This is a genomic window from Bacillus sp. JJ1521, from assembly GCF_036965165.1.
In the GTDB taxonomy this organism is placed as follows: domain Bacteria; phylum Bacillota; class Bacilli; order Bacillales; family Bacillaceae_L; genus Ferdinandcohnia.
Window position 1 is genome coordinate 1 of sequence record NZ_JBALOX010000005.1, and the last position, 57,407, is coordinate 57,407.

Annotated in this window: 59 protein-coding genes and 2 tRNA genes; 4 read left to right on the plus strand and 57 right to left on the minus strand. The window is 39.0% G+C overall.

Annotated features, from left to right (window positions below):
* Positions 1–216 (plus strand): hypothetical protein (locus V7147_RS00785; RefSeq protein WP_335365957.1); only part of this gene is annotated, 216 nt, incomplete at its 5' end.
* A 25-nt stretch (positions 217–241) separates the two neighbouring features.
* On the opposite strand, the gene lysS is transcribed toward V7147_RS00785, so the two are convergent.
* From lysS to spoIIE, 20 genes are all read right to left on the minus strand, one after another.
* Positions 242–1,726, minus strand: a complete 1,485-nt coding sequence (lysS, locus tag V7147_RS00790; protein WP_438824523.1) for a lysine--tRNA ligase — start codon at positions 1,724–1,726, stop codon at positions 242–244.
* 151 nt (positions 1,727–1,877) lie between these two features.
* Entirely contained in the window at positions 1,878–2,879 is a 1,002-nt protein-coding gene (gene dusB, locus V7147_RS00795) for a tRNA dihydrouridine synthase DusB (protein ID WP_335365959.1), read from the minus strand.
* A gap of 225 nt (positions 2,880–3,104) precedes the next feature.
* Positions 3,105–3,317, minus strand: a complete 213-nt coding sequence (locus V7147_RS00800) for a helix-turn-helix domain-containing protein (protein WP_335365960.1) — start codon at positions 3,315–3,317, stop codon at positions 3,105–3,107.
* Positions 3,269–3,793: a 2-amino-4-hydroxy-6-hydroxymethyldihydropteridine diphosphokinase gene (folK, locus tag V7147_RS00805; RefSeq protein ID WP_335365961.1), complete on the minus strand. Its 525-nt coding sequence runs from the start codon at positions 3,791–3,793 to the stop codon at positions 3,269–3,271. The genes V7147_RS00800 and folK overlap by 49 nt, the downstream gene beginning before the upstream one ends.
* Positions 3,790–4,155 (minus strand): dihydroneopterin aldolase, encoded by a 366-nt coding sequence (folB, locus tag V7147_RS00810; protein WP_335365962.1) that lies wholly within the window; start codon positions 4,153–4,155, stop codon positions 3,790–3,792. Before folB ends, folK begins: the two co-directional genes overlap by 4 nt.
* 5 nt (positions 4,156–4,160) lie before the next feature.
* Complete coding sequence (gene folP, locus V7147_RS00815) at positions 4,161–5,003, minus strand: dihydropteroate synthase (protein ID WP_335365963.1); 843 nt, start codon at positions 5,001–5,003, stop codon at positions 4,161–4,163.
* The gene (pabC, locus tag V7147_RS00820; protein ID WP_335365964.1) at positions 4,970–5,872 is read right to left on the minus strand and encodes an aminodeoxychorismate lyase; all 903 of its coding nucleotides are present in this window, start codon (positions 5,870–5,872) and stop codon (positions 4,970–4,972) included. The genes folP and pabC overlap by 34 nt, the downstream gene beginning before the upstream one ends.
* Complete coding sequence (pabA, locus tag V7147_RS00825) at positions 5,857–6,456, minus strand: aminodeoxychorismate/anthranilate synthase component II (protein WP_335365965.1); 600 nt, start codon at positions 6,454–6,456, stop codon at positions 5,857–5,859. Before pabA ends, pabC begins: the two co-directional genes overlap by 16 nt.
* A 32-nt stretch (positions 6,457–6,488) precedes the next feature.
* Entirely contained in the window at positions 6,489–7,889 is a 1,401-nt protein-coding gene (pabB, locus tag V7147_RS00830; RefSeq protein ID WP_335365966.1) for an aminodeoxychorismate synthase, component I, read from the minus strand.
* A gap of 70 nt (positions 7,890–7,959) precedes the next feature.
* Positions 7,960–8,097, minus strand: coding sequence for a hypothetical protein (locus V7147_RS00835; protein WP_335365967.1), 138 nt, complete (start codon positions 8,095–8,097; stop codon positions 7,960–7,962).
* A 212-nt stretch (positions 8,098–8,309) separates the two neighbouring features.
* A complete protein-coding gene (cysK, locus tag V7147_RS00840; RefSeq protein WP_335365968.1) occupies positions 8,310–9,239 on the minus strand; it encodes a cysteine synthase A in 930 nt (309 codons plus the stop codon).
* A gap of 305 nt (positions 9,240–9,544) precedes the next feature.
* Positions 9,545–10,468, minus strand: a complete 924-nt coding sequence (locus V7147_RS00845) for a peptidyl-prolyl cis-trans isomerase (RefSeq protein ID WP_335365969.1) — start codon at positions 10,466–10,468, stop codon at positions 9,545–9,547.
* A 20-nt stretch (positions 10,469–10,488) separates the two neighbouring features.
* The gene (hslO, locus tag V7147_RS00850; RefSeq protein WP_335365970.1) at positions 10,489–11,367 is read right to left on the minus strand and encodes an Hsp33 family molecular chaperone HslO; all 879 of its coding nucleotides are present in this window, start codon (positions 11,365–11,367) and stop codon (positions 10,489–10,491) included.
* A gap of 39 nt (positions 11,368–11,406) precedes the next feature.
* Complete coding sequence (locus V7147_RS00855; RefSeq protein WP_335365971.1) at positions 11,407–12,180, minus strand: type III pantothenate kinase; 774 nt, start codon at positions 12,178–12,180, stop codon at positions 11,407–11,409.
* Positions 12,181–12,357: 177 nt separating this feature from the next.
* Positions 12,358–14,298 carry an ATP-dependent zinc metalloprotease FtsH gene (gene ftsH, locus V7147_RS00860; RefSeq protein ID WP_335365972.1) on the minus strand — a complete coding sequence of 647 codons (1,941 nt, stop codon included), beginning with the start codon at positions 14,296–14,298 and terminating at the stop codon, positions 12,358–12,360.
* A gap of 129 nt (positions 14,299–14,427) precedes the next feature.
* Positions 14,428–14,967, minus strand: a complete 540-nt coding sequence (gene hpt / locus V7147_RS00865; RefSeq protein ID WP_335365973.1) for a hypoxanthine phosphoribosyltransferase — start codon at positions 14,965–14,967, stop codon at positions 14,428–14,430.
* A gap of 14 nt (positions 14,968–14,981) precedes the next feature.
* Positions 14,982–16,370: a tRNA lysidine(34) synthetase TilS gene (tilS, locus tag V7147_RS00870; RefSeq protein WP_335365974.1), complete on the minus strand. Its 1,389-nt coding sequence runs from the start codon at positions 16,368–16,370 to the stop codon at positions 14,982–14,984.
* A gap of 64 nt (positions 16,371–16,434) precedes the next feature.
* Positions 16,435–17,460: a serine/threonine-protein kinase gene (locus V7147_RS00875; RefSeq protein ID WP_335366013.1), complete on the minus strand. Its 1,026-nt coding sequence runs from the start codon at positions 17,458–17,460 to the stop codon at positions 16,435–16,437.
* A complete protein-coding gene (locus tag V7147_RS00880; protein WP_335365975.1) occupies positions 17,426–18,166 on the minus strand; it encodes a vWA domain-containing protein in 741 nt (246 codons plus the stop codon). Before V7147_RS00880 ends, V7147_RS00875 begins: the two co-directional genes overlap by 35 nt.
* A gap of 289 nt (positions 18,167–18,455) precedes the next feature.
* Complete coding sequence (gene spoIIE / locus V7147_RS00885; RefSeq protein WP_335365976.1) at positions 18,456–20,942, minus strand: stage II sporulation protein E; 2,487 nt, start codon at positions 20,940–20,942, stop codon at positions 18,456–18,458.
* 354 nt (positions 20,943–21,296) lie between these two features.
* Between spoIIE and V7147_RS00890 the strand changes: the two genes are divergently transcribed.
* Positions 21,297–21,373: transfer RNA gene (locus V7147_RS00890), tRNA-Met, on the plus strand.
* A gap of 10 nt (positions 21,374–21,383) precedes the next feature.
* A tRNA-Glu gene (locus V7147_RS00895) sits at positions 21,384–21,455 on the plus strand.
* A 110-nt stretch (positions 21,456–21,565) separates the two neighbouring features.
* Here V7147_RS00895 and V7147_RS00900 read toward each other — a convergent pair.
* The 26 genes from V7147_RS00900 to metG all read right to left on the minus strand — a co-directional run bounded on the left by V7147_RS00900 (position 21,566) and on the right by metG (position 48,056).
* Positions 21,566–21,988 (minus strand): S1 domain-containing RNA-binding protein, encoded by a 423-nt coding sequence (locus tag V7147_RS00900; RefSeq protein WP_335365977.1) that lies wholly within the window; start codon positions 21,986–21,988, stop codon positions 21,566–21,568.
* Between the two features lie 81 nt (positions 21,989–22,069).
* The gene (locus V7147_RS00905) at positions 22,070–22,441 is read right to left on the minus strand and encodes an FtsB family cell division protein (protein WP_335365978.1); all 372 of its coding nucleotides are present in this window, start codon (positions 22,439–22,441) and stop codon (positions 22,070–22,072) included.
* A gap of 15 nt (positions 22,442–22,456) precedes the next feature.
* Positions 22,457–23,092, minus strand: coding sequence for a spore cortex biosynthesis protein YabQ (gene yabQ / locus V7147_RS00910; protein ID WP_335365979.1), 636 nt, complete (start codon positions 23,090–23,092; stop codon positions 22,457–22,459).
* Positions 23,089–23,394 carry a sporulation protein YabP gene (yabP, locus tag V7147_RS00915; protein ID WP_335365980.1) on the minus strand — a complete coding sequence of 102 codons (306 nt, stop codon included), beginning with the start codon at positions 23,392–23,394 and terminating at the stop codon, positions 23,089–23,091. The genes yabQ and yabP overlap by 4 nt, the downstream gene beginning before the upstream one ends.
* A 112-nt stretch (positions 23,395–23,506) precedes the next feature.
* On the minus strand, positions 23,507–23,767 hold the full coding sequence (locus V7147_RS00920) for an RNA-binding S4 domain-containing protein (protein WP_335365981.1): 261 nt from the start codon (positions 23,765–23,767) through the stop codon (positions 23,507–23,509).
* A 259-nt stretch (positions 23,768–24,026) separates the two neighbouring features.
* Entirely contained in the window at positions 24,027–25,475 is a 1,449-nt protein-coding gene (gene mazG / locus V7147_RS00925; RefSeq protein ID WP_335365982.1) for a nucleoside triphosphate pyrophosphohydrolase, read from the minus strand.
* Positions 25,472–27,121, minus strand: a complete 1,650-nt coding sequence (locus V7147_RS00930) for a putative polysaccharide biosynthesis protein (RefSeq protein ID WP_335365983.1) — start codon at positions 27,119–27,121, stop codon at positions 25,472–25,474. Before V7147_RS00930 ends, mazG begins: the two co-directional genes overlap by 4 nt.
* 292 nt (positions 27,122–27,413) lie before the next feature.
* Positions 27,414–27,950 carry a stage V sporulation protein T gene (gene spoVT / locus V7147_RS00935; protein ID WP_335365984.1) on the minus strand — a complete coding sequence of 179 codons (537 nt, stop codon included), beginning with the start codon at positions 27,948–27,950 and terminating at the stop codon, positions 27,414–27,416.
* Between the two features lie 374 nt (positions 27,951–28,324).
* Positions 28,325–31,861 (minus strand): transcription-repair coupling factor, encoded by a 3,537-nt coding sequence (mfd, locus tag V7147_RS00940; protein WP_335365985.1) that lies wholly within the window; start codon positions 31,859–31,861, stop codon positions 28,325–28,327.
* Positions 31,862–31,987: 126 nt separating this feature from the next.
* Positions 31,988–32,218 (minus strand): anti-sigma-F factor Fin family protein, encoded by a 231-nt coding sequence (locus V7147_RS00945; protein ID WP_335365986.1) that lies wholly within the window; start codon positions 32,216–32,218, stop codon positions 31,988–31,990.
* A 226-nt stretch (positions 32,219–32,444) separates the two neighbouring features.
* A complete protein-coding gene (pth, locus tag V7147_RS00950; protein WP_335365987.1) occupies positions 32,445–33,008 on the minus strand; it encodes an aminoacyl-tRNA hydrolase in 564 nt (187 codons plus the stop codon).
* 275 nt (positions 33,009–33,283) lie between these two features.
* Entirely contained in the window at positions 33,284–33,922 is a 639-nt protein-coding gene (locus tag V7147_RS00955) for a 50S ribosomal protein L25/general stress protein Ctc (RefSeq protein ID WP_335365988.1), read from the minus strand.
* Between the two features lie 106 nt (positions 33,923–34,028).
* Positions 34,029–34,982, minus strand: a complete 954-nt coding sequence (locus tag V7147_RS00960) for a ribose-phosphate diphosphokinase (protein ID WP_335365989.1) — start codon at positions 34,980–34,982, stop codon at positions 34,029–34,031.
* Positions 34,983–35,000: 18 nt separating this feature from the next.
* Entirely contained in the window at positions 35,001–36,380 is a 1,380-nt protein-coding gene (gene glmU, locus V7147_RS00965) for a bifunctional UDP-N-acetylglucosamine diphosphorylase/glucosamine-1-phosphate N-acetyltransferase GlmU (RefSeq protein ID WP_335365990.1), read from the minus strand.
* Between the two features lie 392 nt (positions 36,381–36,772).
* Positions 36,773–37,063, minus strand: coding sequence for a septation regulator SpoVG (gene spoVG, locus V7147_RS00970; protein ID WP_010285377.1), 291 nt, complete (start codon positions 37,061–37,063; stop codon positions 36,773–36,775).
* Between the two features lie 460 nt (positions 37,064–37,523).
* A complete protein-coding gene (locus V7147_RS00975) occupies positions 37,524–37,898 on the minus strand; it encodes a RidA family protein (RefSeq protein WP_335365991.1) in 375 nt (124 codons plus the stop codon).
* Positions 37,895–38,755 carry a pur operon repressor gene (gene purR, locus V7147_RS00980; protein ID WP_335365992.1) on the minus strand — a complete coding sequence of 287 codons (861 nt, stop codon included), beginning with the start codon at positions 38,753–38,755 and terminating at the stop codon, positions 37,895–37,897. The genes V7147_RS00975 and purR overlap by 4 nt, the downstream gene beginning before the upstream one ends.
* A gap of 222 nt (positions 38,756–38,977) precedes the next feature.
* Positions 38,978–39,847, minus strand: coding sequence for a 4-(cytidine 5'-diphospho)-2-C-methyl-D-erythritol kinase (gene ispE, locus V7147_RS00985; RefSeq protein ID WP_335365993.1), 870 nt, complete (start codon positions 39,845–39,847; stop codon positions 38,978–38,980).
* A 192-nt stretch (positions 39,848–40,039) separates the two neighbouring features.
* Positions 40,040–40,225 carry a small, acid-soluble spore protein, alpha/beta type gene (locus V7147_RS00990; RefSeq protein WP_335365994.1) on the minus strand — a complete coding sequence of 62 codons (186 nt, stop codon included), beginning with the start codon at positions 40,223–40,225 and terminating at the stop codon, positions 40,040–40,042.
* Between the two features lie 250 nt (positions 40,226–40,475).
* On the minus strand, positions 40,476–40,745 hold the full coding sequence (gene veg / locus V7147_RS00995) for a biofilm formation stimulator Veg (RefSeq protein ID WP_058000283.1): 270 nt from the start codon (positions 40,743–40,745) through the stop codon (positions 40,476–40,478).
* 247 nt (positions 40,746–40,992) lie between these two features.
* Positions 40,993–41,880: a sporulation peptidase YabG gene (gene yabG / locus V7147_RS01000; protein ID WP_335365995.1), complete on the minus strand. Its 888-nt coding sequence runs from the start codon at positions 41,878–41,880 to the stop codon at positions 40,993–40,995.
* A 120-nt stretch (positions 41,881–42,000) separates the two neighbouring features.
* Positions 42,001–42,894: a 16S rRNA (adenine(1518)-N(6)/adenine(1519)-N(6))-dimethyltransferase RsmA gene (rsmA, locus tag V7147_RS01005; RefSeq protein ID WP_335365996.1), complete on the minus strand. Its 894-nt coding sequence runs from the start codon at positions 42,892–42,894 to the stop codon at positions 42,001–42,003.
* On the minus strand, positions 42,887–43,450 hold the full coding sequence (gene rnmV / locus V7147_RS01010) for a ribonuclease M5 (RefSeq protein ID WP_335365997.1): 564 nt from the start codon (positions 43,448–43,450) through the stop codon (positions 42,887–42,889). Before rnmV ends, rsmA begins: the two co-directional genes overlap by 8 nt.
* Positions 43,451–43,601: 151 nt before the next feature.
* The gene (locus tag V7147_RS01015; protein WP_335365998.1) at positions 43,602–44,798 is read right to left on the minus strand and encodes a ubiquitin-like domain-containing protein; all 1,197 of its coding nucleotides are present in this window, start codon (positions 44,796–44,798) and stop codon (positions 43,602–43,604) included.
* A gap of 225 nt (positions 44,799–45,023) precedes the next feature.
* Positions 45,024–45,791, minus strand: a complete 768-nt coding sequence (locus V7147_RS01020; protein WP_335365999.1) for a TatD family hydrolase — start codon at positions 45,789–45,791, stop codon at positions 45,024–45,026.
* A gap of 300 nt (positions 45,792–46,091) precedes the next feature.
* Positions 46,092–48,056: a methionine--tRNA ligase gene (gene metG / locus V7147_RS01025; protein ID WP_335366000.1), complete on the minus strand. Its 1,965-nt coding sequence runs from the start codon at positions 48,054–48,056 to the stop codon at positions 46,092–46,094.
* Between the two features lie 495 nt (positions 48,057–48,551).
* Between metG and V7147_RS01030 the strand changes: the two genes are divergently transcribed.
* The gene (locus V7147_RS01030; protein WP_335366001.1) at positions 48,552–48,836 is read left to right on the plus strand and encodes an AbrB/MazE/SpoVT family DNA-binding domain-containing protein; all 285 of its coding nucleotides are present in this window, start codon (positions 48,552–48,554) and stop codon (positions 48,834–48,836) included.
* A gap of 283 nt (positions 48,837–49,119) precedes the next feature.
* Here the strand turns inward: V7147_RS01030 and rsmI are convergent, their stop codons facing one another.
* The 11 genes from rsmI to V7147_RS01085 form a co-directional block, all read right to left on the minus strand.
* Entirely contained in the window at positions 49,120–49,995 is an 876-nt protein-coding gene (gene rsmI, locus V7147_RS01035; protein ID WP_335366002.1) for a 16S rRNA (cytidine(1402)-2'-O)-methyltransferase, read from the minus strand.
* The gene (locus V7147_RS01040) at positions 49,961–50,260 is read right to left on the minus strand and encodes a GIY-YIG nuclease family protein (protein WP_335366003.1); all 300 of its coding nucleotides are present in this window, start codon (positions 50,258–50,260) and stop codon (positions 49,961–49,963) included. Before V7147_RS01040 ends, rsmI begins: the two co-directional genes overlap by 35 nt.
* Entirely contained in the window at positions 50,247–50,990 is a 744-nt protein-coding gene (locus V7147_RS01045) for a tRNA1(Val) (adenine(37)-N6)-methyltransferase (RefSeq protein WP_335366004.1), read from the minus strand. Before V7147_RS01045 ends, V7147_RS01040 begins: the two co-directional genes overlap by 14 nt.
* An 89-nt stretch (positions 50,991–51,079) precedes the next feature.
* Positions 51,080–51,433: a DNA replication initiation control protein YabA gene (gene yabA / locus V7147_RS01050; protein WP_335366005.1), complete on the minus strand. Its 354-nt coding sequence runs from the start codon at positions 51,431–51,433 to the stop codon at positions 51,080–51,082.
* Between the two features lie 13 nt (positions 51,434–51,446).
* Positions 51,447–52,274 (minus strand): PSP1 domain-containing protein, encoded by an 828-nt coding sequence (locus tag V7147_RS01055; RefSeq protein ID WP_335366006.1) that lies wholly within the window; start codon positions 52,272–52,274, stop codon positions 51,447–51,449.
* Positions 52,267–53,271, minus strand: coding sequence for a DNA polymerase III subunit delta' (gene holB / locus V7147_RS01060; RefSeq protein WP_335366007.1), 1,005 nt, complete (start codon positions 53,269–53,271; stop codon positions 52,267–52,269). Before holB ends, V7147_RS01055 begins: the two co-directional genes overlap by 8 nt.
* A gap of 19 nt (positions 53,272–53,290) precedes the next feature.
* Entirely contained in the window at positions 53,291–53,731 is a 441-nt protein-coding gene (locus V7147_RS01065; protein ID WP_335366008.1) for a YaaR family protein, read from the minus strand.
* A 296-nt stretch (positions 53,732–54,027) separates the two neighbouring features.
* A complete protein-coding gene (locus tag V7147_RS01070; RefSeq protein WP_335366009.1) occupies positions 54,028–54,357 on the minus strand; it encodes a cyclic-di-AMP receptor in 330 nt (109 codons plus the stop codon).
* A gap of 165 nt (positions 54,358–54,522) precedes the next feature.
* Positions 54,523–55,155: a dTMP kinase gene (gene tmk, locus V7147_RS01075; protein ID WP_335366010.1), complete on the minus strand. Its 633-nt coding sequence runs from the start codon at positions 55,153–55,155 to the stop codon at positions 54,523–54,525.
* A 16-nt stretch (positions 55,156–55,171) separates the two neighbouring features.
* Positions 55,172–56,605, minus strand: coding sequence for an aminotransferase class I/II-fold pyridoxal phosphate-dependent enzyme (locus V7147_RS01080; RefSeq protein ID WP_335366011.1), 1,434 nt, complete (start codon positions 56,603–56,605; stop codon positions 55,172–55,174).
* Between the two features lie 125 nt (positions 56,606–56,730).
* Complete coding sequence (locus tag V7147_RS01085; RefSeq protein ID WP_335366012.1) at positions 56,731–56,949, minus strand: sigma factor G inhibitor Gin; 219 nt, start codon at positions 56,947–56,949, stop codon at positions 56,731–56,733.
* Between the last annotated feature and the right edge of the window lie 458 nt (positions 56,950–57,407).

Genomic DNA, 57,407 nt, shown 5'->3' on the forward strand with positions numbered 1-57,407 from the left:
AGTTTTCAAAGAACTTTTAAAGTTATTGTCGTTGCTTTCTTGAAGCAACTTTTAAATAATATCATCTATCTTTTCGATAGTCAACAACTTTTTTATTTATTTTTTATTTCACCGCCACATCTCAGCGGCAGATACTTAATATACCACCTTGAAACTTATATGGCAAGATTTTTTTACAAAAAAATTATACTAGAAAAATTCTTTATAAAAAAATAGAGTGGAATCCACTCTATTTTTCGACTTATTTATGACGCATTTGTGGGAAAAGCAATACATCTCTAATAGATGGAGAATTCGTTAAGAGCATAACAAGTCTGTCTACTCCTATTCCTAATCCTCCTGTAGGTGGTAGACCATATTCTAATGATTCAACAAAATCTTCGTCCATCATATGAGCTTCGTCATTTCCTTGCTCTCTTTCTTTAAGTTGAGCTTCGAATCTTTGACGTTGATCAATTGGGTCATTTAATTCTGTGAATGCATTAGCATGTTCTCTTCCTACAATGAATAGCTCGAAACGATCTGTAAATCTAGGATCTTCTGGATTCTTCTTCGCAAGCGGCGAAATCTCTACTGGATGTCCATAGATAAATGTTGGCTGAATTAGCTTGTCTTCAATTTTTTGCTCGAAGAACTCGTTCACAATGTGACCGTATTGCATATTATCATTAATTTCAACATTATTTTCTTTTGCAAGTTGTCTTGCTTCTTCTAGGCTCATTTCTTTCCAGAAGTCAACTCCAACGTACTCTTTAATTGCATCTACCATGTGAAGTCGTTTCCACTCTGGCTTCAAGTCAATTTCATGTTCACCATAGGTTACGGTTGTAGTTCCTAGCACTTCTTGTGCAATATGAGCGACAAGGTTTTCTGTAAGGTTCATGATATCTTTATAGTCGGCATATGCTTCATATAATTCTATCATTGTGAACTCGGGGTTATGGCGCGTTGAGACACCTTCGTTACGAAATACCCTACCAATTTCATATACCTTTTCTAGTCCACCTACGATTAGGCGCTTAAGATGCAGTTCAATCGCAATTCGCATATATAATTCGATATCTAATGCATTATGATGAGTAATAAACGGGCGAGCAGATGCACCACCAGGGATTGAATGCATCATCGGTGTTTCTACTTCTAAATAGCCGTGATCATCTAAATAACGTCTCATCGCTCTGATGATTTTGCTTCTTGTAATAAAGGTTTCTTTGCTTTCCGGGCTCATGATTAAATCAAGGTAACGTTGACGATAGCGTTGTTCAACGTCTTTTAATCCATGGAATTTGTCAGGTAATGGACGTAATGCTTTTGATAAAAGCTCAAATGAAGTAACTTTGATAGAAAGTTCTCCTACCTTCGTTTTGAAGACAGCACCTGACACACCGACAATATCCCCTAGGTCCGCAATATTGAATATCTCATATTGTTCTTCGCCAACTGCATCTAGACGTACATATAGTTGGATTTGGCCTGTTAGGTCTTGGATATGAGTAAATCCAGCTTTACCTTTACCGCGCTTTGTCATAATACGACCAGCAATTGTTACGCTAACTTCTTTTTCATCTAATTGTTCCTTTGTAAATCCATCATATAGGTCGATAAGTTCACGTGTACTATGTGTTCTTTCAAATCTTTTACCGAATGGGTCGACCCCCATTTCACGTAATGTATGTAACTTTTCTCTTCTGACAATCAATTGGTCATTTAATTCCTCATGATTCATTTTCATCAACTCCTATTTTGTTACATGATCTATAAAAAAACAAACGCTTCTAACTTGTCCTATTTTACTATAAACGTAAAGCAGAAAAACTGCCAGTAATTAACTGGCAGTAGGCTACTTACGGGTATTATAGTGTAGGGAATTATTGATGTCAAACAACCATCTCATTGTTTTGTTGCTTTTTTTCCATTTCTTCAACAAAGCGTTGTAAAAGTGATACTAATTCATTTCGTGTATTGCAGTTGTTGACCTCATTGCGAACTATTGCGTTGCCGCGAATTCCCTTTAAGTACCAAGCAGCGTGCTTTCTGAATTCCCTTACCGCGACATTCTCATTCTTCAAATTTATTAATCGGTCTAAGTGAAGAATGGATACATCGATTTTCTCTCTTACCCCTGGCTCTTCAGTTAGTTCACCGGTTTCTAAATACTTAACTGTTTGATAAATCATCCATGGATTTCCTAGTGCTGCACGACCGATCATGACACCGTCACAACCTGTTTCATCAAGCATACGTCTTGCATCTTGTGGAGTCTCAACATCTCCATTTCCGATAACCGGAATATTTACGGATTGTTTCACCTGTTTAATAATATCCCAGTTCGCATGACCTTCGTACATTTGAAGACGCGTTCTTCCGTGTAAGGCAACTGCTTGACCACCAGCACGTTCTACCGCATGAGCGTTTTGAATCGCATAAATATGATCATCATCCCAACCCATCCGCATTTTTACAGTAACAGGCTTGTCTACTGCGTCCACTACCGCAGAAACCATTTCATAAATTTTATTTGGGTCTAATAGCCACTTCGCCCCTGCATCACATTTCGTAATTTTTGGTACTGGGCATCCCATATTAATATCAATAATATCAGCTGTTGTGTTTTTATCGACAAACTTCGCTGCTTCTACTAATGTTTCTTTTTCCCCACCAAAAATTTGAAGGCTTAGTGGTTTTTCACGTTCATCTATATAGAGCATTCCCATTGTTCTTGCATTTTTATATAGGATTGCTTTATCGCTTACCATTTCCGCACAAACCAATCCTGCGCCAAATTCCTTCACAGTTAGACGGAACGCCGAGTTACATACCCCAGCCATTGGAGCAAGAACAACTTGGTTTTTCATCTCGATATCGCCTATTTTTAACACATTAACCCTCCTTCCCACTTAATCAAATGCGCCTTAGCGTATTTGCGCCCGATTTTTTTCGAGCTTGCCTCGAAAATTTTCCTTTAAAAAATCGCGGCATCCGCCGGAGGCTTTAACTTTATTCAGCCAGGATTTGAATCCATCACTGAATTGTATACTCTTTTTGCATACTAACCCACTTATATAAGTAGGGACTTCTGCTGAATAAAGTTAAAAATCCATATCTTAATCTAACCCTTTTGGGGTTAGGTCATCAAGTGGTACTTTAAGTATTTCTGCAACCTCTTGTAAAAATAGTTTACTTGGCATTCGTGTTCCCCGCTCGACTTCCCCAACAAGGGATACGGATACCCCAAGGTCTTTTGCTAAGCTTTCTTGAGTATAGCCTTTCAACTTTCGAAAAGCACGAATACGTCTTCCCCACTTCTCCGCTTCCATATACGTACACCTTCTCTGTCTTGTAATTCGTCTAGTAGTAAGGATATTGGTTTCGTTTCTACCGGAATTTGTAGATTCTTGTCTATTTCAGCTAATGGTACTAGAACAAAGGCTCGCTCAGTCATTCGGGGATGCGGAACTATAAGACATTCAGTTTCAATATTTTCATGATTGAACAGCAAAATGTCAAGGTCCAATGTCCTTGGGCCCCATCTTATTTTCCTTTCCCTTCCAAATTCGAGCTCAATACTTTGTAAAACTTGCAATAAATCAAATGATGATAAATCAGCATTTACTTTAATTACCATATTTAAAAATAGATCTTGATCATCATATCCAACAGGATCTGTTTCATAAATTGAAGAAAAATCGGTAATCACAATGTTTTGATCTTGAATCGCTTTTAATGCAGAACGCAAATAATTTTCCCGTTCCCCCATATTCGTTCCCAGGGAAATATATGCTGTATTATTCATAACGAGCGACTCCTTGTGATTTCAACAGCAACTGATTGAAGATGCCCAGGTATCGGCGGGTCCGGCTTTATGACTTTAACCGTGCATCCTGAGACTAACGAAAAATGCTTCAATATTTCCGCAGCAATTTTTTCAGCTACGGTTTCTAGTAGCTTATATGGTTTTCCCTCAACGATTTCTTTACATAGATTGTAAAGCTCTCCGTAGTGAACTGAATAATCAAGATTATCCGTTTCACCCGCTTGTTTAACATCCACTTCCACCATAAGGTCTATCATAAAACGTTGTCCTAGCTTTGTTTCTTCCGGAAAAACACCATGATAGCCGTAAAATTGCATTTGGTTCACAAAGATTTTATCCATTATCACTATTCTCCTTTACCGACAAGGACATCCGTCATTTTCGCAAGTCTTGCATTTACCTTCACATTATGGACACGGACGATATCACAGCCTTTTTGAATTCCAAGGCAAGTAGTTGCACCTGTTGCTTCGTCACGTTCTTGTGGTGGCAAATCAAATATTTGACCGATAAAGGTTTTCCTTGAAGTTCCAAGCAGCACTGGATAGCCAAGTTCACTGAAACTGTCTAGATGACGGATTGTTTCTATATTATCCTCAAAGGTCTTTGCAAAGCCAACTCCTGGGTCTAGGATAATGTTTTCATCTTTAACACCAGCGGTCTTTACAATTTCAATACTTTCTTTTAAGTCAATGATCATATCATCGATGAGGTTCTTATAGTTTTTATTATCTCTGTTATGCATCAGGATAATCGGCACATGATAGGTTGCCGCCACCTCTGCCATTTTTGGATCCGCTTTCGCACCCCATATATCGTTAATAATATGGGCACCCGCTTCAATTGCTTGCTTCGCTACTTCAGATTTATAGGTATCAATGGAAATTGGAACGTGAACTTCCTTTGCCAATGCCTGAATGATAGGCACCACTCTAGCAATCTCTTCTTCATCAGAGACTCTTTCATGTCCTGGTCTTGTCGATTCACCGCCTACATCAATAATATCTGCACCATCCTTAACCATTTCTTTTGCATGTTGGATGGCAGCATCTAAATCAAAGTAAGAACCTCCATCTGAAAAAGAATCGGGTGTGATGTTTAGGATTCCCATGACCATTGTCTTTTTGGAAAAATCTAATTGATAAGGACCACATGCTATGAATGATCTTCTTTTTCTGTCTTGATCCATTTTTGATTCTCCTTAGGCAAATCATTTTTACTCCATAAGCTTCTCTTATATTGTGAATAAATAGATTGCAGTTTTTTCGTGATAGGACCATTTTTACCTTGTAATTTATGATTTTCAATTGCACCAAGCGGTACAATTTCTTGGATAGAGTTTGTAACGAAGGCTTCATCACTTTGTAGGATATCCATAGGCTGAAATAATCCTTCTTGTACATCTAAACCGAGAGATTTTGCTAAATCGATCACAAAATCCCTAGTTATCCCCTTTAGTATCCCCGTTTGGTGAGCCGGTGTAAACAGCTTATCCCCTTTTATCCAAAAAAGATTAGAGGTAATCCCCTCAGCGAGAAATCCTTCTCTCGTCAAAAAGATCCCCTCAACAGTTGGATTATTCCCGATTTCTCTTTTTCCATAGATATTATTTAAAAAATGGTGTGATTTTAAACGAAATTCTCCCTCAGGGGTGTTACGAGGTGTTTTTAATAGAATTGCTTTTTTCTCCCCTAAGACAGGAGGAATCTCTTTCATAAAAACAAGAATAGAAGGATCCTCGTAGTAATCTGTAAAAGGCAGGCCGACTTCACCTTTACCAGCAGATATATTTAAGCGGACATATGCCTGCTTTAAACCATTTGCTGATAATAGATCATGGATTATGACCATCACACTGTCTCGGTTTAATGGTAACTTAATCTGCAGTTCACTTAGTCCATCCTGTAGACGCACAAGATGGTCATCTAGTAAAAACGGATGACCATCATAGATTCTAAAGGTTTCAAATAAACCCATTCCATATAAAAAGCCATGGTCAAATGGGGAAATATGTGCATCTTCTTTTTTAACAATTTCACCGTTTAGATAGAGGTGCATGATTCCTTCTCATTCCTGATATATTGTTGTATTACGTTTAAGATTAGCTGCTTACCTGCTGTGGTCATGATAGATTCTGGATGAAATTGTACACCCTCAATGGGGTATTCCTTATGGCGAATGGCCATGATTTCACCTTCATCTGTTTGAGCTGATATTTCAAAGCAATCTGGAAGTGTTTCTTTTTTTACGATTAATGAATGATAACGAGTAGCTGTAAATGGCCGTTCTAACCCAGAAAAAATAGTTTTTCCATCGTGATTGATTTCCGATGTCTTGCCATGCATAAGCCTTTGGGCTTTGATTACATCCCCACCGAACGCTTGGGCAATAGATTGATGGCCAAGGCAAACACCAAAAATCGGGATACTCCCTGCAAAATGAGAGATTGTCTCTAAGCTTATTCCTGCCTCATTCGGTGTGCAAGGTCCTGGTGAAATCATAATTAAATCAGGGTTTAATGCTTCAATTTCCTGAATTGTGATTTCATCATTTCTTTTGACGATGATTTCTTCTCCTAATTCTCCCACATATTGTACTAAATTGAATGTAAACGAGTCATAATTATCAATCATTACGATCATCCTAGCTCACCTCATACTATTATTTTTTCTAACTATTCTTCACTCAGCTCTTTTGCTTTCCATAATGCGATCGCCTTTTTCAAGGACTCTTTATATTCATGTTTTGGGTTTGAATCAATAACAACGCCAGCTCCCGCTTGCACATGGGCAATGCCTTCCTTTACAATCATTGTACGAATGGCGATATTAAGTTCCATATCCCCTGAAAAACCAATCCACCCAATCGAACCGGTATAAATACCTCTTCTGACTGGTTCTAGTTCTTCGATGATTTCCATCGTCCGAACCTTAGGAGCACCTGTAATTGTTCCTCCTGGAAAGGTAGCTTTAATGATTTCTGCTCGGTCTTTTCCTTTTGCAAGGCTACCTTTTACATTAGAAACGATGTGCATCACGTGCGAATACTTTTCAATAACCATGAATTCATCTACTTTTACTGTACCACATTCACAAACTCTGCCGAGATCATTTCGTTCTAAATCCACCAACATGACATGTTCGGCACGTTCCTTATCGTTGTTGATCAACTCATTTGCTAACTGTTGATCCTCCACTTCATCCTTGCCCCTAGACCTCGTTCCAGCAATTGGTCTAGTACTGATCTCATTCCCCTTTTTCTTTACTAGCAACTCCGGTGAGCCACTCACGATTTGAAATTCCGGCACCTGCATATAAGCCATATATGGAGATGGGTTAAGTTTGCGCAATGTATCGTAAATTTCCCGAGGATGGTTTTTGATTTCCTTTGATCTTCTTACGGATAAGTTAACCTGAAAAACGTCCCCTTCAGAAATATATTCTCTTACTTTCTCCACTGCGTCCGAAAATTCCTGCTCAGATAAAGAAACAGAAAAATGTTCAGCTTGTGCTTTTATATTTGTTCTAGTTAAAGGCGCCACAGTATGTGTCATCCAAAGCTCTTCGTATTTTTGCAATCTAGCATTTGCTCGTTTTTCATTATGTATGTCGTCATGAGTGATCAACCATATCACTTGTTCATTATGGTCATAGACAAACACATCATCAAAAACCAAAAAGTATAAATCTGGTGTTTCTAGGTCATCCTGTGCGGTATTTGGCAATTTTTCAATATATCTAGCATAATCATAGCTAATAAATCCAAGCGCTCCGCCTTGAAAGTCAGGATAGCCTGGATGATGGGCGGTTTGATTGGCTTTCATCCACTCCATAAAATGTGTAAGGGGGTCACCCTCAAGTAGTGTTGTGCCTTCTTTGGTTGTTATCGATAATTGATGATTTTTTCCTTGGATCACAGCAAATGGTTTGATTCCCATGATGCTGATTTTTCCTCCCCGCCCACTTTCTAATAACATGTGGTAAGGCTCGTGTTGCGTTAGGCTCTTATATTTGTCATACCAATCGTCATGTGCGAACGGTATTTTCTTCGCAAAAGATACTCTCTTTTGTTGCATGGCCCCACTCTCCTTATAGCGGATGTTCAAAAAGTCCGGTAAAAATGACACATCGGTAGATGAACTTCGACTAACTACCGATACGTCCTGTGTCGAACGTCGAAGTCTCCACATCCTGTGGAAGCTCGTTGGCTTGCTTTTCCGTTCCTTGGAAAAGAAAACCACTTTTCCCGGAGTGCAAGATCGTCTGCTCACGTATTAACTGCATACGCTCCGCTACTCAAAGCTGCACCGCCTGAACTTTCGACGCACAGGATGTACTAGTGTCGACAAGACATGAGACGTGGCGTTTTTGTCGACGTGGTCCTTTTTATCCTCCTTTTCGAACAAGCACTTTATAGCCCTATTCTACATGATATTGCAGAAGGTGGTATATAGAAAAAAAGAGTTTTACCCATAAGGATAAAACTCTCATCTTTCTTATTGCTCATCAAATTGATAAAGAACTGTACTTAAGTAACGCTCACCATTATCTGGAACAACTGCTAGCACTTTTTTGCCTTTACCTAATTTTTTCGCAACCTGTAATGCTGCGAAAATAGCTGCACCCGAGGAAATACCTACAAGGAATCCTTCTTCTTGACCTGTGCGGCGTGCATATTCAATCGCTTCTTCATTTTTAACTGTAAATACTTCATCATATACTTCTGTGTTTAATACGGTTGGCACAAAGTTCGCACCTATACCCTGGATTTTATGTGGACCTGGTTTTCCACCAGAAAGAATTGGTGAATCAGCCGGTTCAACCGCTACAATATGGACGCCTGGATATTTCTCCTTTAACACAAGCCCCGCTCCAGTAATTGTTCCGCCTGTTCCAATTCCAGAAACAAACGCATCTAATTGGTCACCCATTTGCTCAACAATTTCCTTACCAGTCGTTAAACGGTGAACTTCAGGGTTTGCAGGATTGTCGAATTGTTGTGGCATGAAATAACCGTGTTCTTTCACAAGCTCTTCTGCTTTGTTAACGGCACCTCTCATCCCTTCAGCACCTGGTGTTAAAACAAGCTCAGCACCGTAAGCACGTAAAAGATTGCGGCGTTCCATACTCATTGTATCTGGCATAACTAAGATGGCTTTTAACCCTTTAGCAGCGGCTACCATTGCTAAACCGATACCTGTGTTTCCACTTGTCGGCTCAATAATCGTGTCACCAGGCTTTAATTGACCATTTTTCTCAGCTGCTTCAATCATCGCTAATGCAATTCTATCCTTTACACTGCTACCTGGGTTAAAGAACTCAAGCTTTACATAAACATCTGCACTATCTTCCTCAACTAAGTGGTTTAACTTTACAACTGGAGTTTGCCCGATTAATTCATAAATTGAATTTGCTACTCTTGTCATGATTCCACCCTCAATCCCTACTATTTTTATTGGTTTTATCTACAATTTAGCAATTCTCCTACTAAATGTCAACGAATTTACTACCAGCTAACTGTGAATTTTTTCTATTTTATCAAATACGCCTTGGCGTATTTGCGCCCAGATTTTGGGCCTACAGGAAGTGGTCATAAGGACGTTGCCACAGGAGGTGGCGTTCTTAGTCTTTGATCTTACAGCTCGAAGGTTTTCCTTTAAAAATCACATGAATCCGACGAAGGCTGTAACTTAATTTAGCAGAAGTGGCTGACTTCTGCTAAATTAAGTAACTATTGTTGATTTTCAAAGAACCATTTGACGTCAAGCTCTTTCCAGAATGGCTCTACTGAAATTGCTCCATTCATTTGGTCAACGGCAATTTGGCGTTTGATTTGGTCCTTTACATCGTCATAAGAATACGTTACCGCTTCAATTGCTTCATGGAGGATAATAACCGCAAAGCCACCTTCAACCTCGATCGGCTCACTCCATTCATTTGGTTTTAATTGGTTAGCCACTTCTAAATAGCTATCAGGTGCATATCCATTTTCCGCATTTACAAATCCGAGTTCCCCACCCCGATTTGCGGAAAATTCATCAGTTGACTTCTCCATAGCAAGTGCTGAGAAGCTTGATCCATTTTTTAATTCATTTTGTACCTGTTCAGCCGCTTCCTTTGTTTTGACGACAATATGGGAAAGGTGATACGACTTTGGAATTTCGTATAAATGCTTGTTTTCCTCGTAGAAACGTTTCATTTCTTCCTCAGATATAACCGCATCCTTTGTTAAGAGCTCTTCTAATAAAATGCTTAACTCAATTTGCTCTTTCCAGTGCTCGTCATCAATATTCTCATGATCGATGTTATTATACATTGTCTTAATTAACATCAATTCACGATCAATGGCATCCTCTGATAAAGTGATATCATGTTTTTTAGCCATTTGACGAACAACTTCCTCATCAATCATTCCCTCTAAAATTTGTTTCCCATATCTGTCTTCAAGCTCATTTAACCATTGTTGTCTTGTAATGGATGTTTCTCCGATTGTAGCCACTACCTCTTCTTCCCCGCTTGCAACAACAGGCTTCGTAGCCTCAACCGTCTTTTCCTCAGACTTTTCCCCTGGTTGATCAGTCACAAAGTACACAACTGACAAACAGTTAATGATAACGAGAGCAACAATAATTGACCATAATACCTTTTGATTCATTTTTCCCATCTCCCATTACCTTACTTTGCTTGTTCTTTTAATTCTATTAATTCTTCTTTTGAAAAATGATATTTTTCGTTACAAAAATGGCATTGTGCCTCTGCTTTTCCATCTTCCTGAATCATAGCCTCAATTTCATCTGTGCCTAAGCTAATGATGGCACTTTCAATTCGTTCCTTAGAGCAAGGACACACAAAGGAAACCGGCATTTTTTCAAGTATTTTGAGGTTTTCGTCGCCAACTACCTCAGCCAAAATATTTTCAGGTGTAAGTCCCTTTTCAATCATTTTTGATACAGGTTCGATTTCTTGAAGTCTTTTTTCAATTTGTGTAATGGTTTCCTCATCTGTACCAGGCATAAGCTGGATAAGGAATCCGCCAGCGGCTAAAATGGAGTTATCTGGATTTACTAAAACCCCTACCCCAACAGACGAAGGGGTCTGCTCAGAAGTCACAAGATAATAGGTAAAATCCTCTCCAAGTTCTCCTGACACAATTGGAACCTGTCCAGAGAATTGATCCTTCATTCCGATATCCTTTACAACTGTTAAAGTTCCTTCTGTTCCAACAGCTCTTTTCACATCAAGTTTCCCATGCTCATTTAAATCAAAATGGGTTTGTGGGTTCGTCACATACCCTCTTACTTCCCCTTTTGCATTTGTATCAACAAGAATAATTCCGATTGGACCGCCACCCTCAACTTTAATGGTGAGCTTTACTTCACCCTTTAGAGTGGCTCCTAGCATCACCCCAGCAGTCATTGTTCTACCAAGCGCTGCTGACGCAGTAGGCCATGTATAGTGTCGTCTTTGGGCCTCCGCGACTGTTTCTGTTGAATCAATTGCATATGCTCGAACCTGTCCATTATAAGCTAACGCCTTAATTAAATAATCACTCATTTTATTACTCCTTTTCATGTCATCTCATTGATAGTTATTTTATTTTGTTTCTTTATTAAGTTGATATATTAGATGTAGCCCTTTTAGTGTTAAAAATGGATTAACGATATCAATCGCATTCGATTCAGCCGCAATCAATGCGGCAAGTCCTCCTGTTGCAATCACCTTTGGTTTTTCCACTGCTTGAGCTTTGATGCGGGCAACGATACCCTCAACCTGACCAACGTAGCCAAATAATATACCTGCCTGCATCGCACTAACTGTATTTCGCCCAATCACACCTTCTGGACGAGCTATTTCGATTCTAGGCAGTTTTGCAGCTCTTGAATATAAGGCTTCTGTTGAAATGGCAATTCCAGGAGCAATCGCCCCGCCCATGTATTGCTTTTTCTCATTTATGTAGCAGAATGTAGTGGCCGTACCAAAATCAACGATGATAAGTGGACCCCCGTATAGATTGATTCCCGCTACGGCATTAACGATTCGGTCTGCTCCCACTTCTTTTGGATTGTCGTATTTAATGTTTAAACCTGTCTTAATGCCTGGTCCTACCACTAACGGCTTTATTCCAAAATACTTTAAACACATTCGTTCCAGTGCAAACATTATCGGCGGAACGACTGAGGACATAATTATGCCATTAATATCCCTAAAGGTTAATCCTTCATGTGCTAATAGCGATTTTATGACGAGTCCATATTCGTCCTCTGTTTTATTTCGACTGGTTTCGATTCGCCAATGATGTTTTAAGTCATCATTTTGATATACCCCTAAAACCATATTTGTATTCCCTACATCAAGAACAAAAATCATGTGGTACCCCCTACACCTGACTCCCCTAATCAAATACGCCTTGGCGTATTAACCCATGGTGGTTAAAGTTAAACTAATGCAAACATCATACCATATCTCGTTTTTATTATTCCACATTTAAGGAGTCTTAGGCAGTACAAAAAAGGTGCCTACTTTGGTTGTAGACACCTTTTGCTGTTACTTTTCTTTATCTTTGTTTTCGCCTTCCGTTACTTCCTCTTCTTTTTTAGAGTTAATAGTAACTTTAACATCTTCTTTTGGTTTATCTGCACCCTCAGAAGCGACTGGTCTGTCAGGTAATTTACCTTCTTCGAACAAGCTCTTAATTTGGGCAGCATCTAAAGTTTCAATATCAAGTAATGTTTCCGCGATCAGTTTAAGTTTATCTTGATTTTCAGTAAGAATTTGTCTTGCTTTCTCATAGCTTTCTTTAATAAAGCGTTGGATTTCAAGATCAATTTCGTGTGCGATTGCATCACTGTAGTTTTGCTCGTTGTGGATGTCGCGTCCTAAGAACACTTGACCACCCTGTGCTTGACCGAATTGAAGCGGACCAAGCTTTTCACTCATTCCGTATTCGGTAACCATTTTACGAGCAATTCCTGTAGCACGTTGGAAGTCATTGTGAGCACCTGTACTTACTTCTCCAAATGTGATTTCCTCAGCTACACGACCTCCTAAGAGACCTGTGATTTTATCCAATAGTTCAGGTTTTGTCATGAAGTAACGGTCTTCCTTAGGAAGCATTACCGCATAACCTCCTGCTTGACCACGCGGGACAATTGTGACTTTATGAACCATATCCGCTTCATCAAGTACCATACCAATAACAGTATGACCCGCTTCGTGGAACGCCACGATATTGCGTTCTTTTTTCGAAATAACACGATTCTTTTTCGCGGGACCTGCAATGACGCGGTCTGATGCTTCATCAAGATCAGTCATATCAATTTTCTTTTTGTTTTGTCGAGCTGCAACGAGCGCTGCTTCATTCAGTAAGTTTTCTAAATCTGCACCTGAGAATCCTGGTGTTCTTGCAGCGATTGCTTTTAAATCAACCGATTCATCAAAAGGCTTATTACGAGCGTGTACGCGTAATACAGCTTCCCTTCCTTTAACATCTGGGCGTTCAACTGTAATTTGTCGGTCAAAGCGTCCTGGACGTAGTAAGGCTGGATCTAGAATGTCTGGGCGGTTTGTTGCAGCAATGATAATGATTCCTTCATTTGCACCGAATCCGTCCATCTCTACTAGCAATTGGTTTAAGGTTTGTTCGCGCTCATCATGACCGCCACCAAGACCCGCACCACGCTGGCGTCCAACCGCATCAATTTCATCTATAAAAATGATACATGGCGCATTTTTCTTTGCATTTTCAAATAGGTCACGTACACGTGAAGCACCGACCCCAACGAACATTTCAACGAAATCCGAACCACTGATGGAGAAGAATGGAACCCCTGCTTCACCAGCAGCCGCACGGGCAAGTAATGTTTTACCTGTACCAGGTGGTCCGACAAGGAGAATCCCCTTTGGAATTCTTGCACCTAATTCAGCAAACTTACGAGGATCTTTCAAGAACTCAACCACTTCAACAAGCTCTTGCTTCTCTTCGTCCGCACCTGCAACATCTTTAAATCTAACCTTTTTCTTTTCTTCGCTATATAACTTTGCTTTACTCTTACCAAAATTCATTACCCTACTACCGCCGCCTTGAGCTTGGTTAAGTAGGAAGAAGAATAAAATAAAGATAATAACAAATGGGATAATCGATGTAAAGAAGGTTACCCAACCACTTGTTTCCTTTGCCTTAAGTACATCAACGTCTGCATTCAGCGCAGCATCCGTAATCCGATTAACCTCATTTTGGCTGCCGATGATGTTCGTGACAAAGAATTGATCCTTATCATAGTTCTTTAACTGGCCTCTAACCTCGTAGACGCCTCTTTCAGGTTGTATCGTAATATTTTTTACATCTCCAGCTTCGAGATGTTGAACAAACTTGCCATATTTCATCACTTCAGGCTGGCCATTTGCTCCTTGGAAGAAGCTAACCACGCCGATAATGACTAAAAATATGAGTAAATAGAATATGACATTTCTAAAAATCCGATTCATCCCTTACCTCCTCCCGCGGTGAACAAACTATAGTAAATAGTATCATAGATAATAATTGCTATTCAAATGAAATACGTTTTATCTGTGAATAAGTTTCAAAATAGTACAAGTTTTTTTATGTCAAGAAAACTATTCTGAATAAACCTCAGGTTTTAGCACACCGATATATGGTAAATTGCGATATTTTTCGGCGAAGTCTAAACCGTAACCTACAACAAACTCATCAGGAACAATAAACCCAACATAGTCTGCGTTAATATCGGCTTTTCTGCCTGTTGGCTTATCCAAAAGTGTAACAATTTTAATGGACTTCGCTTTACGATAACGGAATAATTCAACGAGGTAGCTTAATGTAAGGCCACTGTCGATAATATCCTCAATGACAAGAATATCTCTTCCTTCTACAGAAGTATCCAAGTCCTTGATGATTTTTACTTCACCGGAAGAGACTGTTGAGTTCCCGTAGCTTGACACATCCATAAAATCCATTTCTAAGTATGTATCTACTCTTTTTAACAGATCGCCCATGAAAGGCATAGCCCCTTTTAAAATCCCAATGGCCAAAGGGAATTTATCCTTATAGTCCTCTGTTAAAGTATTACCTAATTCCTTCACTTTTAGCTGAAGTTCTTCCTCACTAAATAAAACCTTCTCGATATCCTGCTTCATGCTTTTAAAGCCCCCTAAAATCCTGTGTATTGTAGTACGATATAGTGCGATTTTGTTTTACAAGTTGCTTCATATGGTGATTTTTTCAGTCCTGGAAGCCACAAAATCTTTCCTTGTTCATCCTCGACAACCGGCCAAAGGTCACGTCTGTGAAGGGGTATTTTTTCATCGATGAAAATATCCTTCACTTTTTTAGAACCATTCATTCCTTTTAGTTTCATTTTATCTCCGGTTTTTCTTGATCGGACATAAAGTGGCAATTGAATGGTATCTGGGTCAATGACGAAACTGTTATTTCCGACTGCGCTTCTAGGATAGTTCTTCCACACTTGACTCTTTATTTCACTACCATCTTCAAGTCTATAAAGCCCAGGTGTATCAATGTGAAATCGATAGGGGCTCAACTGTTCCTTACAATCCGTATAAGTATATGTACAGCTTTCATAAGATTTCACAATTCGCAAACCAGCAGGAAAATGCAATTCTCCAGAAGGATGATTACTCGCCAAGAAGGTTAACAAATTGTCAATATGTACGGCAGAAAGAGAAGGAGGAAGTTCTTTGTAGAGATAGTTTAATATTAGTTGAATCCCTCTTCTTTGTAAAGATTTTGGCATTGCTAAAAAGCAAGGAATTTCAATCTCTATTTCGTTACCTTCATTCCTTTTCATTACTTTATTCATTTTTTCGATTGTTAATTCATCCAAAACTTCATTGTCTTCTGTCATGTACTGATTAAATTGTAAAAAATGTTCGTGTACTGCTGGATTTTCTTGCTTTAAAAAAGGAAGAACATGATGCCTAAATCGGTTTCTTGTATAGTCGTCTTTATCATTTGACGGATCACGTCTAGGCGAAAGCTTCCATTCCTCGCAATATTCCTCAATATCTGCTCTTGTCACGGCTAAAAACGGGCGAATAATTGCCCCACATGAAAATGGACGTTTAACCTGCATACCTGCATAGCCTACACCCTTACTACCGCGGGCCAAACGCATTAAAATGGTTTCTATTTGGTCGTCCCCGTGATGCCCAAGTGCTAAATATTCGGCTTTATGTTTTCGCATCATTTCATTAAAAAATTGATATCTCACTTCCCTTGCAGCAACTTGGGAGCTTAAACTATGTTCCTGTTTATAGGATGTCACATCGATTTGGATTGATTCAAAAGAAATTTGATATGCTTCACAAAATTCTTTTACATATAGCAAATCCTCTTCTGATTCTTTCCCACGGAACATATGATCAACATGAGCAGCAATAAGGGTTGATTCCTTCTGTTGGTAGAATAAATAATGTAGTAACGCGAGGGAATCCGGACCACCAGACACCCCTACTATTATCGTTGAATCCTTCTGAATCAATTCGTGTTTTTCAATAAACCGGCTTACTTTTTCGATCATTGTCGGACCAATCCTTTGCAAAATCGTAAACGATGTTTTAATCGTACCACTTTCCAAATCTTTTTTACAGAATTTGTCCATATAGATAAAGCAAATACCCTAAGGATACAAACAGGAGTAATAATACCGTCTCAAGAACCCCACCTTTTTGTTTTTTCGGTTTCAGTTGTCGATTTACCCGTGAAAAATTAGATTGAGATTGGGTATTACTTACCTTTCTATTGGCTTGCGAATTTCTTGCTGCTCGTGTTTTTTGTACAGGAGCCCGATCCTTTTTAACTTGACTTAACTTCATAACCAAATCTTTACGCATTTCTGCAGCCCGCTGATATTTCCCATCTATCGCAGACAAGAGAACAGTATCAAACTTTTGTAAAAAGTCCGTATTTGCTATAATGGATTTCAATTGTTTCACCGGTTGGTCTGTTCGTGTAAAACGGTTAGGGTAAGCTGCATTGACGATAATCATCGCCACTGCAAATAAGTCATAGGAGGCTTCTGCTTTTCTCGAACCTGCTCCCCAGTAGCCACGGTCAAAGAACTCCGTAAACTCTTTGATTGCCCTTCCTTGAACAGTTGTTCCTCCGACATCAATACAGCGGATTTTTGGTGGATTCCCAACAACAAGTAGATTATCAGGTTTTAAGTCACCGAATACCCATCCTTCTTGATGGAGTCTGTCCAAATCCGAAAGCAATTGCAAGCATAGGATACCTGTCCACTCTTTTCCTCTTTTTTCGATAAAAGATAAAAAGCTTTCTCCACGAATATATTCCATGACGTAAAAGGAGATTGGGCTTGAAAATCCGGGTCTAATCCAATCATCGACATCTATAAATGAAGGTCCAAGGGCAGAGCCTTGGACCTTAGAGAAGTGTTTTAACACATTTACTTCCGACGTAATTGTCACGCCATTTTCACTAATTTTTATGGCCACTTGGCCATCAATGCTTTCAGCTAAATAGACAATACCATTAGCACCTTGTCCTAAAGGTCTTACAATGCGATATGATTTTTTATGCCATTTTCCAGTAATGACAGTTCCAGGAGAAACCTTACATACCTGACTCTTCGTAGTATTGTTCATCATCACGAGACAACAAACTCCTTAATGATCTTTTTTTCTTGAAGTAGGTAAGTGCTTCTCGGATTGCCGGTCCGGTTGGTGTGATTCCACCTGTTGAAAGCTTCGGAAAAATACTAGACAAGGATTCTAGTCTTGGAGTCCAGTCTAATACCCCTTCTACTTCAACTCTTTTCCCTGGAAATACAAAAACAGAAAATTGATTGTCTCCCATTCTCGCATTTAAGCTTATTGATAGGTCAAGTAATGCTTCTTTGACAGTTGGCAGTTTATGCTTCATACTCGCACTCGTATCTACTAAAACTAAAACTTCTAAATCAACAGTTTCACCAAGTTCATCGACAACCTCCATCACTTCTCCGCGTTTTTCCGGAGGAAGGTCCTCCATCGATGTCTTTGCTCCTAGGATTTGCTGGAGTTCCTTGTTGACCACCCCCTGCAGAGTTTGAGTCATTGCTTGTCTTGTCACCATTTGAACAGTTTGAGACAGCTGTGTGGAATAGACGATTTGGCTCACGCCTCCACCAGCAGTAGCCATACCTTCAATTTCCTGCATTCCTTGTTCATCAATCGTATCCTGCTCCACTACACCAATAACATTAATAGTTACTCCTTGCTCTCTCGCAAGCGCCGCCATTGCAATCGGATCTTCCCCTTGGTTTGAACACCCGTCCGTAATTAATAGAATTTGCTTCAATGTGCCTTTTTGCACGTTTCATCCCCTCCTACTTAAGGTAGTAACAGGATGGACGAATAAATCATTTTTTAAACACTTTTAGAGGATGTTCAAAAAGTCTGGTGAATATGACACATCGATTTTCCGCGTTGGCTTGCTTCTCCAGTCCTCACGTATTAACTGCATACACTCCGGTCCTCAAAGCTGCACCGCCTTAAAAAATCGACGCACAGGATGTGCTAATGTCGACAAGACATGAGGACGTGGCGTTTTTGTCGACGCGGTCCTCTTCACTCCCCTTTTTGAACACGTACTTTTAATAGAATCAAATTGCCTTCCTTTTCGTTTTCTGATGCCCATAAGCAGGGATGGCTGCCCATTTTGGTGTGTTATGTTTAATCTTTGTCACGACGACGGTCATATCATCTTCAATTTGACCAGACCTTGTACGGATTACCTCCTCCATAATTAGATCCGCAACCTCTTGGGGATCTTTTGTTTGAATTTCTTTGATCTTCCGTTTCATCCACATATCATAGTTTTCAACATGCTTAGGCCCTTCAAAAATTCCATCACTCATCATGATTAACAGGTCTCCAGCCTTTAACTGTTCATCAACTACCTCCACTTCAAAGTCCTCAATGATTCCCATTGGTAGATTACTTGCTTGTATCTTACTAATCTTATCTCCTCTCTTAATATAGCTTGGAGTAGAGCCGATTTTTAGGAACTTCGCACTTGCATCCTGTAAATCAATGACTGCTAAATCGAGTGTCGAGAAAATTTCATCAGTTGTTCGTAATGAAAGAATCGAGTTAACGGACTTTATCGCCACCTTCTCTTCAATGCCAGATTGAAGAATCTTTTTTAACAACTCCAAAGTTTCATTGCTTTCGTAATGCGCTCTTTCTCCGTTCCCCATCCCATCACTTATAGCAACTGCATGCTTTCCAACGCCTAACTCAATGGTTGAAAAACTATCCCCAGATACTAACCCACCACCCTTAGCAGCGTGAGCAACACCCGTATCAATGACATAAGCTTTTGCAGAACCAAGTGTTACGTGGCAATATCCGTTTGGATATGCTGAGCATTCTTCATTTTTCACAAGGATTGTTTCTTCTAAAATATCGGATAGCATTGGTGCAATTAATTTTTCACACTCCCCACTTCCATTGCAATATGGAATACTCAATTCAATGTCAACATTCCCTTGTTCCACACTATAAATTTCTACATGCCCAATTTGAATTCCGAACGACTGTAATGCATCTAAGATTTGCTCCTCTAATACATGATGATTTTCACCTTCGCGCTGAATTTCCTTCGCAAAATCACTCATTACCTGGGAGACACCTAATAATTGATCGGCTACTAGTTTTCGACTCTCCTTTACCTGTTTTTTTAGCTTTTGGTTTGCCTGATAATAGGTCAACTCCTGTTCAATTGCATCAATTACTTTTTTGGAGCGATGACAATGCTTATCCCAATCTCTCGTAAGCTTGTGATTGTACTGTAGCGAATTTGTATCACATCCATGCATAATATCTTTCATATAGTCATATGTTTTATTAAAGTTCTTGGACCAGCACGCCTCCTTTTTAAAACACGATTGACAGGTCTTTTCCGTTACATTGCTTAAAAATAGGTCGACTTCACGGTCTTTGTCCTCTTCATCAATTGGATACCCATATTCCTGAAAACTATTGGACAATGCCTCAAACACTGTTGAAAACTGTGAAACACGATTTGCGGTTACATCACGAACTTTACGCAGATATTGCTGTTGTTCAGCATGATGCTCAGGTGTTCCTGGAATATTTTTGGCCACTTTGCTTATTAAGCTCTTAGGCGTTAGTAAAAACAATAGAATCGCCACACCGGATTCATATAAAGTAGGAATAATTTGACTAGCCCCTTCTCCGTAAAGGCCTATTAAAAGTGTTCCTACAATAAGTCCAAGTGCAACTCCCGCCTTTTTTCCTTCTTTTAAAAGACCCCCTAGTAATCCAGAAAAAGCGAGAAGACTCATTTGGTACAAGCTCGTTACATTTGCGAGACTTAAAATAAGCCCTGTTACAACCCCTACTGTTGAGCCTATCGTGGCACCTGCGACAAACGCAAATAAGAGGACCACATATCTTGAAAGGACATTGGAAATGGACATCTCATAGACGAGCCATCCCATTGTGCCTGTTAACACAGAGGCAATTAAGATAATCAAACAAATAATTTCTTCCGTTTTAAAGGATTGTCTCCTTCGTTTCTCCGTTATCAATGGTACACTTTGTAGAAAAATAAAGGTTAATATGAAAGCTAACCCTGATCCGACGCCAACCATCACCCCGTCATGGACGGTAATTGACCCTTGTGTAACATAAAGGATTCCCACCTTCGCAGCTGCAGAAGCAATTAACACCAGAACTGGTAAGGCTTTGAGCAAATCTACTTTAAACCTTTGAAGAACTTTATAGATTACAAGAAAGAAGGCGATTGATAGAAATGTGAATACGGTGACATCTGCCGAAAGGGTAAATGATCCAGCGATAACAGCTGCCATTGCAAGTCCTGCTTTTCCTTTTTTCATCATAAATACGCTTGCGAAAAATGGTAATGCAAAGGGGGTTAATTCATTTAGGATGAGGGCTCGTCCTAATAAAAATCCAACGACGCCTAGTAAAAGCCCTTTTAGTAGAAATAGATTTACAAGTTTCACTTGAAAATGATGAAACCATTTGAACACCGTGTCCTGTGTTTTCACAATGTCTACCTCTGTGATCGGTCCGCTTAGATTCCTCTCTATTCTTTCCATTTACAAACACTCCCCGTATTTAATAGTTGTTTGTAATTATACAGTTGACGGAATTCGTATTTTGTCAAAACAACAGAAGCTAAAAGAAAAATCATTCGACTGCTTGTCTAGTTTTCCAACAAAATAAATGTCAGATGACGAATTTTAGGAGTCTATTTTGATAGTTTTGTAAAAAAATTCATAGATTTATTGCGGGTATTGTGTGAATTTTTGTATTATTTTCCTTCAAGACAAAATATATTGACGAACGAATAGACAGAAGGTATTATATTACTTGTGCTTACTTACTAGAGTTTGAGAAAGAGATTGTCGAACACTATTAAATGGCGATAAAAAGTGTACTCATTTATCCATGGCGGTGTAGCTCAGCTGGCTAGAGCGTACGGTTCATACCCGTGAGGTCGGGGGTTCGATCCCCTCCGCCGCTACCATAAACATTTAGGCCCGTTGGTCAAGCGGTTAAGACACCGCCCTTTCACGGCGGTAACACGGGTTCGAATCCCGTACGGGTCATACGAAAAGCTAGTGTGCTCACTAGCTTTTTTCTTTTGCCTAAATATCAAGCACACAAAAAAGCACCCGATTAGGGTGCTTTATATATATATTTAAGCTACAGTAGCAGGTTATCCTCTTCTCGCTCCACGCCCACCACGTTTTGATTCAGTGTTGCGCTTTAAGGAAGATAGACGATCTTCACTGTCCTTCAGAAAGCGATTCATCTTTTGTTCAAAGTTTTCAGTTTTGTTTTGATTACGTTGGTCGTTTCTGTTATTACGTGGACCGTTGTGTCGTGGACGTTGTGGTTGTTGGGTTTCTTTTGCCTTTTTAATGGATAAACCAATTTTTCCATCTTTCTCAACATTAATAACCTTGACCTCAACTTGGTCGCCAACCTTTAAATGCTCATTAATATCTTTGACATAATTGTCAGCAACCTCACTTATATGGACAAGACCAGTTGATCCTTCTGGCAGCTCCACAAACGCTCCAAAATTCGTAATTCCTGTTACCTTCCCTTGAACCTTGCTACCTACTTCGATTGACATAAAAAAAATGCTCCTCCTTAAATTTGAAAAAAAATCAATTTACTATATTATACATAATATAAAATTCAAGTGTCAATAAGACTAAGACCCATCCCCAACTTTAAAAATGATTTCGCCTTCCTTAGATAGAAAATAATCCCTGCGAATTATTTTTTCAATATACTCATCACTGTTGAGTTTTACAACTTCCTCTTCAAGAACTACTTGTTCATCTTTTAGTGAGGTGAGTTGTTCTTGTAATTCTTCCTTTTTAGCCGCCTTTTCATTCATTGTTTTATGTTGCGATACAACCATTGAAATGAGCCCATAAGAAATGATCGCGACCAAAACAAAAAAAGCAATCAATCTTCTAATCAAGCCTTTTCGTTTCACATGAAGGGCCTGTTCCTGCTCTTTATATTCTTCCATATAAGTTGACTGTAATTGTGTTACATTTTTCTTTCTTGCACTCATTGTAGAGAATGCCTCCTATTGTTTCCTTATCTTCTTCCACCATTTTACCAATATAGGTTTGATATTCTCTACTTTTTTCAAAAATCCTGCACACTTTAGAAAAATCTTTTCTACATTTTTTGTAAAGATGGATGGCAACAGCCTCCAGATTATGATTCCAATCCACTTTATTGGGGCAAAACAAATTTTAATGATTATCCAACAGATCTTAAGAAGGATTTTCCCAAATACCAGGAGGACATTGCATATTCCCAATAGAATCACAATAATCAGCTGAATTAGCATTTTTATCGGACGAACAATGAGTAATTCACCGGTTTTAAGCAAAAATTTATATAAGCGTATGATGGCTTGGATGATATGTTCAAGTGTTCTCACATAAATTGATTTCAATAAGCTTTGGTAAGCGGCAAATCCACAAAGGATTGCGATAAATACATAAAATCGCAGTTCGCCCTCATTTACCAACAAAAGCGTATAAAAGAACAATAGGCCTTGTACAATCCAAAAAAGAATGTCATTGATAAAAACGAAGAAATACTTTCGTCTGGTACGCTGTAAAAATCGTTGGTACGTGTCAAGAGAGGCCCCTAGCCACCCCCCCATGCAAATCATTGCAAGTAAAGTGTAAAACTGGGTTGACAGGGTCATCTAAATAACTTGCTAAAGAATCCTTTAGCCTTCTCCGTTGAATGATCGTCCAAATAGCTAATATCAAAGACCCTTCCCTTGATTGATACAATGCCTTTTTCCACATCCAGATTTTTCATTTGCAGGTTTTGGCCACGAATTGCTAGGAAGCCCATAACAGTTTCAAGCAAAAATTCCTCATTATCAAAGCTTTCTACCTGTTTTACACCTGTTATGTCAAGAAGTTTGCGACTTCTCATGATCACATCGTGCTCTTGTACGGTTCCTTTATTGGATGGCGTTCCATCATAGTATTGGTTCATCTATTATCCCCCACATTCATACTTGAATGGTTAAAATCACCATTCGTTTATTAGTAAAATGTATGAGTATATGGTGGGATTTAGAACAAGCCTTGTGGTGAATATCGAAGACTTAAGCTTCTACTTTTTCTTCTTTCACTACAGAATAAAGTTTATCAGCATCTTCTTTTTTTGTAGTTTCTTTCAGATCCTCGATTTTAACGGTTACAATTTTCTGACCGAAACGAATGGTTAACTCATCCCCAATTTTCACATTGCTGCTTGCCTTTGCGGCTAAGCCGTTAATAAGAATTCTTCCTTGGTCCGCAACCTCTTTTGCCAGTGTTCGTCTCTTAATTATCCGTGAAACCTTCAAAAATTTATCCAATCGCATAACTTTCACCTCTCTCTATTTTATCAAATGCGCCTTTGCGTATTTGCGCCTGATTTTTAGGTCCACAGGAAGTGAGTCACGAAGACGTTGCCACATGACGTGGCGTTCTTAGTCTTCGTTCACTTTCTCAGGCTTTTACTGGCAGTTGCCCTCCATGAGGGCTTAGTGCCAGTTAATGCTGAAAAACTTCCTTTGAAAAATCGTGGCATCCGCCGGAGGCTCTATAACTTTATTCGGCAGGAGCTCCTGCTGAATAAAGTTATAATCCATTTTGTTTTGCTTTTTCCCAGATGGCATCGAGCTGTTTAAGGGTTTGCTCCTCAAACTTTGCCCCTTGTTCTCTGAGTTCTTCTTCTATAAATTGAAAACGTCTTGCAAATTTTTGATTCGTCATCGCAAGCGCTTCTTCTGGGTCAAATTTATAAAATCTCGCTATATTGGCTAAAGCAAAAAGGATATCTCCAAACTCTTGAATGGCATCTCCTTTTGTTTTTTTCGCTACTGCTTCCTTGTATTCCTCTATTTCCTCAAAAACCTTGTCCCACATAGGTTCGACAGCATCCCAGTCAAATCCTACTTTGGCAGCTTTTTTCTGATACTTAACGGCCTTCATTAAACCCGGCAAACCCTTTGTTACATCATCTAAAATGGACTTTTCTTCTGGAGTGCTTCCTTTTTCCAATTGTTTGATTTGCTCCCAATTGGTTAGGACTTCCTCTGCAGTATCTGCTGATACTTCTCCAAATACATGTGGATGTCTTCGGATCATTTTTTCAGAAATACCGCGAATCACATCATCAATCGTAAACAATCCTTTATCCTCACCAATTTGGGCGTGAAGGAGAATTTGAAGCAGAACATCCCCTAGCTCCTCTGCTAAATGATTATCATCTTCACTATCGATTGCATCAAGAACCTCGTAGGCTTCCTCAAGCAAATACTTCTTTAACGAGTCGTGGGTTTGTTTTTGATCCCATGGGCATCCACCAGGCCCTCTTAATGCAGCAATAATTCTTCTAAAAGTGCGAAAATCATGATAAAGCAGTTCTTCCTCTTTCACAGGTGGGACATAGACGCTTGTTAGATTATTCACCTGGGTTTCGCGATCTAATTCATATAGAGGAACTTTTGTGATTTTTTCATTGACACTACCCGCTGCTGTAACAATATACACCTCATAATCATCAGGCAATTGCTCCATTAGTGTTAATTTCACATTGGATGCAATGTATTGGTCATACACCTGACAGATGATGATATGCTGGGAAAGCTGCAGTTCATCTTTTTCTAAAGATAAGGCATCAAGGAATTGGAAACCATTAATTGGATCTATCTTCAACGACGCTAATAACGGATCAATAAAGCTTTGTCCACCTTCAATTTTAACCTCAAGATTTTCATCCTCAAGCAAAAGTTGAGTAGTTTTTTCTGCTACCATTGGATGCCCCGGTACAGCAAAAACAATATCCTTTGTTTTCGCTTCATTTTTTAAAATAGTCACAATTTCATCATAAACCGCCTCAAATTGGTCATGCTTTTCGTAAATCTCGTCAAAAGATTGATAGGAAATTCCTTCGGCTTCTAATTCCTTTATTACCGGATGCTCCTTCGTCCGAAGAAACAAATGATCGGTTGCTAAAAGTTTACGATAAATGCCAAACGGAAGCTGTGATAAATCTCCTGCCCCTAACCCTATAACTGTAATCATGCGTTCTTTCCCCCTTTAAGTAACCTAATTAGTAAGGTTCCTTTTGATCCAATTGGGATTTCTGAGAGTTCAACTTCCGAAAATACGCTCCCTCTGAGAATAAAAAATAAATAGATGATCCCTCCAATAAAAACGGAGGACAATGCTTCAAAGCTTGCAAATGTACGGGTTTCTGCCGCAAGTGGAAAGAGATGATGCAAACCCCATGAATAACAAAAAACAATGAATGCCATGGCAACTGCCGCGAATATAACATGGTAAATAAAAGTCCAATTTTGCAGCACCCCAGGCAGCTTCCTCTTTACAATAATAATATGTGATACGGTTATCACCCCAAATCCAACAAGGGTGGCAATCGCTGCTCCAACGGTTTCATATCTAGGTATAAGTAACAGATTGAAAATCCATTTTAAAAGCATTCCACCCACAACGACTATCGCTGGTATAAAAGGATCACCCAAGCCTTGTAAAATCGCAGTAATGGATTGTGACAATGTTGTAAATAAAATCGAAAATCCGATGATTATTAAGACATTTGTTCCAAGGTTATTTCGAAACAGCATAATATTTGTAGGCTCTAAAACACATGCAAGGCCAACTGCCGCCCCAAGTCCTACGACAACACTAAGTCGGAATGTTAGGTCGACCTTTTTTTGAATAAAGACTAGATCATTTCTCGCCTTGGCACTTGCGATTAGTGGGACAAGTGATAACGCCAAGGATGTAGCTACTACTGTACCAAGCTGAAGCAGGGGTTGACCCCTGTCGTAAATACCTTTGACCTGTTTTGCTGTTTCATCTTCCATTCCACTTGAAACTAGCAAGGAATAAATAGTGAAGGAATCGACCAGTTGAAATAGAATTAACAATAAAGCACTAATACAAATCGTCATACCTTGGGTGAAAAGGATTTTAACAATCTCCATTGTTTTGATCGACGCTTTTTGAAACAATCGTTGTTTTTGGGTGGTCTTCTTCCTTTTCAGTAAATAAAACAACAGAACGGAAATAGCTGCAAACCCACCTGTAATTGAACCAAATATCGCCCCCGCTCCTGCCTCATATACTCCATAGCCATAATCCAATAGTATAAATGACATGAACAGTATAGTGACAACGCGAATCAATTGTTCCGTTACTTGGGAAACAGCAGTCGGGACCATATTTTTATGCCCTTGAAAATAACCGCGAAAGACTGAAATAAACGGCAAAAGTAAAAAGGAAAACGAGATCACCTTTATTAGTTTTGAAAGCTCTATGTCTCCCATCCAGCCAGCAACGATTTCTGCTCCCCAGTATAAAAAGCTAAAAATCACAATTCCCATTCCGAGTAATGTAATTAAGGTAATATAGAGGATTTTCATGACAGAAGCTTCGTCATGTTGTTCCAATTTCTCCGCAAGAAGCTTTGATATAATCACTGGAAATCCATATGTAGAGAAAACGAGGACAATTCCGTAAATCGGATATGCCTGTTGATATATGTAAAAGCCGATATCCCCCGCAATATTTTGGTATGGGATACGGTAGCCTGCACTTAGTATCTTGGTAATCAAACCGGCAAGGGTAAGAACAAATGCCCCCTCCCAAATTCGTTTCGACCGCTCTTCGGATTGGAAGCCCATCGCCCATCTCCCTTCCCTCAAATCAAATACACCTCAGCGTATTTGCGCCCAGATTTTTTAGGCCCACACGATGTGAGTCACAAAGACGTTGCCATAGGATATGGCGTTCTTAGTCTTTGATCTTATGCTCGAAAAGCTTCCTTTGAAAATCTGTGGCATCCGCCGAAGGCTGTAACTTTATTCAGTCGGGTTTTGAACCCAACTGAATAAAGTTACTAATTTCCTGTGTATTATAACATATTAGAAGGACAATTCTCTTCCAAACGGAAGAAAAGGCAGCTAAAATAGCTACCTTTCCGATTCGTCTTTTTTATTACTGTTCCATTTGACGCGCTAGGAATCCAGCTGCAGTTTCTACCGCTTTTTGTTCTACTTCCCCAAGCGCTTTTTCTTTTGATAAAATCACGACTGCACCAATTGGATCTCCATTTGCAATTATCGGACCGATTGTATATGATGAGATTGTTTCATCGGTACCTTCTACGATGGATACTTGGCGTTCTTCTGTTTCTAATATAGAGGATCTGTCCTCCATCGTTTTTTCGATTAGCTCACTTATATTTTTATTTAAGTATTCTTTTTTGGAGCCTCCTGCAACCGCAATAAATGCATCACGGTCACAAATAAGTACTTGATGCCCTAGGCTATCAAAAAGGGCCTCTGCATATTCCTTCGCAAAGTCACCTAGTTCACTAATCGGTGAATATTTCTTTAAAATAACCTCTCCATCACGATCAACAAAAATCTCTAATGGATCTCCCTCTCTAATACGTAACGTTCTGCGGATCTCTTTTGGGATAACTACTCGACCTAAATCATCAATTCGACGAACAATACCAGTTGCCTTCATTCTTATGATGCCTCACTTTCATCTGATGATTAAAGAATAGTGGTGATTGATGAACATTTTGTATACTTTTGAATAAATCACCATTTGTTGTTGAGTTTAGTATCTTACACCAACAGAGTTCTATTCACGATGATTGTGTTTTTTCGTGTGAGGAAAAATTAACCATACATCAGAACTATAGTCCACTCGGACTTTGGTTCTATTCGCCAGAATTTTATTCGATGCTTTAGGTCTATGAGCCTTAAATCAAATGCGCCTTGGCGTATTTGCGCCCAGATTTTTTCGAGCTTGCTCGAAAAATTACCCTTGAAAATCTGTGGCATCCGCCGGAGGCTTAAATTTATTCAGCTGGGGTTTACCCCTGCTGAATAGAGTTAAACCGCATTTACATTTTCTTTTTTCACATTTTGTAGCCCTTTTACCATATCAAAGATAATACCTAACCATTGGTTCACATCTAGTCCCTTTGTTTGGATGACAACTTTTAGTTTACTGCCTTCCATCCCAAGGCTAATCATTCGACCAAATGTATTTCCTAATTTAAAGATCTTTCCGCCATCTATTTGGCTACTTGCCTCTTCAGATAAAAGAATGGTGATTTCCTGTTTGGCCTGTTTAATAGAGATGACTTGCTCCGCTAATGCATAGACCTTAATTTTAGCAATCTTGAATAGATAATCCACCTGTTCTGGGTATTCACCAAAACGGTCTATCATCTCCTCTTGGAGCTCTTCAACATCCTCCATTGACGTGATGCCTCTAAATCGCTTATACATATCGATTTTTTGGCGACCATCTGAAATATATGCGTCTGGAATATACGCATCCACCTCAACATCAATTTCCACACTGGTTTGTTTAACAGCTGTTACATCACCTTTACGTTCCTCAATTGCCTCTTTTAGCATTTGTGAGTAAAGGTCAAATCCGACAGAATCAATAAACCCATGCTGCTGTGCTCCTAAAATATTACCTGCGCCACGAATAGACAAGTCTCGCATCGCGATTTTAAAACCTGAACCAAGCTCTGTAAATTCCTTAATTGCTTGAAGACGTTTTTCAGCAACCTCATTCAATACCTTATCTTTCCGATACGTAAAATACGCATAGGCAATACGATTCGAACGTCCTACACGACCTCTGAGTTGATAAAGCTGTGAAAGACCCATTCGGTCCGCATCCTGGACAATTAATGTATTCACATTCGGAATATCAACACCTGTTTCAATAATGGTGGTTGTCACAAGAACATCATATTGACCATCTAGGAAATTTAAAATCACCGATTCAAGTTCATTCTCAGTCATTCTTCCATGAGCGTAAGCAATCCTTGCATCCGGAACGAGCATGGAGATCTCTTCTGCCTTACGCTCGATATCCTCAACACGGTTATATAAAAAGTACACTTGACCGTCCCTTGCCATTTCTCGTTCAATTGCTTCTCTGATGAGTTCACCATTGTATTCAACCACATAGGTTTGTACAGGGAAACGATTTTCAGGTGGTGTTTCAATTACAGACAGATCACGAACCCCAAGCATGGACATATGAAGTGTCCGTGGGATTGGTGTAGCCGTCAAGGTGAGGACATCAATATTTGCTTTTAATTGTTTGATTTTTTCCTTATGTGTAACACCAAAACGTTGTTCCTCATCAATAATTAAAAGGCCTAAATCTTTATACGTAATATCCTTAGATAATAGGCGATGTGTTCCAACAACGAGATCAACGGTCCCTGCTTTTAACCCTTTTGTAACCTCTGTTTGCTGTTTCTTTGAACGGAAACGGCTCAATTGCCCAATTGAAATTGGGAAGTCCTGAAACCTTTCACGGATGGTTTCATAATGCTGTTGAGCCAAAATGGTGGTTGGAACTAAGATCGCAACCTGCTTTCCATCCATGATCGCCTTGAATGCTGCACGAATCGCCACCTCTGTCTTTCCATAACCTACATCTCCGCAAAGAAGACGATCCATTGGGCGCTCTCGTTCCATATCCTTTTTAATTTCCTGGATTGACCTTAGCTGATCCTCTGTTTCTTGATATTGGAAGGCTGCCTCAAATTCTCTTTGCATTTCTCCATCTGGAGAGAAAGCAAATCCTTTACTCGCTTCACGTTCAGCATAGAGTTTTATTAAATCATCGGCAATATCTTGTACAGATGATTCAACCTTCTTCTTAACGCGCTTCCAATCAGTACCACCTAATTTGTAAATCTTCGGTTCTTTACCTTCAGAGCCAACATACTTCTGCACCTGTTCAATTTGCTCAACCGGTACATAAAGCTTGTCATCTCCTTGATAGCGAATATGCAAATAATCCTTATGGATACCATTGATTTCTAATGTTTCAATCCCTAAATATTTCCCAATTCCGTGGTTTACGTGAACAACGTGGTCCCCGACATGTAATTCCGAGTAGCTTTTGATCCGCTCTGCATTTGAAAGCTTTTGCTTTCGTTTCGTCTTTTGCATTTTTTTCTTAAAGAGCTCTTCCTCAGTGATGACCGCTATACGCTGTAATGGCAATTCAAAACCATCCTGAAGATCCCCAAGCAGGATTTGTGCTTTTCCTATCAAAATATCTCCATCGCTATTATTAGGTAACGCATCGATCTCATAGTCAGACAGAACCTGCTCAAGCTTTTTCACCCGCTCTTCATTTGAACCGAGGAAAATCACAGAATAATTCCCTTTCTGCCATCGTTCAAGCTCTGTTTTTAGAACATGCATCTGACCGTGGAAATTTTGCATTTGTTTACAGGACATATTTAGGATGTTTTGTGGGCTTGTATGTGGTACATGCCTTAGGAAAAGAGATAGATAAACCAACGGATTGGTTGATTGTTGAAGAAGCTTAGAAAACGGGTGTGACAAGGTAATATTATGGATGATCTCACCTTTTGATAAAAGACTTGTCACCCATTCAGCCTCTTCTTTATCTAAACTATCTGCCATCTCCTGGATTCTACTAACTTCATCTAATAAAACTAGCCCGTTTTTTGGTAAATAGTCTAGTAAACTAGCAGGCTGGTCATAGATAAGGGATAGATATTTGAACATTTGCTGTAAAACTTGCCCATTGTTTAATTGTTCAAGCTCGTAAGAAATATTCTCTATTAACAGTTCCTTCGCTTTTTCATCCTTAACCTTCTTTAAGCTTTTACCTAGACCTTCTTCTAATGCACGCACACCTTTTTCTAAATGCGCCTGTGTAAGTAGAATTTCAGTTGCAGGTCCAAGCACGACCGAATCGATTTTTCCTTGTGAACGTTGGTCCTCTAGTGAGAATGTCCGAATTGAATCCACTTCCGTATCAAATAGTTCAACCCGTACCGGATTTTCCTCAGTTAAAGGGTAGATATCAAGAATTCCACCTCTTACACTGTATTCACCCGGTGCTGATACCATTGACACCCGTTCATAACCCATTGACACGAGCTTTTCTAATGTATCTGACACTTCAATATCGTGTCCAACCGTAAATGTCAGCTGACTTTCATTCCATAGTTTTTTCGGTGGAAGTAGCCTTTTTAATCCTGCGATTGGTGCAACTATGACACCTTTGGATTGGTGGCTCCAATAATTCAAGGCTTCAATTCGTTGCCCTTTCAACTCAGGGCTTGCGATTCCAATTTCTGATGCAATTAATTCATTGACAGGATAAAGGAAAACCTCGTCTTCCTCTAAAAGCCCATTTAAATCCTCATAAATTTTTTGAGCCTGGAATAAATTATGAGTGACAACTAGGATCGGGCGTTTTGTCTGTCTATATAGAGCTGCCGTTAATACGGTTCGAGCAGAGCCGGATAAACCAGCAATTAACTGTTCCCGTAAGCCTCCATCTATTCCATTTATGATTGATTTTAACTCGTCATTGTTTCTTATATACTGCTGTAGTCCCTTAAGCAACTCGATTACCCCCTCTCTAAGTTCGGAGTCTTTCTTTTGATTTCAATCGAACTTAGGAATCTCTAGTTCTATCTTAAAATAAATAGAAAAATGCTTTGGTATGTCGGCCAAAGCTTTTTTCTTATTTTATTGAATAAATGATTCGTATTGATGATAATCAGGATTACGATGCAATGCTTCCTGACAATCTTCACATATTGTTTTTACATGAATGTCGCCATTGGATTGGTATGAAATCATCTCTTGTCGTTCTTGGTCTGTTAATTGATGGAACCCGAGACTTTCACTATGTAGGGACAAGTTATCAATGCTACCAACCTTCACACCACAATGTCGACAATGGTAGTGTAGTGACATAAGAATCCTCCTCTTAAGAAAAGCTTAAGGCGACTGCTTATCGGCAACAAGCATAAGACGAGCGCTGACAGAAGGCGTTTTTTGCCTTCAGAAGCGATTAGCTTATCATCTCGAGCCGATGGCGCCTGGAGCTAGACACTAAAAACTTAGTGCAAAAAGTTTACACTTTCTAGTATAAACCGTGAAGAGATTCTTTATTCACAACTACTTACCTAATGATACTATACTATTTTGAATTAAATTCATTCATTAACTGTAAAAATGGTGTTGATATCCACTTTTCTGCGGCCTCTGCTGACTTTTCGATCGCATCTTTTATATCCTGTGACTCCTCTTCATGAAAACGTCCTAGAACATAATCGGCTATTTTCATACCATTTGTTGGACGATTAATCCCTATACGAATTCGCTTAAACTCTTGAGTGCCTAGATGGTTAATAATTGATTTCATACCATTATGGCCACCAGCACTTCCTTTTTCACGAAGCCTGATTTTCCCTACAGGAAGGTCAAGCTCATCATATACAACAAGTATATCATCTACTAGAATATCATAATAATCCATAAGTGGCCTGATACTTTCTCCTGATAAATTCATATATGTAAGGGGCTTTAAAAGTAGAACCTTCTCCCCATTTACAATGCCTTGTCCAAATACCCCATTGAATTTGGCTTTGTCTAGAGAGATACGTAATTTGTCTGATAGCTCATCAATCACCTTAAAGCCGACATTATGTCTCGTTTCCTCATACTGCCTACCTGGATTCCCTAACCCAACAATTAGCTTCACGTTACTTCCCCCATTTAATCAAATGTGCCATGGCGTATTTGCGCCCAGATTTTTTTAGGCCCACACGATGTGAGTCACAAAGATGTTGCAATAGGAAGTGGCGTTCTTAGTCTTTGATCTTATGCTCGAAAAACTTCCTTTAAAAAATCTGAGGCATCCGCCGGAGGCTTAACAATATTCAGGGGGTTAATCCCCTGAATATTGTTATATAAAAGGCTAGCATCTGTGGCAAAAGGACGTAACCGTTTTGGTTACGTCCAACCTTCTAGCCTTTTTTAGTTACTTAACTCAGATTCGTTTGTTTCTCTGCCTTCTAGATTTTCTGGTTCACCAGGCTCTTGTTGTTCACCTGTGCTAATCTCTTCTTCCTGTCTCGGAGCTAGAACAGATGTCACAACCTGTGAAAGATCCTGATTAATGGTATATTTACCTCTCGTATCTATATCCTCAAGCTTAATAACATCTCCGACCTCTACTTTTGACACATCAACATCAATGGTTTGTGGAATGTCGTTAGGAAGGGCAGAAATTGATACCTGATGGATTGACTGCTGAAGCACTCCACCATCCTTCACACCTGCTGCTTCCCCAACCAAATTGATATTCACGTCAACAGTCACTTCTGTTGACATATTTACAATTTGAAAATCTGCATGAATGATTTCACTTTTAATTGGGTCTGTTTGAATATCATGAAGCATGACGGAATGCTGGTTATTGTTAATTGAAAGCTTGATAATCCCGTTTCGGCCAGTAGCACGAATCGTTTTTAAAAAGTCCGCACTACTTACAAATATCGGTTGACTTTGATTTTGACCATTTAAAACGGCTGGGAAGTTTCCCGCTTGTCTTATTTTTGTTAGTGTTGAACGTTTATCTTTTACTCGCTCTGTCGCTTCTAAAACTGCAGACATGTTATACACCATCCTTGGAAGATTTAGTCATATTACTAAATTTCCCCTAAAGATAGTGAAGTAAACCTTCTTTTTTAAAAGAAAATTTTGTCTAGTTTTGCTTGTATTAATCAAACAGTGTGCTGACAGATTGTTGCTCATGAACACGGATGACTGCTTCACCAATTAATGGAGCTACTGAAAGCTCTCTGATTTTATCGATCCTTTTCTCTTCAGGTAAAAGAATGGTATTGGTAACAACCAATTCTTTGATTTTTGAGTTTTGAATACGCTCAATCGCCGGTCCTGATAAGACAGGGTGTGTACAGCAAGCATAAACTTCGGAAGCGCCGTTTTCTACTAGGGCGTTCGCAGCTAATGTAATGGTTCCCGCTGTATCAATAATATCATCGATTAAAATTGCAGTTTTTCCTTCAATATTACCTACAATGTTCATGACTTCAGACACATTTGGTCTTGGTCGACGTTTATCAATAATCGCAATTGGAGCCTTTAAACGGTCCGCCATTTTACGAGCACGTGTAACCCCACCATGGTCAGGAGATACAATGACAATGTCTTCGAGATTTTTGCTTTTGAAATAATCTGATAGGATTGGCACACCCATTAGGTGGTCAATTAAGATATCAAAAAAGCCTTGGATTTGCGGAGCATGAAGGTCTAATGTAATAACACGGTCCGCTCCTGCTGTTTCTAACAGATTGGCGATAAGCTTAGCAGTAATTGGTTCACGTGCACGCGCTTTACGGTCCTGCCTTGCATAGCCGTAATATGGCATGACGATATTAATTGTTTTTGCAGAAGCACGTCTAAGTGCATCAATCATGATTAAAACTTCCATAATATGTTCATTTACAGGTGCACTCGTTGATTGAATGACAAAAACATCACATCCACGAATACTTTCTTCAATGTTAATTTGAATTTCTCCATCGCTAAATCGTGTAACGGAGCATTTCCCGAGCTCAACACCAATAGATTTAGCAATTTCCTCTGCCAAAGGTGCATTCGAATTCAACGAAAACACCTTTAAGCTTGAGTCGCGGTATTCTTTAGACATGATCTTAGCCGACCTCCATTAGGAATTTTTCTTTTGATTCATGTTCTCTACATAGTTCTCTTTATTGACTTGACGTGCTCTTGCAATGGAAAGAGCATTGCTTGGCACTTCACTTGTAATGGTTGAGCCTGCTGCAACGTACGCTCCTTTTCCGACCGTTACTGGAGCCACTAGATTAGAATTACATCCAATAAAAGCATTATCTTCAATTTTCGTTAAAAATTTATTTTTACCATCATAGTTAACAGTGATAGAGCCACATCCGATATTTACATTTGTACCGACCTCTGCGTCTCCTATATAGCTTAAATGAGATACCTTACTTCCTTCACCGAAAACAGCCTTTTTCAATTCAACAAAGTTACCTACCTTTACTTTATCACTAATTTGTGACGCAGGACGGATATGTGCAAAGGGTCCAACCGCTACATCATTTCCAATACTACTATCATGTGCAACTGAATGACGGATTACGGTTCTTTCACCAATTTTACAATTCTTTATTTCTGAATTTGGACCAATCTCACATTCAGTTCCAATTTCAACATCCCCAATGATCATTGTTCCGGGATATATCACAGTGTCTGAATCAATTTTTGCATCTGCTGAAATGTACGTATTGTCCGGATCAATGATTGTAACACCATTCATCATATGGTATTTATTAATTCTTTGTTTCATTAGCTTTTCAGCCTGTGATAATGCAAAACGATCATTAACACCAAGCGTTTCTTCAAAAGAAGCTGTTTGGAACGCTGTTACGATTTCACCTTTGTTTTTCAAGATTTCAATCACATCAGGAAGGTAGTACTCCCCTTGCACATTATCATTCGAAACATTTGAAAGTGCCTCGAATAACGCTTCGTTATCGAAACAATATGTTCCGGTATTAATTTCGGCAATTGTACGTTCTTCTTCTGTTGCATCTTTATGTTCAACAATGCGCTCAACATGTCCTTCTGCGCTGCGGACAATTCTTCCATATCCTGTAGGCTCTGCTGCCACAGCTGTTAAAATTGATGCTTTCGCGCCTGCACGCTCATGCTGTTCTAATAGGGCTTCCATTGTTTCTGCAGTGATAAGAGGAGTATCACCACAAACAACTAAAGTTACTCCCTTTTCGTTTGCTAAGTGGTTAGCTGCCTGCATAACAGCATGTGCAGTACCTAATTGCTCTTCTTGAAGGGCATATTCACTTCTATCTCCAATTCGTGCTTTTACTTTTTCCGCTCCATGTCCAACGATTGTCACTAGCTTTTGTAGGGATAATGTTGAAAGCTGATCCACTACATGCTGTACCATTGGTTTTCCACATACAGGGTGTAGAACCTTATAAAGCTTTGATTTCATACGTGTTCCTTGCCCTGCGGCCAAAATTACGCCATATCGATTTGTCATGTTCAGGCCTCCAATTAACCTAATCAAATTCGCCTCGTCGAATTTGCGCCCAGATTTTTAGGCCCACGTGATGTGGGTCACAAAGACGTTGCCACAGGAAGTGGCGTTCTTAGTCTTTGATCCTATGCTCAAAAAATTTCCACTGAAAATCTGTGGCATCCGCCGGAGGCTTTGACTTTATTTAGTTGCGGTTCAAACCTCAACTAAATAAAGTTAAACCTTTTTGTCCATTTCGAATATATCTTAAAAATAGACCATTTTCAAGAAAACTAGGCGAAAGTGCATGATTTTTTTGATTGGAAAATTTTATATAAGGGGTATGGGGGCTATCGGGGGATAAGAAAAAGAGCCTATCATGTATGAAGGCTCTTCGATGTTATATACGTTTATTTTTAAGATGCACCTGCTTCTTCAAACTCAACCTCAACTTCACCTAAACGGTGATACTCAGCTAGTACCGCATCTTGGATCTTTCCACGCGTACTTGAGTTAATTGGATGAGCGATATCACGAAACTCTCCATCAGGAGTACGTTTGCTCGGCATAGCAACAAATAAACCATTGTTGCCGTCAATTACACGAATGTCATGAACAACAAATTCATGGTCTAACGTAATTGATGCAATCGCTCTCATTCTACCTTCAGTATTAACGCGGCGTAATCTAACGTCTGTCACTTCCATTCTGTTCACCACCTTTTTTACTATATAAAAACTTAAGTATCATATTCAACGAAAAATCGGAATCTCCTGCTAAATATTTAATAATTTTTTAAAAAGATTCATACTTTTTTGTGAATGAACATAATATTTGTGAAAAACACATTAAATAATAGGTAAAAAAGGAGGATGAAAAGGACCGCGTCGACAAAACGCCACGTCCTTATGTCTTGTCGACACTAGCATCCTGTCCGTCGAGAGTTCAAGGCGGGGCAGTTTTGAGTAGCCGAACGTATGCAGTTAATACTTGAGCAGACGATCTTGCACACCGGAAAAGTGGTTTTCTTATCCAAGGAACGGAAAAACAAGCAAACGAGCTTCCACAGGAAGTGGTGACTTCGACGTTCGACACAGGACGTGTCGGTAATTAGTCGAAGTTCCCCTATCGATGTGTCATTTTCAAGCGGATTTTTGAACATCCTCTTTATTTTACAAGTGCAATAACTTCGATTTCAACCAAAACATCCTTTGGAAGTCTTGCCACTTCAACAGTTGAGCGAGCTGGTTTATGTCCGGCAAAGAATTCCCCATAAATTTCATTTAGTTCTGCGAAATCATCCATGTTTTTTATAAATACTGTTGCTTTTACGACTGTATCTAATGATGCACCCGCTTCGACCAAGACAGCTTGAAGATTTTTAAAAACTTGAGCTGTCTGTTCTTTAATTCCACCGCTCACTAACTCCCCAGCTGGTGTTAACGGAATCTGACCTGAGCTAAAAAACATATTGTTAACAACAATCCCTTGTGAATATGGTCCAATTGCTGCAGGTGCCTGGTTTGTTTGAACTTGTCTCATTCTTCTTCCCCCATCTCATCTTCAATTTCAACTTGGCGTAGGTAAGATTCATAATTACCAACCGCTACTTTTATTTGTTTTTCCTTCACATCAACATCTGTTAGCTTTACTAATGATATGTATTCATCTACGAGTCTTTCTTCGACACCTTCTGACTCAACGAGAACACCGATTCCTTTTAGATTCGCATTAAATTCATCAAGAATACTGACCATTCCATTAACAGTCCCGCCAGCCTTCATAAAGTCATCAATGATTAATACATTAGAACCTTCTTTCAGGCTTCTTTTTGCCAATACCATCGTCTGAATCCGCTTTGTCGATCCAGAAACATAATTAATACTTACAGTAGAGCCTTCCGTCACCCGATTGCCATGCCTTACAATTACTACAGGTACATCTAGGTAAGAAGCCACTGCGTATGCAAGAGGGATACCCTTTGTGGCAACAGTCATGACAACATCAATCTCGTGATTGGAATAGATAGAGGCAAAGATTTTCCCGATTTTATTCACAATACTCGGGTCTCCAAGTATATCCGTTAAATATAAATAGCCACCCGGAAGAAGCCGATCTGGATTTGCTATTACCTTACAAAGCTCATCAACAACTTCACTTGCTTCTTCTTCCCTCACCATAGGAATAAATTTCACACCGCCAGCTGCTCCCGCTACTGTGATTAATGTACCAATTCCTTGTTGCTCAAAGGTCTGTTTGATAATCGCTAAATCTTCACTAATGGAGGATTTAGCAGAATCATATTTATCAGCAAAATAGGAAAGAGATACAAGGTGCTGTGGATGTAAAAGTAAGTGATTTGTCATATCAACAAGTCTACTACTCCGTCTAAATTTCATAACTTGCCTCCAAAAACCGAATGTTTTATTGATAATATACCATTAATGTACGTCATAAATCAAATGCGCCTTTGCGTATTTGCGACCGATTTTTAGGCCCATAGGACGTGGATCATAAAGACGTGGCCACAGGATGTGGCTTATTTAGTCTTTGATCTTACTGCTCGAAACGATTCATTTGAAAAATCGTGGCATCCGCCAGAGGCTTTAACTTTATTCAGATTATTTATCTGAATTACGTTCACCGAGCAAACGTACCGCATAAACCTGGTCGCAAAAACCGCGTAATCCATTGTAGATACGTTGCATTCTTGATTCTCTTTGAACAAGCCCAAAAACGGTTGGACCACTTCCGCTCATTAAAACCGCATCTGCACCAAAACGTTTCATTTGATCTTTAATATGAGCCACTTCTGGATGTAGCTTCAAGGTTACGTCTTCTAAAACATTTCCGACTCGATTGCAAATTCCAGAAAAGTCCTTCGATTCGATCGCACGAATCATCCCATCCACATCTGGATGGTTAATTTGATCAATGGAAAGATTTCGATACACTTCTGCTGTTGAAACACCAATCGTTGGCTTTGCTAAAATGACCCAGCAATGCGGAGGTGCGGGTAATTTTGAAATAATTTCTCCCCTACCTGTTGCGAGAGCCGTCCCCCCGTAGACACAAAAAGATACGTCTGAGCCAATTTCCGCACCAATTGATGCAAGTTCGTCCAAACTAAGCCCTAGGCCCCAAAATTTATTCAATCCTCGTAAAGTTGCAGCCGCATCGCTGCTTCCACCCGCTAGACCTGCAGCTACTGGGATTGATTTTGTAATCGAAATGACTACACCTTTTTTCACACCGTATCGTTTTTTTAGTAAACTGGCGGCTTGGTATGCCAAGTTGCGGCTGTCATCTGGTACAAAGCGATTATGGGAAACGACTTTAATTTCATCTCCCTCATAATCGGATAATTCCAGCCTGTCCGATAGATCTATGGTTGTCATAATCATCCGCACCTCATGATAACCATCCTGGCGTTTATGTAACACATCAAGAGCCAAATTGATCTTCGCTGGGGCCTTTACTAATAATTTCATGAAAACACCTGCTTTAAACGTAAATTCAATATTGCCATTGTACCATAAAGTAAACGTCGTAAAACAGTGATGTCATGCTGTTGTGCACTGTTTTTTATGTATGTTGTTCATTATGACCTTTTTCCTAGTGGTTTTTTGATATAAAGAAAGCCGAAGCAAAGCTGCTCCGGCGTCGTAGTTCAAAACTCACTCTTACTGGTTTTGTCCTTTATTGGCAAGCTGTTGTTGCCCAATTTCAATTGCACGTTTCACCATATTTCCAGCATCACGTGATCGAATTGCACCCCAACCTTCATTTTTAACGGTATCGTAAAAACCAAGTTCCTTAGCTAATTCTTCTTTAAAGGCTTCTGACATGATACCACGACGTCTTCCCAATAACTACAACCCCTTTCTCATCTACGACATTCTTATTGTTTGAATACGAAGGGTTAGTTATAGTATCAAATTTTATCCTATTTGATTTATTTTAAACGTGATGACGCAAATACGTGGGAATCGACGCATATTTTCTTGGGGAGACGCATATCCCTCCAAATCGACTCAAATTTTCATAAAAAAAACACATTGCCGTATGAAAAAGCAATGTGTTTTTTGGACAAAATAAAAAAGCAGCAAACATTTAAGTTTACTGCCCACTTATAGCTACGTTCCCGGATGTCTCATCAAAGAAGGTTAATTGAACGGTTTCTGTAAGGATATCAGCATAGCTGTATGAAACTCGCTCAAAGGAATTCTCATCCTGGTCTAGTTCAATTACAAATACAGAGGGGTACGTTTCAGCGAGCACTCCTGAGCGCTCAATTGTCTTTCTACGACCACCATTCGCCTTTAATGTAAGACGCTTACCTAAATTCGTATCTAAAGACTTTTTAATATCAAGCAAAGTTTTTCCCATTTCACTCCACCTCACTATTTCTTAGTATACCAAAAAAACCACCGAACGTCAAACAAAACTAAAATTATAACAATGATACAAAATACTTGTCAATGAATTTTTTCCTACAAATTTCTCAGAGCACAACCCATAGTATGTTCAAAAACGCTGCCAATATGTATATAAATCAGGATTTCTTTTCATCGACAAAATTTTCACTACTTTTCTTTTGTAATAAAATACCAAGGGGATCTCTGGCAATACACCGTTAGAGACCCCCGTTTTCCTCCTCATCAACCAATCTTTGATACGGCATACCAGTTCGTAATACACCCTTCGTTTCAATCCCACCTAGACCTTTTTCCCCTGTTAAGGTATTGCGGAGAACATCCCACACATTGATCCTTTCATCAAAAGGAGTAAAACAAATCTTTGCTACGATATATACAGGGTCTAGGGCGTGTATATTGACTCTTAACGGTGAACTTGCATAATTCGCCCCTGCTCTTATCAATGATTCAAAATGGGACTGGCAGGCGCCTGCAAAGATGACAAGTTGATCTAAATGTGGCACTCTTTTTCTTGCTTGTCGAACGGTTTGAGCAAAATGACGGGAATGTCGGTACGCTTTTAGCTCGGTAACCTTTCCCTTTGATTTTGAATATGCATCATGGCCTGTTATTACAAGAATATCAGGTCTATATTTATCGAGTAGTCCATCAATCTTTTCAGGCATTTCCCTTTCGTGACAGTGAAACCCATATACCGGCACACCAATTTTTTCATATAATGTAAGGCATTTTTTTAAATAATTAGGGTCACCATCAATATGAAGTACTCTTCCGGGTATTTGAAAAAACTCTGCATTATTTGAATACCCGCCTGTAGCATGGTATTCGTTTTTTTGTCGAACTAACTGATAATCTTGTCGAAATAGTCGGTAGGAATCTTCCACCTTTTCCCGGTCTGATCTTTGCCGTTTCTGTCTTTCGTCCTCGCCAACTAGGACCAAGTCATTATAAGGTGCATCCGCTATTAACCGTACATCCTCGCCATATAAATAAACCATTTGGTTATGAGTTATTTCTGTTACTTTGAACAATAAATCAAACTTATGTGATTTACGTGTAACGATATCGCCAACTTTTATATCCATCCTCACCCACTCCAACTTTTAGGGTTTTTCCGCTTTTGAGATGCCTTCTTGTTAGCCTATGCAGCATTACCTTAAGTGGTGAGGAGAAGAAAATTACCTTAAAAAATAGAAAAAGACCTACTATTCGGTAGGTCCATCATTCAAAGCTCTATATAATTCATCACTTAAGCGACCAAATTCCTCAATCGATAAAGTTTCACCACGGCGTTTTGGGTCGATATTTGAAGCGGCTAAACAGCCTTCAATTGCCTCTTTAAACGCCTTTCCATTTGGCAGATTAGAGGTCAAGTTATTTAAAATTGTCTTTCTTCTTTGTCCAAAAGAGGCACGAACAACATCAAAAAAGAAAGGTTCATTTACTACCTTAACAGCTGGTTCTTTTCTTTTTAACAAACGTATGACTGCTGAATCCACATTCGGTTGTGGAACAAATACGGTCTTTGGTACTATCATGACAGTTTCAGCAGTTGTGTAGTATTGGATGGCAATCGACAAGGAGCCATATTCCTTAGTACCAGGTACAGCCGAAATCCGGTCAGCCACTTCCTTTTGAAGCATGACAACAATGCCTCTTAAGGGAAGGTCCTCCATGAGCAACTTCATAATAATTGGCGTTGTTACATAATAAGGGAGATTGGCAACTACCATGATATCATCGATTCCCTGCATGTTTTCATTTATGACAGACCCTACATCTGCCTTTAAAACATCCTCATGGATAATCTCGACGTTTGGATATGGGGATAATGTATCTGCTAATATCGGCAAAAGTCGCCCATCTATTTCAAATGCGACAACCTTTTTCGCGCGCTTTGCTAGCTGCTCAGTTAATGCACCAATTCCTGGTCCAATTTCAATCGCAGCTGTTTCTTCTGTCACTTCCGCATGATCAACGATACGATGTAAAATATTCGTATCAATTAAAAAGTTCTGTCCTAAGCTTTTCTTAAAAGAAAAACCATGCTTTTCTAAAATAGCTCTCGTTCTTATAGGTGTGGCTATATCTTTAATCACTTTGCCTTTCCCCCTGTAACACTTTTTCAACAGCCTGGTCAAATGCCACTTTTGTAATTTGGAACATCTGTAGACGCTTATAAAGCTGTTTTCCGTTAGTATAACCAATTTTCAAAAGAACGCCTAGCTTTTCCCTTCGTTCCTTCGCTTTGCTACCACCAATGAGTCCTGCGTCCACTAAGGCGTCAAATTCAATTTCCGAGTAGAAATCCTCTTGTTCTTGTTTTATATCCGCTAAGGCCTTTCTAATCGCCTCTGGAGTGGCATGCTCAACGCCCACCTTTTTACCTGACTTTGCAAGTGCTTCATTTTTAGGCAAAAACGCATGCTTGCATCCTGGAACAGCTTTTGCGACGATTTTACGGATTCGTTCACCTGGGTAGTCAGGATCTGTAAAGACAATAACTCCTCTTACTTCATGAGCATGTTTGATTCGTTCTAATACCTCTTTATTAACAGCCGAACCGTTTGTTTCAATTGTATCGGCATTGACCGCCCGCTTAATCGCAACAGTGTCGTCTTTCCCTTCCACAACAATTATTTCTTTTATTTTCATTTTTTTTGAAACCTTTCTGGATTTATTTCGTCTAACAATATAGATACAAATATTACATAATTATAACAAAAAAGACATAAGATATACGAAAGAAGTGTAAGACACCCTAGAAACAAAAAAAACAGAGGAAATCTCCTCTGTTTATCGCAAGTTAATTTAAGATTTGAATTTTGACTTTACGCTGTCCCCAACGATAGGCTTGTGATTTCTCCGAGAAAAAGACATCGATCTTATGTCCCTTAATATCTGTGCCCTTGTCGGCAGCTATTGCATAGCCATACCCTTCTACATACACTTTTGTACCCAAAGGAATGATACTTGGGTCTACTGCAATAACCTTAACATTTGGATTAGCCCGCAGGTTAATTCCTGTAGCAGTTGTACCTGAACACCCGCTACAATACGCTGTATAGGCTGTAGACGATACATAGAATTCGTTTGCTACATTAGCTGTACCACGAGAAACCTGTTGCACAATTTCACGTGTACCAACTGCAACAACCTTATCCTTACTATCTTGTAGGGTTTTGGTTTCAATTAGATTTCTTGAAACTTCTTTCCCATTCTCAAGAACAACTTCATAGTGCTTTGCAACTTTCCCCTCTTGACCAGGAGTTACAACTTTTTCTTTGCCTTTATCAATACCGTTGTCTTTTTTATGTACAACCGCAAAGGCAACTGATTCTTCCACTACATCGGTGACTTTTTCTACTCGTACAACATTAACGACACTATTTGCTGTAATCTGTTGTTCCATTCCTGGCTCGACTCGATCCAATTCATTTAGTGCAACATTTTGACCTTTTAAAAAGTCAGCGACAGTAGTCGAAGTGGACCAAACTTGACTTTCATTACCGCCGTCGTTTAGCGCAAGTTGAAATGCCTTTTCAACTTCTACCTTTATATCTTTTGTTAACTTTGTATCTATACTTGGATTGACTTTATCATGCTCTGTAATTTCTACCTTTGCATCTTTGAAAAGATCTCCCACGGTTTTCACTGTTGTCCAGATCTTCTGTGGTTGGTTATCAATTACAAGTTCAACCGGAATAGCCTCTTGCCACGTCACTTTCAAATTGTTCTTGATTGCCGTATCCATAGATGGTGAAAGCTCATCATGCTTTGAGACATCAATCTCTAAATCCTGTAGAACTTCTGCAACCGTGTTTGCGTGCGTCCTTATAACTTGCTCATTTCCATTTAATGATAGGGTAACTGTATCCTTAGTGGTTTCATATGCAGCGTAACCTGTTCCGGCACCTGCTAAGACTATAAAACTACTGATCGAGACTATTAATCTCTTTTTGTGCTTTGACTCGGAAAACAGTTTTTTCATGTTTTTAAGCAAATGAAAAACGCCTCCTTCTCTCAGTGGATTATATAAAGGATATATTAATCTGTCAACCCCACCCCTTCTTTACGTCACCGTTGTAAAATATTATGCAAGAAGAGTTTTTAAAAAGGAAGAATTAGTTGTCGACAAAGATATATATGAGACAAAGGAGACATGTAGAACTTTTTCTAATCAACTTATTATCGGACAAGCTACCCTACTTTTTGACAAAAATTGCTATCATTTTATGCCGAAAAATCGCTTCGCATTGTCGGATGTTTTTTGGGCAATTTCCTCAAATGAGACCCCTTTTAGCTCTGCAATTTGCTCTGCTACATATTTCACATAGCTTGGTTCATTTCGTTTTCCTCGAAAAGGATGTGGTGTTAAATATGGACAATCTGTTTCAATTAACAGACGATCTAGTGGAATTTCAGCTGCAACTTCTTTTGGTTTTTTCGCATTTTTGAAGGTAACAGGACCACCAAATGAAATATAAAAATTCATATCGATGCATTGTTTTGCAACTTCGATACTCCCAGTAAAGCAATGCATAATCCCACCCACTTCACTCGCATTCTCTTCTTGAAGAATGTCGATAATATCAGCTGTGGCTTCTCGATTATGAATCATAATAGGTAGTTTTACTTTCTTCGCTAACGCAATTTGCTTTCTGAAGACTTCCTTTTGAATATCCTTAGGAGACTTGTCCCAGTGGTAATCAAGACCCATTTCTCCTAATGCGACTACCTTTGGATGGGCACTAAGCTCTTCAATCCACTCGAGGTCTTCATCCGTCATATCAATTGCATCAACTGGATGCCAACCGATTGTTGCATAGATAAACTCATATTGATCTGCTAATTCAATCGCCCGTGTAATTGTTTCTCGGTCAAAACCGACGACAACAATCCTTTCTACACCTTCACTCAGTGCTCTTTCAATTACTTCTTCTAAATCGTCTTGATACTGTATCGCATTTAAATGTGCATGTGTATCAATAAGCATAGCTAAAACTCCTTTTTTCTAATATGAAAAGGACAGAAATCACTCTGTCCTTTTTCTTGTCTAGCTCTATGCGCCAACGGCTCTCTGGTCTAAGCCAATCGCTTCGGAAGGTAAAAGGCACCTTCTATCAGCGCTCGTATTATGCTTGACTTGCACAGGACAAGGAAAGCTTCGAGAGCATAATCCTCGCACGAAGAAAATGCATAGCATTTTCGAGGAAGTCCTGACATCGACGTTCGCCACAGGACGTGGCGGTAGTTAGTCGATGTTCCTCAGTACGGGCGACTTGCGCTTTTCTTGTTATTTTACTTTAGCTCCGTTTGGTAAACTTTGGTCAATCGTTGCAACCGATAGCTTTCCATCAACAGATCCTGCTAAAATCATACCTTGTGATAGTTCACCACGTAGTTTTACAGGTTTAAGGTTCGTTACACAAATTACCTTCTTGCCTACTAGTTCTTCAGGAGTGTAGTACTGGGCAATTCCAGAAACAACCTGACGCTTTTCAAAGCCTAAATCTAATTGAAGCTTTAAAAGTTTATCAGCTTTTTTCACCGGTTCTACTTGAAGAACTTGCGCAACACGTAGCTCAACCTTCATAAAATCATCGATTGTGATTTCATCTACTTGTTCCACTTCTTTTACAGGCTCTTCTTTTACAGGTTCTTCTTTTTTCGCACCGCCCTGCATTTTCTCTTTTATATATTCAACTTCATCAGCAATTTCTAAACGAGGGAAGATTGGCTCACCCTTTGTAACCTGAATTCCTTCTTGCTTAATGCCAAATTCAGCTAGGCTATCCCATGTTTTCAATGCATCTTCTTTCATTCCAAGCTGTGCAAAGATCTCTTCTGGCGATTTAATTAAAAATGGTTTTAGCATAATAGCTGCAAAACGAAGAGATTCCGCTAAGTGACTCATAATAGAGCCTAATTCATCCTTTTTCGCTTCGTCTTTTGCAACAACCCATGGCTGAGTCTCATCAATATATTTATTTGTACGGCTAATAAACTGCCAAAGAGCAGTTAGCGCAACAGAAAACTCCATTTTCTCCATAGCCGCTTCATATTTTGCAACAGTTTCCACAGCGAAATTTGCTAACTGAGTATCATATTCTGATTGATTACCTTGATACGTTGGAATTGTACCATCAAAATATCGACCAATCATCGCAATAGTTCGATTTAGTAAGTTTCCTAAGTCATTTGCTAAATCAAAATTGATTCTTTCTACAAATCCTTCTGGAGTAAATACACCATCGGCACCAAAAGGAACCTCACGTAGCAAGTAGTAACGTAGAGAATCGAGTCCGTAGCGGTCAATTAGTGTGACCGGATCAACGACATTTCCCTTTGATTTTGACATTTTGCCATCCTTCATTAGCAACCAGCCATGGGCAAATACCTTTTTCGGTAATGGTAGGTCTAATGCCATCAGCATAATCGGCCAATAGATTGTATGGAAACGAACAATTTCCTTTCCTACTAGATGTACATCAGCTGGCCAATATTTTTGATATTTAGTATCATTTTCTGTACCATAACCCAAAGCGGTAATATAGTTCGATAGTGCATCAATCCATACATAAATAACATGCTTTGGATCGCCAGGTACTTTAACTCCCCAATCAAAGGTTGTTCTTGATACAGCCAAATCCTCAAGTCCAGGCTTAATGAAGTTATTAATCATTTCATTTTTGCGGGACTCTGGTTGAATGAATTCAGGATTTTCTTCATAATACTTCAGTAGGCGATCTGCATATTTACTCATTTTGAAGAAATAAGACTCTTCCTTTACCTTTTCAACTGGACGACCACAGTCTGGGCAATTTCCATTGACTAATTGTCTTTCGGTAAAGAAGGATTCACAAGGTGTACAGTACCAGCCTTCATATTGGTCAAGGTAGATATCCCCTTGTTTGACAAGTTGATCAAAAATCTTTTCAACCGCATTTTTATGACGTTCTTCTGTTGTACGAATAAAATCATCGTATGAAATTTCAAGCTTTTTCCAAAGATCTTGAATTCCTGACACAATCTCATCTAAAAACTCTTTTGGTGTTACACCTTTTTCTTCAGCAGAACGTTGAATTTTTTGACCATGCTCATCAGTTCCTGTTAAAAACATTACATCATACCCACGAAGTCTTTTATATCGAGCCATAGCATCGGCTGCTACAGTTGTATAAGCGTGTCCTATATGTAATTTCCCACTCGGATAATAAATGGGTGTCGTTAAATAAAATGTTTTATTCTCTTGAGTCATCGGTAAACCTCCTTCTAAATGTAAACCCGAATAAGCAAGATATTCCTATTCATCTATTCCTATTATATCTTCAAAATATACCTAAAGCATAGGAAAAGCGCAAGCGCCTATTAGAGGAACATCTAGTACAAGTAAGATTAATATCAATTTGTAAATAAAATTAAAAAGATACAATTCGACAAAGACGGAGAAAACAGCCCTTTTCGACAAAAACCAACAGAAATTTGACGAATTTTGTCGAATTAATTTTACATTTTTTCACCTATTATGATACAGATTTTTTTCCAAAAATAGTAGGTTCATAATGTAAAAGTATTCATAAAACCCTTCTGTTATAAGACACGACGTTCCATTTTTATACATATTTTATAAGAATTGTAGTTAAAAATGATTGACGTTAAATGGAAATCTTGATATTATTATCTAGAAATCAATTTGTCGAAAATTGACGATATAGAGAGATAAATAATACAAAGATTGAGAGGAGAAAAACAATTGAAATCTACAGGTATTGTTCGTAAAGTTGATGAATTAGGTCGTGTTGTAATCCCTATCGAGCTTCGTCGTACATTAGACATCGCTGAAAAAGATGCTCTTGAAATCTATGTTGACGATGACAAAATCATTTTAAAGAAATACAAGCCAAATATGACTTGCCAAATTACTGGTGAAATTTCTGATGACAATTTCACTTTAGGTAATGGTAAGATCGTTCTTAGCCGTGAAGGTGCTGAACAAATCCTTAAAGAACTTCAAGACAATCTTGCAGTTGTAAAATAATAGATGTTATGCGAAAAAGCTTCTCAACCCGAGAAGCTTTTTTTATTTGATAGGATGAGACCCATCAAATAAAAAAAACCTCCGGCGGATGCCACAGATTTTCAAGGAAAGTTTCCAGCATTAACTGGCACAAAACCTCACGGAGGGCAATTGCCAGTTAATGCCTGATAAAGTGAACGAAGACTAAGAACACCACGTCATGTGGCAACGTCTTTGTGACCCACCTCGTGTGTGCCTAAAAAATTTGGCGCAAATACGCCAGGGCCTATTTGATTTTACATTGTTATAACCCATGATATTCTTGGTAAATTTCCCTCTTTTGCTGATTTCGGTCTTTTGCGACTTGTTTAATTGCTTCTTTCGTTGTCATGGCCCCTGTCTCAACATAGTGGTTTACATGTTGTTCGATTGATAGGTTTTCCCACCAAGCTTCTGAAAGCACGACCTCACTATACTGTGCTCCCTCGACAACAAGACAGAACTCCCCGCGAACTGTATCCGCATCCGTCCATGCTAAAACCTCATCTAAGTCTCCACGAATAAACTCTTCAAATTTCTTCGTTAACTCTCTGGAAACTGTGATTTTACGATTTCCTAATACCTCTCTCATCAATTTCAAGGTTTCCTTTAAGCGATGTGGTGCTTCATAAAAAAGCATCGTTGCTTGAATATGGACTAGGCCTTCCAATTGCTTTCGTTTCTCTTTCTTATTTCGGTCTAGAAAACCGTAAAAATAAAAAGGTTGTGTACTAAGCCCTGAGGAAATGAGTGATGTTAAGGCAGCATTTGCACCTGGGAGTGGAACAACATACATTTTTTCTTGCACCGCTTCAACCACTAATTCATAGCCTGGATCGGATATCGTCGGCATGCCTGCGTCACTTACAAGTGCCACATCTTTTCCTTCACGTAATAGAGCCAGAATTTTATCTCCGCTCACTTTTTTATTATGTTCATGGTAACTAATTACGGGTGTTTCTATTTCAAAGTAATTGCATAGCTTTTTTGTTTGCCTTGTATCCTCCGCCGCAATAAAAGCAGATTCCTTCATAATCTTTATCGCACGAAAAGTCATATCCTCCAAATTCCCAATTGGAGTTGGAACGAGATATAAGGTCCCATATTCATAATTTGGTTGAAAGCTTTTTTGCTGCCACATAGCGCTCCTCACTTTCCATTGCCAGTAACTGTTCCTTCTCCGGCCGCTTTAATCGTTTAAATCTATATTCTGCACGCATTGCTTCTTCCTTCGTTTCAAATTCCTGAGCAAATAAAAGGGTAATCGGGCCTCTTCCTCTTGTATATTTGGCTCCTTTTCCATCATTATGCTTTTTCATCCGTTGCTTGACATCTGTTGTATAACCCGCATAATAGGTCCCATCCTTGCATTCAACAACATAAAAATAATGCTTACTCGTCTCCATAGAGAATTGTCCTTATCTCTTTTGTATACTCATTGTGTTCATCGTATACATATAGTGGAGGTAAAATTTTCAAATCGGCATTTCCCTGTTTGATTCCTTCTATTAAGATGGTATTTGCCTCTTTACCATGCCTAGGATGGACAAATTGCAATCGTTTTGGTTCAATTCGATATTGTCTCATCAAGGTAAGAATGTCCATCAATCGCCCTGGGCGATGAACAAATGCAACCTTTCCGCCCTGCCTAACCAATTGGCTACTTACGCGCACAACATCCTCTAATGTACAAAAAATTTCATGCCGAGCAATTGCAAGATGTTCATTTTTATTAATTTCATCCGCTTTCGGCGTTGGAAAATACGGCGGATTACAGGTCACAACATCAAATTTCCCATGGCCCAGCTTTTCTGGCATGTCCTTAATATCTCCGTGAGTAATCGAAAGCTGATTTGAAAGCTCATTATACTCAATGCTTCGTTTTGCCATATTATATATACGCTCTTGAATTTCAACACCTGTAATCTCGGCCTTTGACCTTCTGCTTAATAATAATGGAATTACCCCATTACCTGTACACAAATCAATAATTTTTCCTTTTTGAATCGGTACATACACAAATCTTGCTAAAAGCACCGTATCCAATGAAAAGGCAAAGACAGAAGGGCTTTGGATGATTCTTAAGTCTTCTGCTAACAAATGATCTAATCGTTCGTCATCATGTAATTGAACCATTGCATTATGTTTCCTTCCCTACATTTTTCTAATTCTCATTATAAATCTTTTCCTTGGAAATGAAAAAGCCCTCCCCAATTGGAGAGGACCTATTTCTTATTTAAAAAGGAGAGACAAAATAAGCAGTCGCCATCAGAACGGACACTTCCATAATGCACATTACAAATATGAAAGCCCTCCTGATAAAGTCTAGCTAAATTATCATGTCCTTCACCAATATCAACTTGCTTTGCTTCGTGTAAAGCCTTATCAGCTTTTTCCTCTTTTTTCTTTGAAATGGATTGATCAAGTCGGCGACGTAAAAGGTCATTCTCCATTTTCAGATTGTGATTCTCTTCAAGTAATTGCCCAAGATGTACTTTCAATTCTCCTAGTTGAGTATACAGATTTCCAATTTGAGTCTCCATACTACTAACAGATTCAAAAATATCTTTTTTGTCCACGCATTCCACCTCGTCATTCTGTGGCTTGAATCGAAATCGCTCCTTCTTTCAATAGTTCCTCCCACGTATATTCGACAACTCGTTCACGGCCAATTAATTCTAACTGAAGTACACGTTCTAAAATATTGAGTCCAACAACCTTCCCAGTTCCACTTGTTGTTTCAATCATATCACCAAGGTCAGGGAGCTGTTCTTTTGCACTTTCGTATTCATCATTCTCATATTTTAGACAGCACATTAATCGACCACATAAACCTGATATTTTAGTAGGGTTTAATGAAAGGTTTTGATCTTTAGCCATCTTAATTGAAACCGGCTCAAAATCACCTAAGAAGGTTGAGCAACAAAGCATTCTTCCACATGGACCAATTCCACCAAGCATTTTGGCTTCATCACGTACCCCAATTTGTCGTAATTCAATTCTCGTACGGAAGATAGCCGCTAAATCCTTCACTAATTCACGGAAATCAACACGTCCATCTGCTGTAAAATAGAAGATTACTTTATTTCTATCAAACGTATATTCTACATCAACAAGCTTCATATCAAGGCTGTGTTCCACGACTTTTCCCTGGCATACATCATACGCCTCTTTAGCTGCTTGCTTATTTTCTTCAACAATTAATTTATCTTTTGAATCCGCAATGCGGATGACCTTTTTCAATGGAAGTACGATGTCATTTTCATCGACTTGCTTTTTATTTATAACAACCTTGCCAAATTCAATTCCTCTTACTGTTTCAACAATGACATATTCGCCGTCAGGAATTGTAAAGCCATTTGGGTCAAAGTAATAAATTTTACCCGCTTTTTTAAAGCGTACACCAACTACATCATACAAGCTTATATCCCTCCTGTAACTTTATTACCAATTGCTCCATTAATAAATGTGGGTTCATGTTGGTGTATAGACGACGCTTCGCCTCTAATACCGCTGCTATTTGATCACTTACACGTCTTGTCGACGTCTTAAGCGCATGTAGTTTAAAGCTAGTAATCTGGTCATGAAAAATAAGCTTTTCTTCATCACCAAGCTGTATATATAATAAATCTTTAAAAATAAGCAATAATATATCTAAACCAAAGCTAAGCTGCTCTTTCTCTTTAAAATGAGGTAACCATTGATCCTGCAGAAAAAAGAAAGCATGAGTTGGCCTTGTATGGATTACTTCATATAATTGTAACACTATTGATCGAGACTGTCCAAACCAAGCATCTGTACTTAATTCACGCGCTTCCTCTAAATTATTGGTTATATGAGCAACAAGTGAAGCAATAGTTGGAGATATCCCTTCATCGATTAGTCGCTCAGAAATGACTCTTGGAGCGAGTGGCTGAAACGATAAAACCTGGCATCGGGATAGAATTGTATTTAAGATCCGATGGATTTGTTCAGTTAACAAAATCGCTACTGTTTGACTTGTCGGCTCCTCCAGAAATTTCAACAAACTATTTGCAGCGTTTGTTGTCATTTTATCAGCGTGATTTATCAAATACACTTTACGATTGGACTCTACACCCGTTTTTGAGAATTCCTCCTGTAATGCTTGAATTTGCCATTTTTTAATTGATTGGCCATCCGGCTCAATAACATGGACGTCAGGATGATTACCCGATGAAATCCTACGGCAATTTGTACAGTCATTACAAGGTCTATACCCATTTGGATGCTGACAGAAAAGACTTTTTGCAAAAAGAAAGCCTACTTCCTTTTTGCCAGTCCCTCGACTACCCTCAAATAAGTAAGCATGGGCCACTCTATTCTTCTTGAGACTATTTTCAACCATTTTTAGTACAAGTGGTTGATATTCTTGAAGTTGTTCCCATGTTTTTTCCACCATATATCACTCTTTCAAATCACGTATATAAGTTGATTAATAACCCTTTTATCAATCCAACTTTTCCCAGAATATCAATTGACCCTTTTTCCTGGTCAACCATTTCTTCTGTTAAATCCAAAAGTTCCTTGTCAATTTGGTCAACAAGTTTATGTGTTCTCCCTTGTCCATTAAAGTTCCAGCTACGGGACTCTTTAACTTCCATTCCATATTCCACAGCTTCATGGATAAAGCGTTTTACAAGGGATTTATAAGAAGCCAAGTCCTGAAAAGTTTGAGAGCGAGAGAGTCGCTCTCCCGCCATGTCAATTTGAGAAAGCAGTTTCGTCAATTGTTCCAATTGAAGCTTATTTCCTTCTTGATGAACAATTTTGCTGAATCCCAGATTTCCAGACACTTTATTGGATGTGTTTGGCTGATTTTTATCTATATTGACACGAAAATCCTGGTTTATTTTCATAAACGATAAAACACCTCTAATCAAATGCGCCTAAGGGTATTTGTGCCCGATTTTTAGGTCCACAGGAAGTGGGTGTGGCGTACTTAGTCTTTGTACTTACTGCGAGATACAGTAAAACTTCAATCTGTGGTTGTTTTTTACCACAGATTGTTAGTTGAACCAATCAGGCCTTTACTGGCAATTGCCCTCTAGAAGGGCTTAGTGCCAGTTAATGCTGGAAAACTTCCTTTAAAAAATCGTGGCATCCGCCGGAGGCTTTAATTTTATTCATTGGGTTTTAATCCCAATGAATAAAATTAAAATTGGTGAAACTCATCTATTGGTAAAACAAACACTGTGGCGCCACCCACTTCAACCTTCACCGGGAATGGAACAAAGGAATCTGCATTTCCACCCATTGGTGAGACAGGGGCAATCATTTGCTCACGATGTTTGCAATTATCCCTGATGATATCCATTAATTTATTTACGCGGATGTCCTCAGTTCCTACAAGGAACGTCGTATTACCTGATTTCAGGAATCCACCCGTTGTAGCAAGCTTGGTTGCTCTAAAATTATGTTCAACTAGTGCCTGTGACAAACGGTTGCTATCCTTATCCTGCACAACTGCAACGACTAGCTTCATCGTATTGCCTCCCTTTATTTTATCACTTTTACGTGTACCTTCATATTACGAAATTTGGTAACTATATGTGCGAAAGTCCTTAGTTGTCTTTATTCTATACCAAGTATAGCCAGAACGAAAAGAAAAACCTCAAAAATCATCAGACTTTTGAGGTAATTCATATGATTAGCCTTTATTCAAATGTTTTTCAATCATTTCAAGTGCTTCCTTAGCCACTGTGTCGAGAGAGTTCTCTGCATTAATGATGTGATACCTGTCCTTAAAGCGCCCTGCAACCTTTATATATCCTTCATACACCTTCTGATGAAATGAAAGCTTCTCAAGATCAAGGCGGTTTACTTCCCTCTCATCATTTTTCCTAATTCTTGTTAAACCTTTTTCTGGCTGGATATCAAAGAAAAGCGTTAATGAAGGCATAAGTCCATTAATCGCAAATTCATTGATTGAAAAAACTTCGTCAATTCCCAGGCCACGCGCATAGCCTTGATATGCAAGTGAGCTATCAACAAATCGGTCACATAAGACAATTTTTCCTTCTTCTAAGGCTGGGATGACTTTCTCAACTAAATGCTGACGGCGGGAAGCCGCATATAAAAGCGCCTCAGTACGTCCATCCATTTTCGTATTATTTTTATCTAAAATGACGGAACGAATTTGTTCCGCTATATCAATTCCACCTGGTTCTCTTGTGGAAACAACATCATATCCTTTTTTTGAAAGCTCTTCCTGAAGGATTCCTAATACGGTTGTTTTTCCCGCACCCTCAGGTCCCTCAAGTGTAATAAAATAACCTGTCACTTTTCATTCAAGCCCCTTACATATCTAATATCTTGATATATTTTACTCTCATGTCGCCGCCTTGGAAATGTGCCCCCGTCTCAATATAGGTAGTCAGAATTTCAATGTGTCGATCAGTTACACATTCTCCTTCCATTAGGACAGGAATCCCAGGGGGATAAGGTATAATCATTTCTCCGGAAATGTTTCCTATCGCCTCACGAAAGGAAACAACCTTTTTATTGTACCCTTTTATTTCATTATAGCAAAGAGCTAGCTTAGAAACTGTCTTTCCTTCATCATGTATATCAATAAATGTTCGTTTAATCAGCGTAAATTTATTAACGGCACGAATTATTTTTATTAATATTTCATCAGCATCAAAGCCTTTTGATAATGGCAATACAAAAAGGACATTGTTTGGGTCTGCCATTTCTGTAAAAAGACCTTCTTTCTCTAAGAATTTTTGCAGTTCATATCCATTTAGCTCACATTGTGATTGGATTGTAAGTTTCAATAAGTCCGTTTGTACGTCTTGATTTTTCGAAGTTACGACTTTTATTTGTGGAATTGTTTCGAGCCTTTGAGTAAAGGCAGCTATTTTTTCAATGATTTGGATTGTACCCATTTCTTGCATTGCAGCGAGATAATGTCTTGCTAGATCAAGTGAAGCCATGATCGGGTAAGATGGACTGCTCGATTGTAAAATTTGAAGATACGACTCAACCTCTTCGTTATTAATGAGATTACTATTTACATGCAAAAAGGAGCCCATTGTCATCGCCGGAAGAGTCTTATGTGCGGAATGCACCACAATATCAGCACCTAAAGAAACAGCAGAAGAGGGAAAACCTTCAAGCAAAAAATGGGCTCCATGCGCTTCATCGATTAAAACTGCCACATTCTTCTCATGCGCATACATAATAATCTGGGCTAACTCTTTTCGATTCACCATTCCATAATAGTTGGGACTTGTTAAAATTATAGCTTTTATATGTTTGTATGTATCAAAGGCTTCTTTTACCGTCTTAAAGGGAACATAAGAGGCAACCTGCACTTCATCATCATACGTTGGATGGAGAAAAACAGGCCTAGCCCCAGCCATCTTTAGCCCATTTAAGATCGACTTATGAGAATTTCGTTGCACAAGGACAGTATCATTTTCAGAACACGACGCAAGGATCATTGCTAAATTTCCCACGGTTGAACCGTTCACTAAAAAGTAACTTTTTTTGACTCCATATAAATCTGCCACTAATTTTTCGGCTTCCAAAATAGCCCCTTCAGGATGATGCAAATCATCGAGCCCAGTTAATTCCGTTGCATCTATTTCTAATACTTTATGAAAATAGGGATACCCCTTACTTGAAAACACTTGTCCATATTTATGTCCTGGTACATGCATCGATAGAGGTCTCTTCTTCACATGATGATCTAAGGCATCAAATAATGGTGTTTGTTGTTGGTTCATAATTATTTCTACCCTTTCAAATATACTTAAACCCATTATAAAACAAAAAAAGGGACCTATTCTACAAGGTCCGACATCAACTTGAGATTGCACCTAACGCTAAAGCAATATCAAGCAATTTAAAACTATGAATATATCTCTGGGGTTGATACCTTTTTAAGCCGATCTAAATAAAATTGGTACTTCGGGTCATTTGTTTCCGTACGGATGATGTCTTGCTCACAATCCAAACAAATAAATCTTGTATAAAGGTGTATGCCTCTATTTTTCTCTTGCTCACATATAATACACGTTTCCCCATATTGGTTTCTATTTGCGAGTGAACTCACTGCCTCCACCTCCATACATATATTTTGCCCGGATCCACTAAAATGTATACACAATTATAAAAATAACGAACAGTTGTAATTTAATTTATTTAGTAATCTATGAAGATCAGGTGCTAGTTTGTGTATGTCTTAGGCTAAAAAGTTTATTATAGATACTGAATTCTGAGGTATAGTGGTTCGCGTGACGGTTTATGTTGTTTGCGGTATATCAAGTTTGCGTATTTGACATGGTGATATACCGCTTACGGTGTTTACGGTATATCGTTTATCGTTTCTAGGGTTGGCGATATAGCGAGTATGCAGTTTGCGATATACCGTTTATCGTTTCTCAGTCACGTGATATACCGCTTCCGCATTTTGCGGTATACCACTTATCTTTTCTCGACTCGGCGGTATACCGCAAACCCTATTGGGGGATCGGGCTAAGCACTCAATCTGATAATAGACGGAAAAATTCCGCTTATTTCACCTCT

Coding starts and splice junctions, on each gene's coding strand:
- pabB (WP_335365966.1), bottom strand. CDS start 7,889: ATGCAACAAAAGAGAGTATCTTTTGCGAAGAAAATACCGTTCGCACAT.
- spoVT (WP_335365984.1), bottom strand. CDS start 27,950: ATGAAGGCAACTGGTATTGTTCGTCGAATTGATGATTTAGGTCGAGTA.
- hpt (WP_335365973.1), bottom strand. CDS start 14,967: ATGAAGCAGGATATCGAGAAGGTTTTATTTAGTGAGGAAGAACTTCAG.
- V7147_RS00920 (WP_335365981.1), bottom strand. CDS start 23,767: ATGCGATTGGATAAATTTTTGAAGGTTTCACGGATAATTAAGAGACGA.
- V7147_RS01065 (WP_335366008.1), bottom strand. CDS start 53,731: ATGAAAATAAACCAGGATTTTCGTGTCAATATAGATAAAAATCAGCCA.
- spoIIE (WP_335365976.1), bottom strand. CDS start 20,942: ATGGAAAGAATAGAGAGGAATCTAAGCGGACCGATCACAGAGGTAGAC.
- spoVG (WP_010285377.1), bottom strand. CDS start 37,063: ATGGAAGTGACAGACGTTAGATTACGCCGCGTTAATACTGAAGGTAGA.
- V7147_RS01045 (WP_335366004.1), bottom strand. CDS start 50,990: ATGGTTCAATTACATGATGACGAACGATTAGATCATTTGTTAGCAGAA.
- pabC (WP_335365964.1), bottom strand. CDS start 5,872: ATGCACCTCTATCTAAACGGTGAAATTGTTAAAAAAGAAGATGCACAT.
- V7147_RS01070 (WP_335366009.1), bottom strand. CDS start 54,357: ATGAAGCTAGTCGTTGCAGTTGTGCAGGATAAGGATAGCAACCGTTTG.
- folP (WP_335365963.1), bottom strand. CDS start 5,003: ATGGATCAAGACAGAAAAAGAAGATCATTCATAGCATGTGGTCCTTAT.
- glmU (WP_335365990.1), bottom strand. CDS start 36,380: ATGACAAATCGATATGGCGTAATTTTGGCCGCAGGGCAAGGAACACGT.
- rnmV (WP_335365997.1), bottom strand. CDS start 43,450: ATGAAAATAAAAGAAATAATTGTTGTGGAAGGGAAAGACGACACTGTT.
- V7147_RS01020 (WP_335365999.1), bottom strand. CDS start 45,791: ATGCTTATTGATACACATGCACATTTAAATGCGATACAGTATCAAGAC.
- ftsH (WP_335365972.1), bottom strand. CDS start 14,298: ATGAATCGGATTTTTAGAAATGTCATATTCTATTTACTCATATTTTTA.
- V7147_RS00960 (WP_335365989.1), bottom strand. CDS start 34,982: ATGTCTAAAGAATACCGCGACTCAAGCTTAAAGGTGTTTTCGTTGAAT.
- V7147_RS00855 (WP_335365971.1), bottom strand. CDS start 12,180: ATGATTTTTGTTCTTGATGTAGGGAATACAAATATGGTTTTAGGGGTA.
- tilS (WP_335365974.1), bottom strand. CDS start 16,370: ATGATCGAAAAAGTAAGCCGGTTTATTGAAAAACACGAATTGATTCAG.
- V7147_RS00945 (WP_335365986.1), bottom strand. CDS start 32,218: ATGTCACTACACTACCATTGTCGACATTGTGGTGTGAAGGTTGGTAGC.
- purR (WP_335365992.1), bottom strand. CDS start 38,755: ATGAAATTTAGACGGAGTAGTAGACTTGTTGATATGACAAATCACTTA.
- cysK (WP_335365968.1), bottom strand. CDS start 9,239: ATGACAAGAGTAGCAAATTCAATTTATGAATTAATCGGGCAAACTCCA.
- metG (WP_335366000.1), bottom strand. CDS start 48,056: ATGACTCAAGAGAATAAAACATTTTATTTAACGACACCCATTTATTAT.
- V7147_RS01080 (WP_335366011.1), bottom strand. CDS start 56,605: ATGAACCAACAACAAACACCATTATTTGATGCCTTAGATCATCATGTG.
- pabA (WP_335365965.1), bottom strand. CDS start 6,456: ATGATCGTAATGATTGATAATTATGACTCGTTTACATTCAATTTAGTA.
- yabG (WP_335365995.1), bottom strand. CDS start 41,880: ATGGATATAAAAGTTGGCGATATCGTTACACGTAAATCACATAAGTTT.
- hslO (WP_335365970.1), bottom strand. CDS start 11,367: ATGAGTGATTATTTAATTAAGGCGTTAGCTTATAATGGACAGGTTCGA.
- yabQ (WP_335365979.1), bottom strand. CDS start 23,092: ATGACCCTGTCAACCCAGTTTTACACTTTACTTGCAATGATTTGCATG.
- rsmI (WP_335366002.1), bottom strand. CDS start 49,995: ATGTGGCAGCAAAAAAGCTTTCAACCAAATTATGAATATGGGACCTTA.
- veg (WP_058000283.1), bottom strand. CDS start 40,745: ATGGGAAAAACTTTGCTTGATATTAAAAAGTCTTTAGATACGAATTTA.
- ispE (WP_335365993.1), bottom strand. CDS start 39,847: ATGAAATTATTAGTAAAGGCCCCAGCGAAGATCAATTTGGCTCTTGAT.
- yabP (WP_335365980.1), bottom strand. CDS start 23,394: ATGAACCAATACTATGATGGAACGCCATCCAATAAAGGAACCGTACAA.
- lysS (WP_438824523.1), bottom strand. CDS start 1,726: ATGAATCATGAGGAATTAAATGACCAATTGATTGTCAGAAGAGAAAAG.
- V7147_RS00845 (WP_335365969.1), bottom strand. CDS start 10,468: ATGAATCAAAAGGTATTATGGTCAATTATTGTTGCTCTCGTTATCATT.
- V7147_RS01085 (WP_335366012.1), bottom strand. CDS start 56,949: ATGGAGGTGGAGGCAGTGAGTTCACTCGCAAATAGAAACCAATATGGG.
- V7147_RS00835 (WP_335365967.1), bottom strand. CDS start 8,097: ATGCAGTTAATACGTGAGCAGACGATCTTGCACTCCGGGAAAAGTGGT.
- V7147_RS00875 (WP_335366013.1), bottom strand. CDS start 17,460: ATGATGAACAATACTACGAAGAGTCAGGTATGTAAGGTTTCTCCTGGA.
- V7147_RS00905 (WP_335365978.1), bottom strand. CDS start 22,441: ATGAGTGCAAGAAAGAAAAATGTAACACAATTACAGTCAACTTATATG.
- folB (WP_335365962.1), bottom strand. CDS start 4,155: ATGGATAAAATCTTTGTGAACCAAATGCAATTTTACGGCTATCATGGT.
- V7147_RS00900 (WP_335365977.1), bottom strand. CDS start 21,988: ATGTCAATCGAAGTAGGTAGCAAGGTTCAAGGGAAGGTAACAGGAATT.
- folK (WP_335365961.1), bottom strand. CDS start 3,793: ATGAATAATACAGCATATATTTCCCTGGGAACGAATATGGGGGAACGG.
- V7147_RS01040 (WP_335366003.1), bottom strand. CDS start 50,260: ATGGAGACGAGTAAGCATTATTTTTATGTTGTTGAATGCAAGGATGGG.
- V7147_RS00955 (WP_335365988.1), bottom strand. CDS start 33,922: ATGTCTGCAGTTTTAGAAGCGACAGAGCGAGTAAAAGATAAACGTTCA.
- mazG (WP_335365982.1), bottom strand. CDS start 25,475: ATGATTACAGTTATAGGGTTAGGGGCAGGAGATTTATCACAGCTTCCG.
- V7147_RS00975 (WP_335365991.1), bottom strand. CDS start 37,898: ATGAGACAAGTTCAAACAAACCAGGCACCTGCAGCAATTGGACCATAT.
- V7147_RS00800 (WP_335365960.1), bottom strand. CDS start 3,317: ATGGAAGCGGAGAAGTGGGGAAGACGTATTCGTGCTTTTCGAAAGTTG.